At 68.0% G+C, this 56,788-nt stretch carries 56 protein-coding genes (1 of these 56 cut by a window edge); 36 read left to right on the top strand and 20 right to left on the bottom strand.

Annotation, left to right across the window (positions count from 1 at the left end):
* Positions 1-440: the 5' portion of a class I SAM-dependent methyltransferase gene (locus ACWDR3_RS24190; protein WP_450354623.1), read on the bottom strand. It extends 223 nt beyond the left edge of the window; the window shows 440 of its 663 coding nt (coding positions 1-440); the start codon lies at positions 438-440; the stop codon falls past the left edge of the window.
* A gap of 164 nt (positions 441-604) precedes the next feature.
* On the bottom strand, positions 605-808 hold the full coding sequence (locus tag ACWDR3_RS24185) for a cold-shock protein (RefSeq protein WP_003992177.1): 204 nt from the start codon (positions 806-808) through the stop codon (positions 605-607).
* 296 nt (positions 809-1,104) lie between these two features.
* Here ACWDR3_RS24185 and ACWDR3_RS24180 point away from each other — a divergent pair, with 296 nt between their 5' ends.
* Together ACWDR3_RS24180 and ACWDR3_RS24175 are read left to right on the top strand one after the other, a co-directional pair.
* Entirely contained in the window at positions 1,105-1,953 is an 849-nt protein-coding gene (locus ACWDR3_RS24180; protein WP_123998469.1) for a menaquinone biosynthesis protein, read from the top strand.
* Between the two features lie 92 nt (positions 1,954-2,045).
* Positions 2,046-3,866 (top strand): serine/threonine-protein kinase, encoded by a 1,821-nt coding sequence (locus ACWDR3_RS24175; RefSeq protein ID WP_450354622.1) that lies wholly within the window; start codon positions 2,046-2,048, stop codon positions 3,864-3,866.
* Positions 3,867-3,917: 51 nt separating this feature from the next.
* Here ACWDR3_RS24175 and ACWDR3_RS24170 read toward each other — a convergent pair whose 3' ends face one another.
* The gene (locus ACWDR3_RS24170; RefSeq protein WP_450354621.1) at positions 3,918-8,480 is read right to left on the bottom strand and encodes an FtsK/SpoIIIE domain-containing protein; all 4,563 of its coding nucleotides are present in this window, start codon (positions 8,478-8,480) and stop codon (positions 3,918-3,920) included.
* Between the two features lie 246 nt (positions 8,481-8,726).
* Here ACWDR3_RS24170 and ACWDR3_RS24165 point away from each other — a divergent pair, with 246 nt between their 5' ends.
* Positions 8,727-9,032 (top strand): WXG100 family type VII secretion target, encoded by a 306-nt coding sequence (locus ACWDR3_RS24165; RefSeq protein ID WP_401714300.1) that lies wholly within the window; start codon positions 8,727-8,729, stop codon positions 9,030-9,032.
* A gap of 66 nt (positions 9,033-9,098) precedes the next feature.
* Here the strand turns inward: ACWDR3_RS24165 and ACWDR3_RS24160 are convergent, their stop codons facing one another.
* Positions 9,099-9,791, bottom strand: coding sequence for a hypothetical protein (locus ACWDR3_RS24160; RefSeq protein ID WP_450354620.1), 693 nt, complete (start codon positions 9,789-9,791; stop codon positions 9,099-9,101).
* Between the two features lie 77 nt (positions 9,792-9,868).
* On the opposite strand from ACWDR3_RS24160, the gene ACWDR3_RS24155 reads away from it, so the two are divergent.
* From ACWDR3_RS24155 to ACWDR3_RS24135, 5 genes are read left to right on the top strand one after another with little or no spacing between them, the layout of a single operon-like run.
* Positions 9,869-10,174: a hypothetical protein gene (locus ACWDR3_RS24155; protein ID WP_450354619.1), complete on the top strand. Its 306-nt coding sequence runs from the start codon at positions 9,869-9,871 to the stop codon at positions 10,172-10,174.
* The gene (locus ACWDR3_RS24150; RefSeq protein WP_450354618.1) at positions 10,171-11,469 is read left to right on the top strand and encodes a putative T7SS-secreted protein; all 1,299 of its coding nucleotides are present in this window, start codon (positions 10,171-10,173) and stop codon (positions 11,467-11,469) included. The genes ACWDR3_RS24155 and ACWDR3_RS24150 overlap by 4 nt, the downstream gene beginning before the upstream one ends.
* Positions 11,470-11,520: 51 nt before the next feature.
* Positions 11,521-12,099, top strand: coding sequence for a hypothetical protein (locus tag ACWDR3_RS24145; protein ID WP_450354617.1), 579 nt, complete (start codon positions 11,521-11,523; stop codon positions 12,097-12,099).
* Between the two features lie 5 nt (positions 12,100-12,104).
* Positions 12,105-12,764, top strand: coding sequence for a hypothetical protein (locus tag ACWDR3_RS24140; protein WP_450354627.1), 660 nt, complete (start codon positions 12,105-12,107; stop codon positions 12,762-12,764).
* Positions 12,761-13,324, top strand: a complete 564-nt coding sequence (locus ACWDR3_RS24135) for a hypothetical protein (protein ID WP_450354616.1) — start codon at positions 12,761-12,763, stop codon at positions 13,322-13,324. The genes ACWDR3_RS24140 and ACWDR3_RS24135 overlap by 4 nt, the downstream gene beginning before the upstream one ends.
* A 68-nt stretch (positions 13,325-13,392) precedes the next feature.
* Here ACWDR3_RS24135 and ACWDR3_RS24130 read toward each other — a convergent pair whose 3' ends face one another.
* The 8 genes from ACWDR3_RS24130 to ACWDR3_RS24095 all read right to left on the bottom strand — a co-directional run bounded on the left by ACWDR3_RS24130 (position 13,393) and on the right by ACWDR3_RS24095 (position 20,294).
* Positions 13,393-14,361: a hypothetical protein gene (locus ACWDR3_RS24130; RefSeq protein WP_450354615.1), complete on the bottom strand. Its 969-nt coding sequence runs from the start codon at positions 14,359-14,361 to the stop codon at positions 13,393-13,395.
* A gap of 53 nt (positions 14,362-14,414) precedes the next feature.
* Positions 14,415-15,074 carry a hypothetical protein gene (locus ACWDR3_RS24125; RefSeq protein ID WP_450354614.1) on the bottom strand — a complete coding sequence of 220 codons (660 nt, stop codon included), beginning with the start codon at positions 15,072-15,074 and terminating at the stop codon, positions 14,415-14,417.
* 417 nt (positions 15,075-15,491) lie between these two features.
* Positions 15,492-16,154, bottom strand: coding sequence for a hypothetical protein (locus tag ACWDR3_RS24120; protein ID WP_450354613.1), 663 nt, complete (start codon positions 16,152-16,154; stop codon positions 15,492-15,494).
* Between the two features lie 30 nt (positions 16,155-16,184).
* Positions 16,185-16,850, bottom strand: a complete 666-nt coding sequence (locus ACWDR3_RS24115; RefSeq protein WP_450354612.1) for a hypothetical protein — start codon at positions 16,848-16,850, stop codon at positions 16,185-16,187.
* A 24-nt stretch (positions 16,851-16,874) separates the two neighbouring features.
* The gene (locus tag ACWDR3_RS24110) at positions 16,875-18,053 is read right to left on the bottom strand and encodes a hypothetical protein (RefSeq protein WP_450354611.1); all 1,179 of its coding nucleotides are present in this window, start codon (positions 18,051-18,053) and stop codon (positions 16,875-16,877) included.
* Between the two features lie 161 nt (positions 18,054-18,214).
* Complete coding sequence (locus tag ACWDR3_RS24105) at positions 18,215-18,538, bottom strand: hypothetical protein (protein ID WP_450354610.1); 324 nt, start codon at positions 18,536-18,538, stop codon at positions 18,215-18,217.
* Positions 18,539-18,630: 92 nt separating this feature from the next.
* Positions 18,631-19,644 carry a hypothetical protein gene (locus tag ACWDR3_RS24100; RefSeq protein ID WP_450354608.1) on the bottom strand — a complete coding sequence of 338 codons (1,014 nt, stop codon included), beginning with the start codon at positions 19,642-19,644 and terminating at the stop codon, positions 18,631-18,633.
* A gap of 5 nt (positions 19,645-19,649) precedes the next feature.
* Positions 19,650-20,294, bottom strand: a complete 645-nt coding sequence (locus ACWDR3_RS24095) for a hypothetical protein (RefSeq protein ID WP_450354607.1) — start codon at positions 20,292-20,294, stop codon at positions 19,650-19,652.
* Between the two features lie 414 nt (positions 20,295-20,708).
* Between ACWDR3_RS24095 and ACWDR3_RS24090 the strand changes: the two genes are divergently transcribed.
* The 10 genes from ACWDR3_RS24090 (at position 20,709) to ACWDR3_RS24045 (ending at position 28,403) form a co-directional block, all read left to right on the top strand.
* Positions 20,709-21,374 (top strand): hypothetical protein, encoded by a 666-nt coding sequence (locus ACWDR3_RS24090; protein WP_450354606.1) that lies wholly within the window; start codon positions 20,709-20,711, stop codon positions 21,372-21,374.
* A gap of 499 nt (positions 21,375-21,873) precedes the next feature.
* Positions 21,874-22,578 (top strand): hypothetical protein, encoded by a 705-nt coding sequence (locus ACWDR3_RS24085; protein ID WP_450354605.1) that lies wholly within the window; start codon positions 21,874-21,876, stop codon positions 22,576-22,578.
* A 17-nt stretch (positions 22,579-22,595) separates the two neighbouring features.
* Positions 22,596-23,444, top strand: coding sequence for a hypothetical protein (locus ACWDR3_RS24080; protein WP_450354604.1), 849 nt, complete (start codon positions 22,596-22,598; stop codon positions 23,442-23,444).
* Positions 23,441-24,745 (top strand): CpaF family protein, encoded by a 1,305-nt coding sequence (locus ACWDR3_RS24075; RefSeq protein WP_450354603.1) that lies wholly within the window; start codon positions 23,441-23,443, stop codon positions 24,743-24,745. The genes ACWDR3_RS24080 and ACWDR3_RS24075 overlap by 4 nt, the downstream gene beginning before the upstream one ends.
* A 1-nt stretch (position 24,746) precedes the next feature.
* Positions 24,747-25,745 carry a type II secretion system F family protein gene (locus ACWDR3_RS24070; protein WP_450354602.1) on the top strand — a complete coding sequence of 333 codons (999 nt, stop codon included), beginning with the start codon at positions 24,747-24,749 and terminating at the stop codon, positions 25,743-25,745.
* Positions 25,742-26,665 (top strand): type II secretion system F family protein, encoded by a 924-nt coding sequence (locus ACWDR3_RS24065; RefSeq protein ID WP_185146078.1) that lies wholly within the window; start codon positions 25,742-25,744, stop codon positions 26,663-26,665. The genes ACWDR3_RS24070 and ACWDR3_RS24065 overlap by 4 nt, the downstream gene beginning before the upstream one ends.
* 67 nt (positions 26,666-26,732) lie before the next feature.
* Positions 26,733-26,984: a hypothetical protein gene (locus ACWDR3_RS24060; RefSeq protein WP_280878613.1), complete on the top strand. Its 252-nt coding sequence runs from the start codon at positions 26,733-26,735 to the stop codon at positions 26,982-26,984.
* 35 nt (positions 26,985-27,019) lie between these two features.
* On the top strand, positions 27,020-27,469 hold the full coding sequence (locus ACWDR3_RS24055) for a TadE family protein (protein ID WP_450354601.1): 450 nt from the start codon (positions 27,020-27,022) through the stop codon (positions 27,467-27,469).
* A complete protein-coding gene (locus tag ACWDR3_RS24050; RefSeq protein WP_450354600.1) occupies positions 27,469-27,909 on the top strand; it encodes a TadE/TadG family type IV pilus assembly protein in 441 nt (146 codons plus the stop codon). Before ACWDR3_RS24055 ends, ACWDR3_RS24050 begins: the two co-directional genes overlap by 1 nt.
* 77 nt (positions 27,910-27,986) lie before the next feature.
* Positions 27,987-28,403: a TadE/TadG family type IV pilus assembly protein gene (locus tag ACWDR3_RS24045; protein ID WP_401714440.1), complete on the top strand. Its 417-nt coding sequence runs from the start codon at positions 27,987-27,989 to the stop codon at positions 28,401-28,403.
* A gap of 30 nt (positions 28,404-28,433) precedes the next feature.
* Here the strand turns inward: ACWDR3_RS24045 and ACWDR3_RS24040 are convergent, their stop codons facing one another.
* On the bottom strand, positions 28,434-28,751 hold the full coding sequence (locus ACWDR3_RS24040; protein ID WP_450354599.1) for a hypothetical protein: 318 nt from the start codon (positions 28,749-28,751) through the stop codon (positions 28,434-28,436).
* Positions 28,752-28,817: 66 nt separating this feature from the next.
* Between ACWDR3_RS24040 and ACWDR3_RS24035 the strand changes: the two genes are divergently transcribed.
* The 7 genes from ACWDR3_RS24035 (at position 28,818) to ACWDR3_RS24005 (ending at position 37,291) form a co-directional block, all read left to right on the top strand.
* Positions 28,818-29,465: a hypothetical protein gene (locus tag ACWDR3_RS24035; RefSeq protein WP_450354598.1), complete on the top strand. Its 648-nt coding sequence runs from the start codon at positions 28,818-28,820 to the stop codon at positions 29,463-29,465.
* Positions 29,466-29,481: 16 nt separating this feature from the next.
* A complete protein-coding gene (locus tag ACWDR3_RS24030) occupies positions 29,482-30,516 on the top strand; it encodes a barstar family protein (RefSeq protein ID WP_450354597.1) in 1,035 nt (344 codons plus the stop codon).
* A 180-nt stretch (positions 30,517-30,696) separates the two neighbouring features.
* Positions 30,697-35,319, top strand: coding sequence for a DUF6531 domain-containing protein (locus ACWDR3_RS24025; protein ID WP_450354596.1), 4,623 nt, complete (start codon positions 30,697-30,699; stop codon positions 35,317-35,319).
* Entirely contained in the window at positions 35,316-35,645 is a 330-nt protein-coding gene (locus ACWDR3_RS24020; protein ID WP_450354595.1) for a hypothetical protein, read from the top strand. Before ACWDR3_RS24025 ends, ACWDR3_RS24020 begins: the two co-directional genes overlap by 4 nt.
* A complete protein-coding gene (locus ACWDR3_RS24015) occupies positions 35,645-36,265 on the top strand; it encodes a hypothetical protein (RefSeq protein WP_450354594.1) in 621 nt (206 codons plus the stop codon). Before ACWDR3_RS24020 ends, ACWDR3_RS24015 begins: the two co-directional genes overlap by 1 nt.
* 197 nt (positions 36,266-36,462) lie before the next feature.
* On the top strand, positions 36,463-36,798 hold the full coding sequence (locus tag ACWDR3_RS24010; protein ID WP_450354593.1) for a hypothetical protein: 336 nt from the start codon (positions 36,463-36,465) through the stop codon (positions 36,796-36,798).
* A 25-nt stretch (positions 36,799-36,823) separates the two neighbouring features.
* Complete coding sequence (locus ACWDR3_RS24005) at positions 36,824-37,291, top strand: hypothetical protein (protein WP_450354592.1); 468 nt, start codon at positions 36,824-36,826, stop codon at positions 37,289-37,291.
* A gap of 116 nt (positions 37,292-37,407) precedes the next feature.
* Here ACWDR3_RS24005 and ACWDR3_RS24000 read toward each other — a convergent pair whose 3' ends face one another.
* Positions 37,408-38,481, bottom strand: coding sequence for a hypothetical protein (locus ACWDR3_RS24000; protein WP_450354591.1), 1,074 nt, complete (start codon positions 38,479-38,481; stop codon positions 37,408-37,410).
* 2 nt (positions 38,482-38,483) lie between these two features.
* The gene (locus ACWDR3_RS23995; protein WP_450354590.1) at positions 38,484-38,966 is read right to left on the bottom strand and encodes a hypothetical protein; all 483 of its coding nucleotides are present in this window, start codon (positions 38,964-38,966) and stop codon (positions 38,484-38,486) included.
* Between the two features lie 467 nt (positions 38,967-39,433).
* Between ACWDR3_RS23995 and ACWDR3_RS23990 the strand changes: the two genes are divergently transcribed.
* From ACWDR3_RS23990 to ACWDR3_RS23975, 4 genes are all read left to right on the top strand, one after another.
* Positions 39,434-42,451, top strand: coding sequence for a BTAD domain-containing putative transcriptional regulator (locus ACWDR3_RS23990; RefSeq protein WP_450354589.1), 3,018 nt, complete (start codon positions 39,434-39,436; stop codon positions 42,449-42,451).
* 54 nt (positions 42,452-42,505) lie between these two features.
* Positions 42,506-43,264, top strand: a complete 759-nt coding sequence (locus tag ACWDR3_RS23985) for a prepilin peptidase (protein WP_450354588.1) — start codon at positions 42,506-42,508, stop codon at positions 43,262-43,264.
* A 71-nt stretch (positions 43,265-43,335) separates the two neighbouring features.
* Positions 43,336-44,535, top strand: coding sequence for a cyclic dehypoxanthinyl futalosine synthase (gene mqnC, locus ACWDR3_RS23980; RefSeq protein ID WP_450354587.1), 1,200 nt, complete (start codon positions 43,336-43,338; stop codon positions 44,533-44,535).
* A 15-nt stretch (positions 44,536-44,550) separates the two neighbouring features.
* On the top strand, positions 44,551-44,964 hold the full coding sequence (locus ACWDR3_RS23975; RefSeq protein ID WP_450354586.1) for an imidazolonepropionase-like domain-containing protein: 414 nt from the start codon (positions 44,551-44,553) through the stop codon (positions 44,962-44,964).
* 66 nt (positions 44,965-45,030) lie between these two features.
* Here the strand turns inward: ACWDR3_RS23975 and ACWDR3_RS23970 are convergent, their stop codons facing one another.
* Entirely contained in the window at positions 45,031-46,068 is a 1,038-nt protein-coding gene (locus ACWDR3_RS23970) for a chitinase (protein ID WP_450354585.1), read from the bottom strand.
* Positions 46,069-46,403: 335 nt separating this feature from the next.
* Between ACWDR3_RS23970 and ACWDR3_RS23965 the strand changes: the two genes are divergently transcribed.
* The 4 genes from ACWDR3_RS23965 to ACWDR3_RS23950 are packed head-to-tail and all read left to right on the top strand — an operon-like array spanning position 46,404 to position 51,098.
* Positions 46,404-46,808, top strand: coding sequence for a hypothetical protein (locus ACWDR3_RS23965; RefSeq protein ID WP_450354584.1), 405 nt, complete (start codon positions 46,404-46,406; stop codon positions 46,806-46,808).
* Between the two features lie 18 nt (positions 46,809-46,826).
* Entirely contained in the window at positions 46,827-49,187 is a 2,361-nt protein-coding gene (locus tag ACWDR3_RS23960) for a bifunctional polysaccharide deacetylase/glycosyltransferase family 2 protein (RefSeq protein ID WP_450354583.1), read from the top strand.
* A 46-nt stretch (positions 49,188-49,233) separates the two neighbouring features.
* Positions 49,234-50,367, top strand: a complete 1,134-nt coding sequence (locus tag ACWDR3_RS23955; RefSeq protein WP_450354582.1) for an acyltransferase family protein — start codon at positions 49,234-49,236, stop codon at positions 50,365-50,367.
* A gap of 35 nt (positions 50,368-50,402) precedes the next feature.
* Complete coding sequence (locus ACWDR3_RS23950; protein WP_401714241.1) at positions 50,403-51,098, top strand: demethylmenaquinone methyltransferase; 696 nt, start codon at positions 50,403-50,405, stop codon at positions 51,096-51,098.
* A gap of 27 nt (positions 51,099-51,125) precedes the next feature.
* Here the strand turns inward: ACWDR3_RS23950 and ACWDR3_RS23945 are convergent, their stop codons facing one another.
* Both ACWDR3_RS23945 and ACWDR3_RS23940 read right to left on the bottom strand, forming a co-directional pair.
* Positions 51,126-51,443, bottom strand: coding sequence for a PASTA domain-containing protein (locus ACWDR3_RS23945; protein WP_450354581.1), 318 nt, complete (start codon positions 51,441-51,443; stop codon positions 51,126-51,128).
* 183 nt (positions 51,444-51,626) lie between these two features.
* On the bottom strand, positions 51,627-52,133 hold the full coding sequence (locus ACWDR3_RS23940; RefSeq protein WP_450354580.1) for a GNAT family N-acetyltransferase: 507 nt from the start codon (positions 52,131-52,133) through the stop codon (positions 51,627-51,629).
* A gap of 98 nt (positions 52,134-52,231) precedes the next feature.
* Here ACWDR3_RS23940 and ACWDR3_RS23935 point away from each other — a divergent pair, with 98 nt between their 5' ends.
* Positions 52,232-53,518, top strand: a complete 1,287-nt coding sequence (locus tag ACWDR3_RS23935; protein WP_450354579.1) for a geranylgeranyl reductase family protein — start codon at positions 52,232-52,234, stop codon at positions 53,516-53,518.
* A gap of 57 nt (positions 53,519-53,575) precedes the next feature.
* Here the strand turns inward: ACWDR3_RS23935 and def are convergent, their stop codons facing one another.
* Positions 53,576-54,202, bottom strand: a complete 627-nt coding sequence (gene def, locus ACWDR3_RS23930; RefSeq protein WP_450354578.1) for a peptide deformylase — start codon at positions 54,200-54,202, stop codon at positions 53,576-53,578.
* Positions 54,203-54,436: 234 nt separating this feature from the next.
* Positions 54,437-55,243, bottom strand: a complete 807-nt coding sequence (locus ACWDR3_RS23925) for a C40 family peptidase (RefSeq protein WP_450354577.1) — start codon at positions 55,241-55,243, stop codon at positions 54,437-54,439.
* A 744-nt stretch (positions 55,244-55,987) separates the two neighbouring features.
* Between ACWDR3_RS23925 and ACWDR3_RS23920 the strand changes: the two genes are divergently transcribed.
* Both ACWDR3_RS23920 and ACWDR3_RS23915 read left to right on the top strand, forming a co-directional pair.
* Entirely contained in the window at positions 55,988-56,347 is a 360-nt protein-coding gene (locus tag ACWDR3_RS23920; protein WP_030379754.1) for an NADH-quinone oxidoreductase subunit A, read from the top strand.
* Between the two features lie 14 nt (positions 56,348-56,361).
* Positions 56,362-56,788 (top strand): NuoB/complex I 20 kDa subunit family protein (locus ACWDR3_RS23915; RefSeq protein WP_450354576.1); only part of this gene is annotated, 427 nt, incomplete at its 3' end.

The following is a 56,788-nucleotide window of genomic DNA, read 5'->3' as shown; positions in this document are numbered from 1 at the left end:
CCGAGCAGCAGATGACCGCCCGGCGCCAGCACCCGGTGGAACTCGCCGAACAGGTCGGGGAGCCGCTCGGGCGGGGTGTGGATGGACGAGTACCAGCACACCACCCCCGCCAGCTGCCCGTCGGCCAGCCCCGAGTCGAGCATCGACCCCTGCTCGAAGCGCAGCTCCGGATGCTCCCGGCGGGCCACCGCCAGCATCCCCTCGGACAGATCCATGCCGAAGACGTCGAGGCCGAGCCCGGCGAGATACGCGGTCACCCGCCCCGGCCCGCACCCCAGGTCCGCCACCTGCCCGCCCCGGCCCACGCTCTCGGCGTACGCCCCGAGCAGCGCCCGCTCCAGCGGATGTCCGGCGTGCCCGTCGCGGAAGCGCTCCGAGTAGTCCTCGGCGATGGTGTCGTAGAAGGTGCGGGTGGCTGTGACGAAGTCGGGTTCGGTCATGTCCCGGACGCTACCGACGACCACTGACAACGCCTCCGACCTGCAACACCCCCACCGCTTCCGCCCGCGCAGCACAAAGGCAGGAGCCCCGTCGCCTTGCGGCGCGGGGCTCCTTGGGTAGTGCAACTCGTACTCAGATCGCCGGGCCGACGGCCCAGGTCACATCAGACCGGCGTGACGTTCTCCGCCTGCGGGCCCTTCGGACCCTGGGTCACGTCGAAGGAAACCTGCTGGTTCTCCTCGAGCGAGCGGAAACCGGACGCGTTGATCGCGGAGTAGTGAACGAAGACGTCGGGGCCTCCGCCTTCTTGGGCGATGAATCCAAAGCCCTTTTCGGCGTTGAACCACTTCACGGTTCCGGTAGCCATAAGCCCTCCTTGGGCCCAAAGGGTCGCCCTGCTCCAGAACCCTGCACGTGTGAAAACAAGTCCCGCACTACTGCATACGTCTGAAAACGACTAGAGCCCGCGGTTACATGCTCCGCAGGCTCTGTACTGCAAGGGAAACCAAACTGCAACTTGCGGCGAGCCTAGCATGTGGGCACCCGAAAGCAATAGAGGCCAAGATCACGTCACCGGAACGTTTGATCCCGGGCGTGTCGCGTTGACGGCGAGCCGGTGGGGGCGGTCGCCATACCACGCGCCGCAGGGTCTAGCCTCGCGATGTGGACAATTCTCGCACCCGGCCGCGCGTCGGACACATCCAGTTCCTGAACTGCCTGCCCCTGTACTGGGGGCTCGCGAGGACCGGCACCCTCCTCGACATCGAGCTCACGAAGGACACCCCGGACAAGCTCAACGAGAAGCTGGTGCGGGGCGACCTCGACATCGGCCCCATCGCCACCGCCGAGTTCCTCAAGCACGCGGACGACCTGGTCGTCTTCCCGGACATCGCCGTCGGCTGCGACGGTCCCGTCCTGTCCTGCGTCATCGTCTCCCAGGTCCCGCTGACGGAGCTGGACGGCGCCCGGGTCGCCCTCGGGTCGACCTCCCGCACCTCCGTCCGCCTCGCCCAGCTGCTCCTCTCGGACCGCTACGGCGTGACCCCCGACTACTACACGTGTCCGCCCGACCTCAGCCTGATGATGCAGGAGGCGGACGCGGCGGTCCTGATCGGCGACGCGGCCCTGCGGGCCTACTTCCACGACGGCCCGCGCTACGGCCTCCAGGTGCACGACCTCGGCGCGCTCTGGAAGGAGTGGACCGGACTGCCCTTCGTCTTCGCCGTCTGGGCGGCCCGCCGCGACTACCTGGAACGCGAGCCGGAGATCACCCACAAGGTCCACGAGGCCTTCCTCGCCTCCCGCAACCTCTCCCTGGAGGAGGTCGGCAAGGTCGCCGAGCAGGCGGCCCGCTGGGAGGTCTTCGACGAGCAGGTCCTGGAGCAGTACTTCACGACCCTCGACTTCGACTTCGGCGCCCCCCAGCTGGCCGCGGTCGAGGAGTTCGCCCGCCGGATCGGCCCGACGAGCGGTCTCCCGGCCGACCTGAAGGTGAATCTGCTCCAGCCGTAGCCGATCCGTGGGCGATCCGTAGCCGGCGGGGAGCTTTCCGGCGGCCGTGGGCGCACTACCCTTCTACTCGTTACGGGGGAGGGGTGGACGTCATGCAACCGCTCGGAGTCGACGAGCCCACCGTCGTGGGGCCCTACCGCCTGCTCGGCCGGCTCGGTTCCGGCGGGATGGGCCGGGTCTACCTGGGCCGCAGCGCCGGGGGCCGCACGGTCGCGGTGAAGATCGTGCACCCGCACTTCGCCCTCGACGAGGAGTTCCGCGCCCGCTTCCGGCGCGAGGTGGACGCGGCCCGGCGGGTGGGCGGCGCCTGGACCGCCCCGGTGCTCGACGCCGACCCGCAGGCCGCCGTCCCCTGGGTCGCCACGGCGTACGCCGCCGGCCCGTCCCTGACCGGCGCGGTCACGGACGTAGGCCCGCTGCCCGCCCATTCCGTACGGGTCCTGGGCGCCGGCCTCGCCGAGGCGCTGACGGCCGTGCACGAACTGGGCCTGGTCCACCGGGACGTGAAGCCCTCCAACGTCCTGCTCACCCTGGACGGCCCCCTCCTCATCGACTTCGGCATCGCCCGCGCCACCGACGGCACGGCCTCCCTCACCTCGACCGGGGTCTCCATCGGCTCGCCCGGCTACATGTCCCCCGAGCAGATCCTCGGCAAGGGCGCCACGGCGGCGGCCGACGTCTTCTCGCTCGGCGCGGTACTGGCGTACGCGGCGACCGGCGAACCGCCGTTCCCGGGCGACTCGTCGGCCGCCCTGCTCTACCGGGTCGTCCATGAGCCGCCCGAACTCGGCTCGCTGGAGGGCGAGTTGCGGGAGGTGGTCGAGGCCTGCCTGGTCAAGGACCCGACCGCCCGGCCGACCCCGCCCGAACTGGCCCGCCGGCTCGCTCCCAAGGGGGCGGCCCGGCTGGTGGCGGGCGGGTGGCTGCCGGGGGCGCTGGTGGAGCAGGTGAGCCGAAGTGCCGTACAGCTGTTGAATCTTGAGGGGGTGCTGGGGGAGGCGGGGCAAGAGGGAACGGGCCAAGCAGGAACGGGGCTGAGGGAGGCGGCTTCCGGGCCGGTGGGGTTCAGCAGTCCGTCGGTCGATTCGAGTGGTTCCGTGGGGCAGTTCGGGCCGCCGCCGACGATGGCTCCGCCGATGCCCACCGCTACTCCGGCGGCTGTGCCTGTCTCCGTCCCCGAGCCGCGTGACGCGGCCCCGCACGAGACGGTGTCCCCGTCCGGTCCCGTGGACGAGCGGCCCGGGAAGCTGTCCGTCTCCGTGGCCGCGTCGTCCGCGCCGGGGGCCGGCGGGCGGGGGCGGCGGATGAGCTGCACGGTGGCGCTGGCGGTCGCGGGGGCGTTGGCGGCGGTGACGGTGGGGTCGGTGTTCCTGTTCGATCTGATGCCGAAGGGCGGGAGCAGCAACGACGCGTCGGGCGACGCGAGTTCCAAGTCCTCGGCGCCGGCGGCCACTTCGGGGAACGAGCCCGGCTCCTCCGCGAGCCCGAAGCCCAGTTCCCGCGACACCGGCAGCGCGACGCCGAGCCCCGGCCCGACGAGCGCGGGTCAGAGCGCCGGGTCCGCCGTCCCCGACTCCTATCTGGGCACCTGGGAGGGCTCGGCCCTCGCCCTCGACGGCACGCTCCCGGTCGGCACCTTCCGGCTGACCGTCCGACAGGCCGCCGTGGGCGAGGCGTTGGGCACCCTGCGCCAGACCGACCAGCTCGGCGGCACCTGCGACGACAACCTCACCGTGAAGTCGGTGACCAAGAAGGAGATCGTCGCCACGTCGACCGGCGCCGCGTCCAACCACGACGGGTGCAATCCGACACCGCACACAGTGCGGTTGTCGCGGGTGGGGGACGACCTGAAGTACGTGTCGGACAGCGAGGCGGAGGGCAATCCGACGTCGCGGATGTCGAAGGTCGAGTAGGGGTGAGGGCGGGGGCCTTCGGCTGTATGCCGGGGTCCCCGCCCCTCCCGCCTACATCGGCGTCGTCACCGTGACGTGGTCCCCGCCGCCCAGGTGGAGCATGCCCTTGCCGGGGGTGACCGGGCCGCCGACCATGCTGCGGTTGGTGCGGATGCCGATGAGTTCGCCGGAGCCGGACTCCTGCGGGGAGAGCAGGATGCCGCGGCGGGCCTTCTTCGCGTCGACCTGCCAGCCGGAGAAACCGTCGCAGATCTCGTCCTCGTCACCGGCGATGACGACGGCGAGGCCCTCCTCGACGCCGCGTTCGACGATGCGCTTGAAGACGTCCTCGGCGTCGCAGTCGTCCAGCACCTCGGCGTCGTCGACCAGCACGACGATCGGCTCGGCCGGGCTGGCCGTCCCGACCAGCTCCTCCAGCTCGTCCTCGTCGACGTCCCGTCCGGTGAAGACCTTCAACACGCCTTCCTGGCCGTCGAGTTCACGGAGCGGAGAGGGGCGCGGGGCGGCGATCACGAGACGTACGCCCTGGGTGAGGTAGGAGCGGGCGAAGTTCAACAGCACCGTGCTGCGACCGGACTTGGCGGGGCCGCCGATCACGAACGCCGGGATGCCCTGGGCGAGGTCGGGGCCGAACGCGGTGAGTTCGTCGCCGCCGACGCCCGCGATCGCCCACAGCGGGGCGGCGGAGGTCGCCGGTTCGCGCATCGCCCACGCGTCCTCGAAGGAGATCCGGCTCGGCAGCACGTCGACCCGGAACGGGCGCCGCTCGCGCGGGACTTGGGAATCCCGGGCGGCCGCCGCCTCGCCGATCGCCACCAGCGCCGCGTTCTGGCCCTGCCCTGTGGTGTCCTCGGAGAGCAGCGCGAACTGCGTCTCCGCCGCCGTCTCGTTGCGGAAGGCGCGGCCCGGCGGGATCTCCTCGGGCACCTTGCGGGAGTTGATGTCCAGCATCGAGAAGTCGGCGCGGTCGGCGAGCCGCAGACCGAACTTGTCCTCGGTGAGGGAGGAGATACGGCCCGCCAGCAGCTGCCGGTCACCGGTGATCACGACATGGATGCCGACGCTCGCGCCTTCCCGCATCATCACCATGACCTGGTCGGTCAGTTCACCGTGGTTGTGCTCGCCGAGCGTGGGCAGCCAGCCCTCCCAGCGGTCGAGCAGCAGCACGATGTGCGGCAGTCGTTCCTCCTCGGTGACGGCGGCCCGCTGCTCGCCGATGTCGGCGAACCCCTTGTCGGCCAACAGGTCCTGACGGCGGGTCACTTCACTGCCGAGCCGCCCGATGAGCCGCTCCACCCGCTCCAGCTGGTTGCGGCTGACGACCGCGCCGCAGTGCGGCAGCCGGGTCAGCGCGTTCAGCGCGCCGTTGCCGCAGTCGATGCCGTAAAGGTGCACGTCCGCACAGGAGTTGGTGCGGGCCAGCGAACCGGCGATGGTCCGCAGCAGCTGCGAGCGGCCGGTGCGCGGGGCGCCGGCCACGATGAGGTGCCCGAAGGTCGCGAAGTCCACGGCGACCGCACGCCGGGCCTGGTCGGCGGGCAGGTCCTCGACGCCGTACGGGGCGGCGGGCAGTGAGCCCTGGGCCTGCACGGCCGGGACGTCGTCGAGCAGCAGCGAGTCGTCCAGCGCGGGCAGCCACGGCGAGTGCTGTGCGGGGATGCCGAGGGCCGTGTTGGCCTCCCGTACGACGTCCACCAGCACCTTGAGGTCGGTGATCTCGTCGTCCTCGCGGGCCTCGGACTTGGGCTTCTGCAGCGCCCCGCGCCCCAGGTCCTGCCAGGTCAGCGGCCCGGCCCAGGGCGCGAGCGTCGCCGGATCGGCGGCACCGGGACGCCGGCCACCGACCCGCCCCGACTGGAAGGGCACCAGGGAGGCGTGACCGAGTCGGACGTACGCCCGTCCCGGTGTGCTCTTCGCGATGTGCCCGGCGTCGGGCGCGTCGATGACGTCCGTGGACTCACCGGCGTCGGTCACGCGCAGCGCGATGCGGAGGTTGGTGTTGGCGCGGATCTCCGGGGAGACCACACCACTTGGCCGCTGGGTGGCGAGCAGCAGGTGGATGCCGAGCGAACGCCCTCGCTGGGCGATGTTGACGAGACCGGCGACGAAGTCGGGCAGGTCACGCACCATCGACGCGAACTCGTCGATGACGATGAGGAGTCGGGGCACCGGAGGATTGCTCGGCTCCCTCCGCACCAGGTCCTGGTAGTCCTCGATGTCCTTGGCGTCGGCGGCGGCGAGGATGTGCTCGCGGCGCTTCAACTCGGCGCCCAGCGACTCCAGCGCGCGCTCGACGAGGTGGGCGTCGAGGTCGGTCACCATGCCGACGGTGTGCGGGAGTCGGACACAGTCCTTGAAGGCGGCGCCGCCCTTGTAGTCGACCAGGACGAACGTCATGTTCTCCGGCGTGTTCGCGACGGCGAGCGCCGCGACAATGGTCTGCAGCAGCTCCGACTTGCCCGAACCGGTCGTACCGGCGATCAGCCCGTGCGGGCCGTCCCGTCGCAGGTCGATGCCGAACGGACCGTCGTACGACTCACCGATGACGGCCATCGTCGACTGCCCGCCCATCCGCCACCGCGCGGCGACCGCGTCCCGCGTGGGCGGCTCCAGTTGGAGCACGTCCAGCAGCCGGCTGGCCCCGGGCAGCGCCGAGTCCTCGGTCTCGCCGCTGATGTCGCGCAGCGGTGAGAGGGAGCGGGCGAGCCGGGCGCACCAGGCGGCGGAGACGAAGTCCGGCCGTACGTTCCGCTTGCGCAGCGCCCCGCTCTGCTCGACCCGCAGCCGCAACTCCAGTACCTGCTCGGCCTGTTGCTCGTCCTGCTGGGCGTTGGGATGCCAGGCCTGGAAGGAGGGGAAGCCACCGGCGGACTGCGCGGCGACGGGAACGGCGGCGGAGGAGTCCTCGGTCCGATGCGGCTCGGCGACGACCACGGCTTGGCACTCGCCGGGCAGGAAGCGCTCCTCCTCGTCCAGACAGACCGACCGGATCGCGACCCCCGGACCCTCCCGCAGCAGTCGTACGACGCCGGGCATGGACCGCAGCCGCCGAGAGCCGTCCCATACGACGACGATGTCGGGGTCGCTGAAGGCGGGACCGTCGGTCTTGTTGCGGCCGCCCTGCTGGAGGGCCTTCTGGCGGCCGTCGAGGAGCTGGGTCAACTCACCCACGCGGGCCGCGACGGTCTCGGCGTCGGTGCCGATGAGGACGTTGACGTCCTGGCCGCCGGTGGGGCGGGAGTGCGGCAGCCAGCGCACCCAGTCCCAGCGGTCGTGGGCGTCGTTGTCGGTGAGGACGTAGAGCTGCACGTCCATCGGGCTGTGCAGGACGGCGGTCTGGGCGACGGCCCAACGCCCCAGCGCGTGCGCGGAGTCACCGGGCCCGGCGACACCGACGACCCCGAGGTCGCGCAGCGAGAGCGCGACCGGCGCGTCCTCGATGTACCAGCGGACCTTGCGCTTGTGCTCGTCCTGCTCCGGGTCGTCCAACTCGACCTCGGAGGGGAGACGGCCGGTGCCGAAGCGGAGCAGCAGATGGTCGGCGTCGGTGCGCCGCCGCTCCCACAGCCGGGTGCGCGGTCCGGTGCCGAAGGTCAGCACGGCGGCCGGATCGGGCACGGCCTGCCGCCGATCGGCCCGCTCGGTGACGAGAGCTTCTTGCGCGTCCTTCTCGATCCGAGCCTTGTGTTCCTTGTATTCCTTCTGCTGCTTGGCGTGGGACTTGCGCCCGTGCTTCTTGTCCATGAAGTAGTTGCCGAAGAGCATCAGCGGGCTCATCAGCGCCATGATCAGGTAGTACCAGCGCCCGAACATCATCACCGACACCACCGCGCCGACCAGCGGCAACACCGCCATCAGCCAGGGCAGCGGCCGGGCTTCGTAGTCGCTGGGCGGGTTCGGCAACGAGAAGCTGGTCTGCCGGTCGGCGGGCCGCAGCCGCGGGGGCCGGTTGTAGTCGAGCGCGGCACCGTCGTCGGACCACTTCAGGGCGGCGTTGGGAGGGGAGTATGCGTTGATCTCCAACAGGGTGTTGCCGAGGGAGAGTTGGGAGGTGAGGGGCCATTCGCCGCCGGTGAAGTCCTCGCCGTCGAGGCGGGGTTGGCTTTCGGTGCTCTCTTTACTTATGTGGAGGGCGAGTTGGCAGGTGCCGTCGATGGCGATGGAGAGGGTGGCGGCGCGGGCGGGGAGTTCGGGGTCGTCGACGCGGAGGTGTGCGGCCGGTCCGCTGCCGATGTCGTACTTGCCGACCCCGAGCCGGTGCACGGTACCGGCGGCGGGACCGCCCACCACCCGGAACTCCACGACACCGGTGGGCTCCCCGAGCAGACACCCGGCGGGGTCGTGCAGGCTGACGACGACGCCGTCGCGCAGGGGCGAGCCGACGACGTCGGCGGCGGGGTCGAGGGCGTACCCGTCGACGTAGGCGAGGGGGGAGGAGCCGGCTGCCATGCCCCTCTGCGCGCCAATCGGAATGATCTGCGCACTCCCACTCAAACCGACATGCTTCGCCAACTCCCCGGTGATGTCACCGACGGTGGACTCCGGATCGGCGTCGAGCACCACGTCGGCACTGGCACCGCCGAGCGGGTCGACGACGGTAAGACTCAGGCGCACGCTAGGTCCCCCAACAGACTCAACACAGACTGGGAGCGACCTTAGCCCGAGAGCCTTTGCCGTACGCAACGGGATGTGCGACGGTTCACGATTCCCTTGCACGAGGCCCCTGTGGCCCCACGGGCCGCACCCGTAAGATCTTTGCTCGTGCGGACTACCGCTGTGCCGAGGTACGGCGGGGCGGCTCGCGCGAACGGTGCCACGGGGGAAGGCCCTGAGGCCACACCAACGGGAGGGAGTGCCGTCATGGGCAAGGGCAAAGACGCAGACCTTACTTATGCCGAGATGGAGAAGGTCGCGGGTGACCTGATCAAGGACATGCACGACCTGGAAGACAAGATCAAGTCGGTCGAGAAGCGGGTCTCGGCACTGGTCGAGAACGGCTTCTCCACCCAGAAGGCCTCCGGAGCGTACGACGACTCCATGAAGGACTTCACCAAGGGTGCGACGAAGACGATCCAGGGGCTGCACGGGCTTTCGGACTTCTTGAAGAAGGCGAAGGAAGCGTACGAGCAGCTGGACGATCAGTTGGCGAAGTCGGCCAAGGGCTGATCGACTCGGCGGATGCGCGTCCGTGCGATGGGGGCACAGGCCTTGTGCCCCCATCGCACCCGCGTTTCATGCCTCGGTGCTCTGGATCTCGCCTGTCTCCGGGTGACGCATCAGGTACTTGTGCAGGTCGCTGCGCCATTCCTCGGAGGTCAGGGTCAGCCAGGTGTCGTCCTTGAAGCGGATACGCAGTTTGTTGCTCTCGTACGCGGGGAGCGGGTCCTCAAGGACGGCTTCTCCGGCAGGGATCTCGGCGACGATGTGCATACGTTCGTCCCGGCGGACGGACACCCGCTTGGGCGGCGCGGCCAGCAGGATGCGGCCCTGGGCCAGCAGCACGAACCGTTGGTGGTGCGAGGAGTGGCTGTACCAACGCAGCAGGAACTGGGCAGCAGCCCCGTTCCAGTTGCCGTCGAAGGTCTTGTCGAGGCCGAGTTCGACGATGGCCTTGTCCCGTCGCTCGACATCGAGGTCCGCGGCGCGGGCACGGTCGCGCTCTTCCTTCGTCGACAGCATCCGCTTGAGGGCTTCCTCGCCTGAGGCCAGGAGGCTGAACAACATGGCGATCGGCATGAAGGGTGCGACCAACACGGCGCCGAGCATGCCGAGGGGCCTCAGGAACGCGGGCCGCAAGGGGCCCGCCCCAGAAGCCTGGTACACGTCCGCGGGCGGCTCGGGAATCTTGCCGATGGTGCACCAGGCCCCGGCGTCCGTGGCTACGCCGAGGCGGTTCCGTATGGTGCGGTCGGTGCTCCTGGACAAACCCGTCTCACCTTCCTTGCTGCTGTGGGGGACACCGTGCAGCAGTGTCTCATGTTCATGATGGGGGAAATTCTTCAATGGCCGACAGAACCGCGTACGACCTCGACATGATCAAAGGGTGTTCGCGTTCTCTGGGAAAGATTCAACGTGAGTTCGAGGAACACGGGAATCCTGCGGACGGTTATGAGGACGATCTGGGACACGGTGGCCTGAAAGACGCTTTCGATGACTTCGGCAGCACGTGGAAGAAGACACGGAAGAAGCTGGCGAAGGAGCTCAAGAAACTGGCCGAGTACACGGATGCCGCAGCCCAGAAGTACGAAGAGATCGACCACGAGTTGGCCAAGGCCATCGCTGACGCTACGGGGAAGGGAAAGAAGTGAGCAGGCGATCCAGTGACTGGCCGCCACTGTGGGACGAGGATCCCACGCCGGGTGATCCTGATGAAGTGGCGGCACTCGGGCGCAAGTTGCGCAGGATGGCCGACATGATCGATGAACAGGCGCGGGCCATCAAGGCGTTGTCCTCGGTGGAGGGCTGGGACAGCGACGCGGGACGGGCTTTCAACGAGATCGCCGACGGCGCCGGCGACCGGCTCAAGAAATCCTTCGAGCGATACGACGAGGCGGCCAAGGCGCTGGGCACCAAGGTGGCCGAGGGCGAGTCGAAGGAATTCGCCGGTGAACTGCACCGTGCTCAGAAGCAGGCCGACAAGGCGTTGGTGAACTACCTTGAGGCGAAGTCGGATCATGACCTCGCCGACCGGGAAGTGAAGAAGTTCACCGACAAGTATCTCGTGAGCCAGATACCCGAGGCCGACAGGCCCGAGTACGAACGATGGGTGAAGAAGCGCGAGGATGCGCTGCATCGGATAGGCCAGGCACGCAAGGACGTCAAAGACGCCAAGGACATCTTTGACGACGCGGGGGATCGCGCGGCCCGGCACATCAAGGATGTCGTGCATCACGACGCGGTGCGTGACCCGGGTGGGTTCATGAACTGGCTCGCCGACTGGGCGGATCGCTTCTCCAACATTTCCGCGATCCTGTCCGTGCTCGCGGTCATCTGTGCGTTCATTCCACCCCTTCAGTTCCTCGTGCCCATCTTCGCCACCCTCGCGGTTCTCTCCAGCGCGGCCGCACTGGCCGGCCACGCCTACGACATGTCGGTGCGCGGCGGAAAGGTCAACTGGCTGAAGCTGGGTACCGACTTCCTGGGTGTGCTTCCCGGGCTGGGGGCGATGAAGGGATTCAGGGCACTCGTCGGCCTCAAGGGTGTCTCCAAGCTCAGCGCTTTCGGGAAACTCGGCACCTGGGGCTCGTTCAGAGGCATCGCCGCCGTCGACGGTATCGGACACAACTTCCTCAACGGCCTCAGCGTCGGCTTGACGAACAAGGTCCTGGAGGGAGGCCTGAAACTGGGCAACAGGCTCGCCACATCCAAGGTCGGGGCCGTCGTTCCCGAGCTTCCTGAAGTGTTCAAACCGCTCGGTGGAAAGCAGATCACTGCGGCCATCAAGGGCAGCGGGCTCGCGAGTGCGCTCCACCGCATGTTCAGTGGGGAGAACGGTGGGTCGACCGGCTACCAGGAACCTGAGCAGCCAGCGGCCACGCCGCCCACGCCGAATCCGTCTCCCGGGCCGTCGCCGCAGCCCTTCCATGCTGCCCTGGCCGCATAGCGGCAACGATGCGACTACGGATGGAAGCTCCATGGAAGGGGGCCGGACGACGTGAGTGAAACAACGGACCTTGGCGAATGGGAGTTCGTCGGCCGCAGAGGCACCGATCCTGCGAAACTCGTCCCGGGCGAGGTGATTGCCGCCGTTCCGGTGGCGAGGGCATTGGCGGAGCGGTCGGCCGAGGAACTCCGCTTCGACTTCCTCGACGATCGGGGCGTACTTCGTATGCTCCGGCGCCGGCATCACGACGAGATCGAGATGTTCAACGCGGGATTCAAGATCGGGGTCCCTCTGGCGATCGTCGGATTCGGCGCCGCTGTGTACTGGGGCGGGGTGGTCCAGTACTGGGAGTCGAGGACGGCCCGTACCGCCTACGCCGTCGTTGCCGTTGCCGTCGTCCTGGTACTGCTGGCCCTGTTCGTGCGAACCGCCATGGCCCACTGGGGCGATCCCGTCCGGCAGAATCTCCGGGCCCGGGCTCGCAGGTACCGTGAGCTGGCGCACCTGGCCCGCAGAGAAGGCGCAGACGTCCCCGCCCACTATCCGCACTACGGCCCGTATCCGTTCGCGGCCGGTTTCCACCCCGAGGTGGACGAAGCGGAGTTCGCTGATGGAGAAGACCTGTCGTGAGTGCGATGGCAGCTGAGGAGAATCGCCAAGGCATGGTCGGAGGTCCGGGTATCGACGTCCGGTGGATCATGCCGGAGGGATTCTTCGAGATCCCGATGGATGCGGAGGATCTGGACGCGACGGCCGAGCAACTCATAGAGATGTCCCGAGCGGTGATGCCGGAGGCGACATTCGAGGTGCAATTGCAGTGGGCGGTGATGGTCGCCGCTCACTACGACTCGTTCATCGAGGCCGGGATCCAGTACTCGGGTTTCGTGCTGACCGAGGTGGACGGCGAACGTTGCACGGCGACGGTCACCATAAGCATGATCGATCTGGATGAGAGGGCCGGAACCCAGCCTGTGGGATTCCTCGCCTCGACGATGCGTCACCTCGGCATCGGACAGGTCGGCGAGATCGCGCTTCCCTGTGGTCCTGCCGTCTCCTGCATAGGTACGCGCAAAGGAACCCTCGACGGAAGTCTCACGGCCTCGGGAAGTGACGAACCAGTGGTGACGTCCTTCATCCAGGTTCAGATACCGCTCAACAACGGCACGGCTCTGGTCCTGGAGATGGGCACTCCGACGCCCAAGGGCTGGGACGTCTTCTCGGCCATGTTCGCCGGCGTGGTGAAGAGCGTCCGTCTGTTCAACGAGTCGGGCAAGTCGGTTGTGATGCCTGGATGATTCCGCACCCCGATGCGACGGCACCTCCCAGCGACTACCGGCTGCTGGTCCCCCGGGACTGGTTCCGTATCGACCTCACGCAGGACCGCTGGCGCGCACAACTGAAGACCTTTGTGGACCATCAGGCCGAGGGCAGGAGTGCTCCGGCCGAGACCAAGCAGGAAGTCTGGGCGACCCTTCGCAACACCGCGGAAGCCGGAGTCAGGAACGGCGCCTTGGAATTCTTTCTCAGACCCGAGCTGGACGACGGCGGCATTCTCCCTGCGTCCCTCATCGTTTCCCTGATCCCCCGCACCGGGTCTCTGACTCCCGACGATCTACGAGCATCGTTCGAGGTGAGGGGAGGGGCAGACGCTCAGGACACAGAGGTGTCGACCATCGAACTTCCGGCGGGACAGACCGTACGAATCCGCACACCGACAACCATGGATCTGTACGTCCAGATGCCCGGAGCTGTCGGTTACCTGGTCCTCGGGTTCGCGGTACCTCTGAGTGGCACGACAGGACCGATGTACCGGTTGTGTTCGGCCATCAGCGAGTCCTTGCGCTGGATCGTTTGAAATCCTGGGCGGTCCTCATAGGCCTCGGGAGAAGCGGGCGGCCGGTTGCGTTCACCGCCCGCTTCCCATCAGCGGTTGACGGCCTGGATCTCCTTCACGGTCACGTCCTGCTCGTACGTGGACAGGCCGTCCGGCAGGGCCGGTTGCTGCGGCGCTCCGTCGGGGTCGGCGGAGTCGGTCCAGGTCACTTTCCAGGTGATCGACGCGTTGAAGGGGTAGGTGTTGCTGCCGGACGAACGGCGGTAGGTGATGTTGCAGCCCGCGTCCGTGCTGTCGACCGTGTAGCCGTCCTTGGCCTTGACCAGGTCGTACGTACAGCTCTGCGGGTCGGCGTCCGCCGTGCCGGCCTCGACCTTGAGGGCGACGGGGGTCGCGACCGTGGTGGCGGCCATCTGGACGCCCTTGTAGTCGATGCTGGCCGTCGTCCATACGCGGTCGAAGGCGTTCTCGAGCTTCACCCGGGTACCGAGGTTCACGATGAGCCGGTCCGCGCGCGGGCTCAGTTCCACGGGCGGGGTGGGCAACTTCGTTGAGTTGTAGGCCAGTTCGGAGAGGATCTGCGGAGTCAGCTGGTTCGGTTCCGGTCGCGGCTGGGCCGGAGGAACCCAGAGCTCCCAGTTGTCCGTCGTGACGGGGCACGCCTCGGTGAAGTTGTCGTCCCGGAACTTCACCTGCCACCACAGGCCCTTGTCGCCCTTGTGATAGTCCTCGTCGGCCCGCTCCTTGGCGTAACTCGCCGCGGGTTCCTGGGCGCCCTTGTACGCGGTTTTGATGAACTCCTCGTACTCCTCGGGGGAGTACATCGGCTCGTACCAGCAGACGGGGGGCTTCCAGTTGGCGTTGGAGGACGTGGCGGTTGTGGTGGAGGAGGACGAGCCGGTCTTTTTCTGGCTGATGCGGATGTGGGCGCCGATGGTGCCCTTCCCGGAGTCGGCGCCGGGGTCGGAGGCCGGCTGCTCGGGCTGGGTGGTGCCCGTGCCTCCGCCGCTTCCCCGAGTGTCGTCCGCATACGCAGGGAATGTCGTCCCCAGTGCCACGACAAGTCCCGCGGCGGCGACCGTCCGAAGAACAGGACCAACAGCGCCCGCCCCTACCGCTGCACGCACGACGCGTCCGCCTTCTTCCAGTTCTGCTGCGTGACCTGCCAGTCGCCGGCGGAGTCCTTCTGGGCCTGCAGGGTGTACAGGACGAAGCTCTTGTCGGTGACCTTGGTACGCAGCACCTTCTGGGTCTTGATCTCCTTGCTGAACGCCTTGCTCTGGTCCTCGCAGTAACGCGCCGCCGCGGTCTTGCCGTTCGCGACGTCCGTGACCTCGAAGTTGTAGTACCTGTACTGGCCCGTGAGGGTGAGGCCGTCCTTCTTGAAGTCCGCGACCTGCTGCACCCAGTAGGTGAAGGCGGCACCCGCGAAGTAGCGGTTCATGTTCGTGGTCTGGCTCTTGCCCTGGGCGAAGGCCTCGATGTTGGCCTGCGTCGAGTGCGCCACATCTCGCAGAATCGCGTCCTTCGTCGTGTCCCCGGTCGGGTTCCGGTCGACGGTCACCTTGACGTCCGACGGAAAGTCGAAACTCGGCGCGTTCTTCTCGGCTGTCGCCGAGGCGGAGGGCGTGGCCGAACCCGAATCCTCGCTGTCGGCCCCCGCGATCTTGTCGTTGGCCTTGGAGCTGTCGTCCCCGCCCCCGCAAGCCGTCAGCAGCAGACCTGCGGCTGCGGCCAGCGCGACGGCGGTGGGCAAAGTGCGGCGCTTCACTGTGGACTCCCCGTGAGACTGAAGTTCGGCAAGAGGACAAACGCTATCGGTGGGGTTCCGGGTTTCGCCACCGCGAAGTTCCCAGCAAAGCTGGCGAATTGTGGGCATGGCGGACACTGGGGGTGTGTGATGTGTCCTGCTGATGCCTAAGCCGCCTGCCGTTGCCGACGGATGCCGGTCGAGCGCCGGGCACTGCCGAAGTCCGGGGTTTCGCTTCGCTATCGGGGTGCCCGTATCGCGTCTTCGGAACCGAGGGGCACGTCGATGGATGTGGGCCGTGTTCGTTTCTGTGGCGTCCTCTCCATCACTCGGTGTCCGGGGACGCGAAGACCGATGACCAGAAGCTCCTTGCCGCCGTCCGCCGGGCAGGAGAGAACACCGGCGATACCGGTCGGTCCACAACTCTGTCGTGGATTTCTACTGCGCTTCGGCCAATGGAGATTCGAAACTCGTGAGTTCTGCGATCTGCCGGAGGATCCCGCGGTACTGGTCACGCCGCTCCACCGCCGTGGTGCTCAGGGTGAGGACCGCCAGGCGTCTGCAGTCAGGGTGGGGCAGATAGGCGTAGATCTGGAGCAGTGGCGTCGGCGGTAGGCCGGCTCTGTGAGATGGGCTGCGGACGGTTTCGCCCATCGATGTGGGTCCGCTGGGCAGGTCCAAGTACTCGATGTGAGTGTGCTCCTCCCTCGACGCGACTGCTCGCGCCGCGCTCACCGCACGCGGGGACCACGCAATGTCGCGCCATGACACGGTGAAGAGGGAGTGCAGGGTTCTTCTGCTGTCTTCGCCTACGTCGTCGCGGTGCACCCCGAGTGAGCAATGGACCGTGCCCACTTCGTGCAGGGCGCGAAGGAGTTGTTGTCCCGATGCCAGTTGGGCGATGAACTGTTGGCGGGTGACGCCGTCGGGAATGGCCTCCAACAGCGGGGCGAGAGCTTCTTTGAGCCGGTTTGCCTCGGTGGACTGGGGAGGGGCGAGCAAGACGTCTGCCGGCATCTCGGTAAAACCGCCGGGTACGGCGAACCAGATACCGGCCCTCGGGTCATTGACGGAATCGGCGATGGCGATGCGGGATTGCATGACAGTGAGATTTCGTGGTCGTCGAAGAGATCAGGGACGGACAGGCCGGACACCGGCACGTTGTCCTCGTTCGATGTCCTCGACGGTCGCACCCCAGTCGGTGACAGAGATACGGCCTCCGTCAGCGCCCGCCTGCTGATGCAGGAAGCGGAACCGTCGGGGCGCGGAGCCGTCGGGCGAGGGCGCGGCGAGTACGCCAATGAAACGGGGGTCTCCCGCAAACCACACCACGCCGATCTGGGCCTTCAGCTCACGAGCGGCACGTGGGGCCATGCGACGGCTCCACCATCCCACCCCCCAGTGCCGGGGGAACACCATGGGCAGCCGTTCTTCCGGGCGGGCCGGGTTCGGGAACTCGAACCAGCCGTACTGCCTGCCGACGACGTCGGGCCGCTCGGCAAGGCCACACGAGGCGTCGCTGTACAGGTGCCACGGGTACACCTGCAGAGTGCGCCTCATCCGGAAGACCGAGGGGAGGACGAACACCTGCAGGAAGGCTCGGTAGAAGGAGTACACGAGGAACGGCGCGACGAGGATCGCGTACCCGGGGGACAGGAAAACCGACAGGACGGCAAGGAGCGCGAACCACAGGGCGATCCAGCCGACGAGACCGAGCGCGTTCACCGCCAGCTGCCTCAGCCAGGCCCGCCGGGTCGGTGGGTGCTCCCATGCGACGGGGTTATCTGCGGGATTCATATCGACTCTCTTCCATCCTCTCAGTCAGAACGCGTGCCGGGCGAGGTCGATCAGCGCGCCCCCGTCCAGGACGCTTCTTACGCCGTCGATACCGGTGCTGCCGTCCTTGGCACCGTCGTTGTCCAGTTCATCCGCCGCACTGGAGGCCAGGCCGTACCCGGCGGTCGCGACACCGAGTGAAGCCGAACTGATCTCCACGACCTCTCCGGCGCGCGCGGAATCACGGGCGCCACGCACCACAAGATCCAGAGCGGGATTCCCCAGGTCGGAGATCGCCTTCGCCTCACTCATCGTCTTACTGCCGAGCGTCGTCACAACTCGTCCGAGCGATACTGCCTCCTCGCCGGCGTGCAGGGTGCTCACTGTTGCGCGGACGCCTGTGCTCACCGCGGTCACGCCCGGAACGAGTCCCAGAACGTCACCACCGAGGCTGACGACGTTTCCCCAGAAATCGGAGTCGAACTCGCCCTCGGTGAAGCCGTCCTTCAACGAGGCGAGCACTTCGGGATCGGACAATCGCTTGACGAGGGCGTAGGCGCTCAGCGCGGCGGCCGTGAACAGCAGGACGGCCGCAGCTGTTCCTCCCGTCGCCACGAAAAGAGCCACCAAGCCGATGACACCTGCAGCGAAACTCAGGATGTCGGGCAGATTCTCCGTGAACCAATCAGCGAATTCCTCGAGCCAGCCCGGTTCGTGAGGCGCCAGCTTCTTCGTGGCGTCCCGAATCTTGCCGGCCCGGTATCGGGACTTCTCCTCGTGCTCCGCTGCGAGCTTCTTGGCCCTTCCGATGACCTGATCGAGCTCGTTCTGAGCCTGGTCCACCGCTGTGTTGGCCGCGGTGAGGGTTTTCTGCGCCTTGTCGTGCCGACTGCCCTTGACCTCAAGGCCCGGGGCCTTCGTCGCAGCCGAGGCTTGCCCATTTGCCGTGTCTACGACGTCCCGCGCATCCTTGGCTGCCTGTTCGAGCTTCTTGGCTCGCCGTTGAAACTCCTCGAGTTCACCCTCCCATCCGTTGAGCTGTCGGGCGGCCTTCCGGAGAGAGTGCGCGGCGTTCTTCAGGTTGAGCGGGAGGGGACCGCCTTCGAGTTGTTCGCGGAAGGCTACAGCGGCGTCGCCCTTCCAGTAGCTGCCGTCCATGAGTTTGGTGACGATCCCGTGCGTCTCTTCCAGGACCTTGGCACAGCTGCTCAGCTTCTTGTACAACTCGTGGACCGTATCCGTGTCACCCGGGGTTGGATTGAAGCCCAAGTGTGGATAGTTGGGATTCGGGATGGTCGGCGATGACTTCAATCCTTGGGGCAGGGAGCCGTTTCGGGCTGCGGGCGAACTGCCGTACGGGGGCTGTTCCAAGTCTGACGTAACAGTCACTTCTTGTCTCCTGCGTTCCCGTTTCCGTGCCTGGATCTCCGCAAGGCTTCTTCCAGTGCCTTGTCCACTTCTTCGAAGCTCTTTTTGTTCTGGCCGACAATCTTGGCCAGACCTTCGGTCTGCTCGGCGATCTCGGCGGCTCCGTACTTCCAGTCTTCCTGGAAGTCCTCGCATGCCGAGTCCAGGTCGTCCGTACCCAAGCCAGTGACAGTCGCATCGCCCAAGGCTTTGCGCAGGCCCTTCAACGAAGTGCTGGATTTATTCAAGAGCTTCATGAAATGCGCAAGTTCACCGCCGTCCACGGCGAGCCGGTCAGCCATGTGCCGGGTTCCTCTTCCCGTTTGAACTGTCGCCGCCTGAGTCGGGAGGCGCTGTCGGTCCACCGCCCGGCGGTTGGTTCCGTGCTGCTGCGTCAGCGGTTGACGGCCTGGATCTCCTGGACGACAACGTCCTGGTCCGTGCCGAAGGCACCGTTCGGTAGCTTGCCGTGCTCGCCGTTGGATCCCTCCCAGGTGATCTCCCACGTGATCGTGGCTCTGAGCTGGTATCTGCCACCGTCCGACGAGCGGAGGTAGGCCACACCGCAGGGAGGGGTTGCGTCGGCCTTTCCCTTTGCGTAGGGCTCGCCGATGGAGCCGTCGGCGTGGATGGCGCACTCGCCGTCGGACGGGTGTGTCGTCGCGTCGGGCGTGCCGGGATCGAGTGTGAGGGAGACAGGCCTGGCGGTCGTCGTGGCCGAGGCCGTCCAGTCGCCGACGCTGAGGGAAGCGGTGACCGACACGCTGTGGAAGTGGGTCTTGTCGAGCCAAGCCCATGTGGGGAGGTTGACTTTGGTGGTCCCTTCCGGGGCAAGGGCTACCTCGGTGTCAGGAACCTGAATTCGGCTGTATGCCAGTCCGGCAAGCGTTTCGACGTCAATGGCGTTCGTGACCGTAGAGGTCTCGCCGCTGGTCACCCAGAAGTCCGGCTCGCGGCACTCCCAGATGTGCGGGTCCGTGGGCCGGCTGTCGTCACGGGCCGAGGTCCAGAACAGGCCGTCGCCTGCCATCTTCTTGTTGAAGTCGGTATAGGGGTGGCCATCCTGGAATCGGTACTTCATCCCCTCGACAGCATCCTCTTTGCCGGAGAAGAGGGAGGAAGCGAGCAGATCCTCATACTGCCGCTCCTTCTCCTCCGGGGTGTACTTCGGTTCGTACCAGCACGCTGGGGGAGTCCACGTGCCCAGGGTGCTGACTGTTCCGGTGGATTCTCCGCGCCCGTTCTTCGACAGGCCGAATCTCACCTGAGAGGAAATTGACCGATTTGTGGAGTCGGCGCTGGTGTCGACGGAGCCGGGCGGCTCGCTTCCGCCTCTGATCGCGTGCGCCGTGCCGGTGCTGAGAACGCAGAGCGTCGACAGGAAGTAGATGGCCGCACGGCTCTCCATCGCCCTTACTGGACACACGACTTGTATCCCCGCTGCGAGACGATGCCCACCGTCCGCCACACGCCTTTGCCGTCCTTCTCCAGGCGCGTGTTGTGGAGGACGTACGACTTGCTGGTTGCGTCCGCGATTTCAACCTTCTTGGTCGTCTTGTCCTGGTTGTATGCCCTGCTCTCGTCTGAGCAGTAGACGACGGCGGCGGCGGACGACTCGCTGGAGGCGGTCACGTTGGCGTCGTAATAGCGGACGGTTCCGATGTAGGTGGAGTTGTTGTCCACGAACCACTTCACCCAGCCGACGGCGTCCATGAATGCCTCGCCTTTCCAGTAGAAGCTCAGGGCTGGTTCCTTGGCATTGCCCTGAGCGGCGGCGTAGTCGAGGGCGAGGCGCGCCTGTGCGGCGTCGGAGAGGATCGCGTCCTTCGTGGTGTCCCCAGTCTTCCAGTCCTGGAAGACGTCTTTGACGCCCTTCGGCAGCGTGATTTTTGGGCGCTCGGAGTTGTCCGGCCGAGTGGCGCTCGGCGAAGTCGACGCCGCGGGGCCGCCTCTGTCGGCTCCCGCGATCTTGTCGTTGGCTTGGGAGTTGTTGTTCCTGCCCCCGCAGGCTGTCAGCAGCACGCTTGTGGCTGCGGCCAGCGCGACAGTGGTGGGCAAAGTGCGGCGCTTCAGTGTGGGCTCCCCGTGAGACCGAAAGATCAGAAAGAGAGCAAACGGTATCGGCGCGGGGTCGGGTTTCGTCGGTACGAACTGGCGGGCAAATAAGGACAATTAAGGGTGTAACGTCCTCTCGCGGCTAAGTAAGGTGCCCCGATCGTGCGCAAATGGTTGTTGACGTCAGACACGATCGAGTGGACACCGGAGCCCGCACTGTCAGGAGGTTCGTGGACGCGAACTCGAGCCTGGCGCTGCTGACTTCGAAGCGAGTGTTGGCGTACACGGACGCGATGTGCGAACTGGCGGACCGGCGTGCCTCGACGGTCGCGCCGACCTGAGTCGAGCCCGTGGCATCATCGCTCGGCACATCGTTCGTCCGCCCATCTCCGATATCTCCGAGGAAACAAAGCGTTGATGCCAACCACCCGACGCGGGACGGTCGCGGCCGGTCTTCTTGTTGCCCTTGCCGTCTCCGTGACCGGTTGCGGTAGCGACTCGGGCAACAGCCCTGCCGGCGCCATGGTCCAGGGGGCCGCCAAGGGCGGTGCGCCGGGGGTCGTCACACCGTCCGCATCTACCGCGGCCGAGGGGAACGCGCCGACCTTCGACTTTCCGCCGGACATCACGGTGGCCGTCGAGAAGACGACGACGGGGGACGCCACCAAGGACGCGATTCTGCGGGACGTGGCCCATTCGGCCCAGGCCACTATCGAGGCCTTCGCCAAGGGGGTTGGCCAGACCGCCAACATGAACCGCTACTTCGCTGCGTCCGCCCTCACTTACTTTGCCGACCGGGTCGCGACGGTCAGGAAGAGCGGGCTCACCCTTACGGGCGACTACCGGCTCTACGACTTCGAGGTGACCGACATCGCGAACGGTCGGGCAGCGGCGGCCCGTTACTGCGAGGACCAGCGCAAGGCGTACAGCAAGGAGATCAAGACGCGGAAGGTGGTGCGCACCCGGCCGAGCGACAAGGACTTCATCCTGTTCTCCGTTCAGGCGCAGAGGGACTCCGCCGGCGACTGGCAAGTGACGCAGGTGAGTTGGAAGAAGGCGGACGCTGCGTGTGTGCGGAGTTAGGGCTTTCCTCGGCACCCCAGGCATCCCCGGCATCTCAAGCACCACCTGTCGCCGGTCGGCGACGCTCCGTTCACGGAGAGAGTCCGCTCGCGAGCCAAGGTCATGTCACGACGTTGCCTCAGCCTCGTGAGTGATTCGTGCAGGCCTCATGGCCACCCCGTGACGAACGTCCCGCCGTGGGAAGGATGTCGGAGCGGGCGCGGATTCGCTACCGCACAGAGGGGGAGGGGTGGCGCGAGGCGGGCGTAACAGGGAAATGTGCGGCTCTAGTTGCAGATGGATAACGGTGGGCCCGGGGCGGGGCGAGGGCTGGGATGCGCCTTGAGGGGCTTATGTGTGGCTGATACGGTGCGATGGCTTGACACTCACCCCCGGCGATGGCATTCGCCCAGGTCGCGAGGGGATCTGGTGAAGTGTCCGGTTTTAGAGACAGTTTGACAGGCGTGGCAGACACCATCGTGGTGGCAGAAACCATCTGGGGCGTACGGGGAGCGGTTGCGTGAAGATCCAAGAGCGTACGGGGGCGGGCGCGGGACGTTCCGCGGTTCCGGCTCAGGCGGGGGTCGGTGACCGGCTTCCCACCCCTCCTCGCGAGCGCAAACCCGCGCTGGCCGCGTTGGCGGTGCTGTTGATCCTGGTCGGTGCGCTGGGTGCGACGATGCTCGTGCTGCAGGCCGGCGACCGGATCGAGGTCGTCAAGGTGACCAAGGAGATCCAGGCCGGCGAGTCCGTCAAGGACAGCGACGTGACCTCCGTGATGGTCGCCAAGGACCCCAGCATCAACTACGTCGAGTGGTCACAGCTGAGCAGTCTCAAGGGCTTCAAGGCGAAGTCCACGATCTATCCCGACACCGTCGTGATGGGGCAGATGTTCACCAAGGGCACCGGCCTCCCGGCCGGCAAGGCCTCCGTCGGTGTCGCCCTCAAGGAGGGCCAGTACCCGTCGGACATCAAGCCCGGTGACACCGTCGCGGTCTACAACGTCGACACCAGCTCGGACAAGACCGACACGTCGACCTCGTCGTCGTCCGGCGGTCTCCTCGTCGCCAACGCGAAGGTCAACACCAAGGCCGAGGACAGCGACTCCACCGTGACCACCGGCAACCTCTCGATCACGCTGCTCGTCGATCAGGACGACGCGGCCGCTGTCGCCCGAGCCGCGTCCGCCGCCTCGGTCGCCATCGTGCACGTCCCCGGCAACTAGAAGGCGACCCCCAGAAAATGGCCCTCATCGCCCTCGCCGCCGACAAGGGTTCCCCCGGTGTCACCACCGCGGCCGTCGCCCTCGCCGCTGTGTGGCCGCGTCGCGTTCTGCTCGCCGAGACCGATCCGGCGGGCGGGGATCTCGTGTACCGCAGTGCCGCCGCGCACGGTGGGCCGCTGAATCCGAACACCGGGATGTTGTCCATCGCCGCCACCGCTCGGCGCGGTCTCGTGCCCGATCAACTCTGGGACCACGTACAGCCGTTGAGCGGTGGGCTCGAAGTGCTCGTCGGGCTCGGGATAGCCGAGCACGCCGCCGGGCTCGCCGGGCTGTGGCCCACCCTCGGACACGCCTTCTCCGCGCTCGCCGACTCCCCGAACGCGCCCGCCGACGTCATCGCCGACTGCGGGCGGATCAGTGGGGACACCCCGGCTGTCGAGCTGTTTCCGCATGCCGCGCTCGTGCTGCTGATCAGCCGTACCGAGCCCGAGGCCATCGCCCGGGTGCGGGATCGGGCCGCCGCCCTTACGAACAAGCTGCACGGTGGGCCCCGTGGTGCCGCGAGTCTCGGTACGCCGCTGATCGGTGTCGTCCTCATCGCCGACACCAACAACGCCGGCAAGCTCGCCAACCAGGTCAACGACATGCTCGTACACGCGCAGACCGGTGCGCGCGTGGTCGGCACCATCGCCGACGACCCGGCCGGCGCCGACCAGTTGGCCGGGCGCAAGCGCGGGCGGCTCGAGAAGTCGTTGCTCATCCGGTCCGCCCGTAAAGTCACCGCCGATCTCTACCAGCAGTTCGGCGCCAGTTGGTCCGCACCCACCCACGGGCATGTCAACGGGCATGCGGGGGCCGGGACATGACGGCAGTCGACCATCAACTGGTCAAGCGGTTCCGGCAGGACGCCGGTGACCGGATCGCCGAACAGCGTCGCCTGGACCAGACCGACGGCGTCACGCCGATGTCCAACGAGGACGAACGGCAGTACGCCCGCGCGGTCATAGCCCAGATCCTGGAGGAGTACGCGCGGACGGAGATCAACGCCGGCCGTACGCCCCTGGACGCCGAGACCGAGGAGCAGTACGCCGCCGCCGTGCACGCCGCGCTCTTCGGCGTGGGGCGCCTGCAGCCGCTGCTGGACAACCCCGAGGTCGAGAACATCGACATCAACGGATGCGACCAGGTCTTCGTCGGCTACGCCAACGGGCAGGAAGTGAAGGCCGATCCCGTCGCCGAGAGCGACGAGGAACTCATCGAACTCATCCAAGTCCTGGGCGCCTACTCGGGGTTGTCCTCCCGGCCCTTCGACTCCGCCAACCCGCAGCTCGACCTGCGGCTGCCGGACGGTTCGCGTCTGTCGGCCGTCATGGACGTCGCCCGGCGCCCCGCGCTCTCCATCCGCCGCGCCCGCATGGGCAAGGTCTTCATCTCCGACCTCGTCGGGAACGGCACGGTCACCCCCGAGGTCGCCCACTTCATGGCCTGCGCGGTCCGCGCCCGCAAGAACATCATGATCGCCGGGGCCACCAACGCCGGTAAGACCACCTTGCTCCGGGCCTTGGCGAACGAGATTCCGCCGCATGAGCGCCTCGTCACGGTGGAACGGGCGCTGGAACTCGGGCTCGACATGTTCCCCGAACTCCACCCCAACGTCGTGGCGTTCGAGGAGCGGCTGCCCAACTCCGAAGGCCAGGGCGCCATTTCGATGGCCGAGCTGGTCCGCCGGTCCCTCCGTATGAACCCCTCCCGCGTCATCGTCGGTGAGGTGCTCGGCGACGAGATCGTGACCATGCTGAACGCGATGTCGCAGGGCAACGACGGTTCGCTGTCCACGATCCACGCCAACAGCTCCAGCGAGGTCTTCAACCGCATTTCCACCTACGCCCTCCAGGCCAATGAGCGACTGCCCATCGAGGCAAGCCAGATGCTCATCGCGGGCGCGGTGAACTTCGTCGTCTTCATTCAGCGGCGGAACGAATTCCAGACGGGCGGGCGGCTCCAGCGCATGGTCACCTCCGTCCGCGAGGTCAACGGCGTCGACGGACGCGTGCTGTCCAGCGAGGTGTTCGCCGAGACCCCGGACGGCCGGGTCGTCCCGCACGCGCCGCTGGCCTGCCTGGAGGATCTGATCGCACAGGGCTACCGGCCCACGGGATGGGGGTGACATGACCTACGAGGCTCTCGGCTCGCTCGGTTCCCTGGGCGGCCTGTTCTCCACGACCGTCCTGTACTCGGTGGGCAGCGGTGTCGCCGTCGGCGGCGGACTCGCGCTGCTCATCATCGCCGTACGCGGGCTGCCCGCGAAGCCCGCCCACGAGAAGCAGAAGGCGGCCGAACGCGCCAGTGAGCTGATCCGGTTCGCCGGGCAGCGCGGCTCGCTCGCGGCCATCGTCGGACTCGTCGTGCTGCTGCTGACCCGCTGGGCGGTGGCCGGTATCGCGGCCGGCATCCTCGTCTTCTTCTGGGACCGCCTCTTCGGCGGCGCCGGGGAGGAACGGGCCGCCATGAAGCGCGTGGAGGCCCTCGCCTCCTGGACGGAATCGCTGCGCGACACGATCGCCGGCGCGGTCGGCCTGGAGCAGGCCATCCCGGCTTCCGCGCGCGCCTCCGCACCCGTCCTGCGGCCCCATCTCGACGCCCTGGTCGACCGGTTGCGCTCCCGCACCCCGCTGCCCGAGGCGCTCCAGCACCTCGCCGACGAGATCAACGACGCGTCCGCCGACATCATCGTCGCCGCGCTCATCCTCAACGCCCGGCTGCGCGGCCCCGGTCTGCGCCAGGTCCTCGGCGCGCTGGCCAAGTCGGCGCGCGAAGAGGTCGACATGCGGCAGCGCGTGATGGCCCAACGGGCCTCCACCCGCCGCTCGGTGCAGATCGTCGTCGCCGTCTCGATCGCCTTCGTGCTCGGACTGTCCATCTTCAACCGGGAGTTCGTCTCGCCCTACGGGACGCCCGTCGGCCAGCTCGTACTCGCCTGTGTCTGCGGCCTGTTCGCGCTCGGCTTCTGGTGGCTGCGCAAGCTGTCGACCATCGAGACACCCGAACGCTTCCTGGTCCGCGACGAGTCGGCCGTGCAGTTCGTCCGGCCGCGCACCCCGGCCGGGCCCGCCGGCACGCCGGGCGCGGCCGGGCCGGGCCACCAGGAAGAGGGGGTACGACGGTGAACCTGACGATGCCGATCGTCGTCGGCGCGGTCCTGGGCCTGGGCATCTACGCCCTCGTCCGCGCCCTCATGCCGTCCAAGCGCAGCGCGGTCGCGCAGGTCGCGCGGATCGACGCGATGCGGGCCCGCGGAGCGGCGTACGAGTCGTCCCGAACGGCCCCCGACGCGGGCCGGATCGGGTCGCTGCGGGCCCAAGTCGGCGCGCGGGTCTCCGAGTTCTACATGCAGCAGGGCTGGGAGCAGCGCTCGCTGCGCGCGGATCTGGCCGTCCTGGACCGGAGTTGGGAGAACTTCCTCGCGACGAAGGTGCTGCTGTCGGTGGCGGGGCTGTTCTTCGGACCGTTCCTGTTCGCCGTGGTCTGGACGCTGGGCGTCGGCAGCAGCCCGATGATCCCGGTCTGGCTGGCCCTCGCGTTCGCGCTCGTCTTCTTCCTCCTGCCCGACCTGGAGGTGCGGCGCGACGCCGCCGAGAAGCGGCGCGACCTGCGGCGCGTGATCGGGGCGTACCTGGACCTGGTGTCCATGAGCCTGGCCGGCGGCCGCGGTCTGCCCGAGGCGCTGATGGCCGCCGCCGAGGTCTCCGACGGCTGGGCCACGCAGCGCATCCGCAACGCGCTGGCCGACGCCCGCATCACGGGCATCAGCCAGTGGCAGGCCCTCGGCCAACTCGGCGAGGAGATCGGCGTGGAGGAGCTCAAGGACCTCTCCGCCTCCCTCGCCCTGGTCGCCGACGACGGCGCGAAGGTCCGCGAGTCCCTCGCCTCCCGCGCCGAGACCATGCGGCACCGCGAACTCGCCGAGATCGAGGGCAGCGCGGGCGAGAAGTCGCAGTCGATGCTCGTCGCGCAACTCCTGCTGTGCGCGGGCTTCCTGGTGTTCCTGATCTTTCCGGCGGCGATGCGGGTGTTCCAGGTGTCATGACGTGAGCCGCGACGGCAGGCGAGAGTCGAGCAACAGCGACAGAGACCTTTTGAAAGGACAATTCACCATGAACACAAGGAACTTCAGCACCGGCATCCCCGCCATGGACTTTCTGGTCACGTTCCTTCAGGGCCGCGTCCAGCGGGCCCGCTCCGGCGAACTCGACCGCGGCGCCTCCGCCGTGGAGTGGGTCATCATCTCCGCCGTCGTGGTGGCGATCGTGGGCGTGGTCGCCGCGATCATCAACGCCGCCCTGAGCGACGGTGCCAACAAGGTCGGCAACTGCATCAAGGGCGCCGACGCGGGCAAGACCTGCTGAGCGACGGTCCTACAGGTTCCAGTTCTCTTACGGGGATGTCGGTGCGCGTACGTCGCTGGGTACGCCGACGGGTGGAGGCCGCCTCCGCCCGCGGTGAGTCCGGCATGACCGCGATCGAGTTCGTGCTGCTCACGCCGGTGCTGTTCTTCATGATCTTCGCCACCGTCCAGTTCGCGCTGTACTTCTTCGCGGACCACGTGGCCCAGGCGGCGGCCCAGGCCGGAGCCCGCAAGGCCCGCGCCACGGCGCACGACCAGCCGGGCGCCTGGCGGGGCGAGGCACGGGACGTGGTCGACAGCTATATCCGCCAACTCGGCCCGCAGCTGGTGCTGTCGCCGCGGGTGACCATGCTCCAGCCGGAGCAGAACACGGTCGGCGTGGAGATCACGGCACGGGTGCCCACGGTCTTTCCCGGGCTGGATCTGACGGTCCACGCGCAGTCGGAGGGGCCGGTGGAGAGGTTCGTCAGGGAAGGGGAGAACTGATGACACTCCCCATCCTGGACAGGCTCCGACACCGGATTCCGCACCGGGGCGACGACCGGGGTCTGTCCACCATCGAGGTCGTGATCCTGGCACCGGTGATGATCCTGTTCATCCTGGTGCTGGTGGCGTTCGGCCAACTGGTCGACGGGCGGGGCGCGTTGGACGGCGCCGCTCGGGACGCCGCCCGCGCCGGCTCGATCCAGAAGGACCACGGGACGGCCATGGCCGAGGCCAGGAAGGCTGCTTCCGCCGACCTGGAGGACGTCTGCTCCGGCCCGGTGACCGTCGTACAGACCAGTCAGGGCTTCGAGCCGGACACCATCTTCACGGTAGAGGTGAGCTGCGAGGTGCGGGGTCTGGCGATGCTGGGCCTGGACACTCCGACGCGGCTGACGTCGAGCTTCAGTTCGCCGCTGGATCCGTTCCGGAGGACGGTGTGAACGGGGTGGGGCGGGTGAGGGGGCTGAGCGGCGTGAGCCGACACGTGCGTACGTGGCTGTCGTCCCGCCTTGCCCGTATGGACGACCGGGGTTCGGGTGCCGGCGCGGTCATCATCTTCGCGCTCGTCTTCCTCTCCCTCTCGGCCTTCGTCATCGACGGCGGGCTGTCCATCTCCAAGCGGGAACGCGCGGCGGACATAGCGGAACAGGCGGCCCGGTACGCGGCCCAGGACATCGACCTCGACGCCCTCTACGACGACGAGGGCGGCCCCGCGCCGATCAACTACCAGGACTGCGACGCCCGGGTGAAGACCTTCGCCCGCCAGATGGACATGCGGGGCGCGGACATCGCGGCGACCCACTGTGTGCAGGCGGATGCCGAACAGGTCGAGGTCGAGGTGCAGTTGACGTACTCGCCGGTCTTCAGCGGGATGTTCTACGGCGGGGACGTGGTCGTGCACGGGCAGGCGGTGGCGCGGAACGAGGTGGGGTGAGGGCGGTTCCGGTTCCCCGGGAGGGGTCGGTTACTTCTGCTCCTCCTCCTTCACCCCGTCCTTCACCTTCTTCTCCAGGTCGAGGTCCAGCTTGCGGAACTCCCGGACGACGGCGTCGGACATCTCGGCGAGGGAGTCGAGTTGCTGGGTGATGTCCTCGCGGCCGTCCTCCCAGTTGGACTCGAAGTCGCCGAGGGCGTCGTTGACACCGCCGTCGCCGATGTCGTCGCGGTAGGACTCGAAGAGCTTCTTGGTGTGGTTGAGCCGGGTCTTGAGGGAGCGCAGTTTGCCCCCGTACTCCTCCAACTCGCTGAGCGGCAGCGCGAGATCGCTCTTGCCTTTGCCCATGTGACCGTCCCCCGATCCCGATCTCGTAGTCTGGCGGCACCGTACAACGGAACGGAGACCGACGTCATGGCCCGATACATGGAGGCGCTCACGATCGAGCGCGGAGGGTTCCTGATCAAGGTGCCCGAGTCCTGGTGGGAGTTCGACGTACGGCCCGAGTCGCGGGACGACTCGATCCACCGCATGGTGACCGAACGGGTCGAGCAGCACCCGGAGTTGGCGCCGTACCGGGACACCTACACCTCGTTCCTCCAGAAGGCCGCGGGGGAGGCGTGGAAGTCCGGTGCGCTGTACTGCGGTTGCATGGCGGACACGTTCGGTGGCGCGACCCCGATCACCGCGTCGGTGACGGTCTCGATGGTCGGCGGCCGCACCCGCGACGGCGCCCCGCTCTCGACCGACCCGGCCGCGATGGCCGCGGGCCTGTCGGCCAAGGAGGCGAAGAAGGAGGGCGACTCCTGGCGCAAGGTGACGACGGTCGACCTGCCGGGGGTGGGGGCGGCGGCGCGTACGTACGGCATCGAGGACATCGTCGTACCGGACGACGCGTTGAACCGGACGGTGCGGGCCGTACTGATGCAGACGTTCATTCCGGTGCCGGGGCAGGAGGGGAAGGCGGCGTTGGTGGCGGGGAGCAGTCAGGTGCTCGATCTTTCGGACTCGTTCTTCGACATCTTCGACGCGATCACTTCTACGTTCCGGTTCACGGGCTGATCCCGGGCTGACTCTCATGGAGCCGACCGGACACTCGACCGACTTCCTCGTCGACGGGTCCTTCCCGGCGGCCATGGGCCGTTTCGTCAGGCGCGGGCGGCTGCGCTGGCCCGGTCTCTTCGTGTACGGCGAACCGCTGTCCCCTGCGGCAGCGGCGGACTGGCGGCTCCCCGAGGCGGAGGCCGACGATTTCGCGAGCATCGTCACCTTCTCGTCGGGCCTGGAAATGGAGGACTTCTGGGAGGAGAACGGCTACGCGCTCGACGCCTCGGGACAGGGGCCGTACGCCGTCTTCTACCGGCTCCACGCAGAGCCGTCGCACGCTACGACGGTGTCCGAGTACTACGTCGTCAGCCTTGTCACGCCTGATGACCCTGCGGCCGACCCGTTCTCCAAGGCGGTCGTGCACGATTTCGTCCTGTCTTTCCGGGAGGAGGGGAGGCGGGTGGCTGTGGCGGGCAAGGGACGTGACCGTGAGCCGGGGCCTGTGGGAACCGGCGCGACCGACCGGCTTCTCGACGTCACAGGGTTCTCGGCACCTTGGGTCGTCTGCGTCCCGCAAGGCGCGGCCGAGATCCAACGGCAGTTGTCGGCGTTTGAGGCGAGGGGCGGGCGCGTCCACCACTTCGACGCCCGCGAGTTGACGACCGAGGAGCGGATCTTCGGTTCGTTCGCCGAAGTCCTGCGATTCCCGGCCTACTTCGGCAGGAACTGGGATGCCTTGGTCGACTGCCTGGGTGACCTGTGCGGTGCGGTCACGGGTGGTGGCATAGGGATCGTGGGCGTCATCAGTGATGCGGATCGGCTTCTGGAGGCGGAGTTCTTTCCGCTGTTCGTGTCGGTCCTCTGCCAGGGGGTGGATCGGGCGAATGCCTTGGTGGACTTGGACGGGTTGACCTTGGACCGGGCCGCAGCTGCCGTGCACTTCGTGCTCGAGTTCCGTGAGTTCGATGCCGAGGCGATTGAACTCCGCATTGAACAACCCGACTTGGTCGTCATCGCGGGGGACGGGTCTGTCGGGGCGGCTCTCGATCCTGTGGAGTGGCGGTGACACGGTTCGACTGGCGGCGTGTGGAGGGGCTGTTCGGCATCGACGACCCCACCGCGGTGGATGCCGCTGACGCTGGGCCGGTGGCTCCGTTTGTCCTCTTCGCTTCGAACGTGGGTGCCGTGTAAGTTCGCGTGTGCATACGGATGTTGATGGTGTGGTGCGCGTGACGGGGGTTGCGGGATGGCGGGGTATCGGCCTTCGGACTGGCATGTGCTGGATCTGGACAGGGATCCGACGCCGGGGGATCCGGATCGTGTGCGGACGTTGGCCAAGACCCTGCACGACTTCGCTGATGATGTCTCGGATGCCCTGCGTCTGGTCAAGGGGATGGCTGAGGACGATGCGACGTTGCAGTGGGCGGGGAAGTCGGCGGAGGTGTTCCGGGATCAGTTCTCGGGTGTGCCGAAGAATCTGAAGAAGCTGAAGAAGTCGTACGAGTTGTGCGGGAACGCTCTGACCGATTTCTGGCCGAGGTTGGAGCGGGCGCAGGCGCTGGCGGACAAGGCGTTGGTGAAGGCGCGGGAGGCTCGCAGCAATCTGTCGTCCGCGCAGTCGCGGCTTTCGTCCGCCGACTCCTGGGTGACGCGGGCGTCGAAGGAGTCGGACAAGTACAAGGACGATCCGACGGGCAGCAAGTCGGATGCGGACAAGCCGGATGAGGCGAAGGTCCGGGCGGCCACGCGTGATGTACAGAACGCCAAGTCGGCGCACAGCAAAGCTCAGTCGGAAGTCTCCGATGCCCAGGATGCGCTCGCTGCGGCGAAGAAGATGGCGGCGGACGCGCGTCAGATGCGGGACGAGGCGGCGCGGGACGCCAAGCGGAAGATCGATGAGGCGTCGGATGCGGGTATTCAGAACCGGTCGTGGTGGGAGGACGTAGGGGACTGGTTCGAGGACAACTGGGACACCATCGTCACGGTGTGCAAGGTCGTTGTGGCGGTGCTCGGGATCGTCGCGATGATTATCGGTGGGCCGATTCTCGGGGCGATCGTGCTCATAGCCGCCCTCGTCGTCCTTGCGGACACGCTCTACAAATATTCCAAGGGCCAGGCGTCCCTTTGGGACGTGGCGTTCGCGGCGCTGGACTGCATACCGGGCGGCAAGGGTTTGACCTCGCTCGGCAAGCTCGCCAAGGGCATGAAAGCCCTAGGCAAGGGCGGTCTCAAGGGAATGGCGCTGGGGCTCAAGGGGCTGGGTCCGCGGCTGAAGGGCCTGGGCCGCCCGATGAAGAACCTCTTCACCTGCGGCGACCCGATCGACATGGCCACCGGCCAGATGGTCATGTCGATCACTGATGTCGCCCTGCCCGGCGTACTGCCGCTGGTCATCGAACGAAGTCACCGCACGGGCGTGCAGGCGGGAGGCTGGTTCGGCACGAGTTGGACGTCGACGCTGGACCAGCGGTTGCTCATGGACGGGGACGGCATCCGGTTCGTCGGCGCCGACGGCACTGTCCTGTACTACGCGGTTCCCGAGGCCGGTGAGGCGATGAGGCCGATCATCGGCCCCAACTGGCCGCTTCGCTGGGACGGATCATCCGATTCCGACATCACGGTGTGGCAGCCGGACACTGGCACGACCCTGCGGTTCGGCCGTGTGCCGGGTGGCAAGGACTCGGAACTTCCGCTGACCGGCGTAGCGGACCGCAACGGCAACACGATGGAAGTGCGCTACGCGCAGGACGGCTCCCCGACCGAGCTGGTCCACCACGGTGGGTACCGCGTCGGTGTCACCACCACCGCGGGCCGGGTGCGAGCCCTGGTCCTGAGCAGTGCTCCCGACCGGCCCGTGCTCCTGACGTACGAGTACGACGACCGCGGGCGTCTCACCGACGTGGTCGACTCCTCCGCCGTACCGCAGCGCTACAGCTACGACGACCGACAGCGGATCGTCGGCTGGCAGAGCCGGAACGGTGACTGGTACCGCTACGCCTACGACGACGAGGGCCGGTGCGTCCGCACGGGCGGCGACGCCGGCGTTCTCGCCTACACCTACGCGTACGACGAGGACTCCCGTACCACGGTCGCCACGGACTCCCTCGGCCACTCGATCAGTTACACCTTCAACGAGGACTACCGTCCCGTCCGCGAGACCGACCCCCTCGGCCACACCGTCGCACGCACCTGGGACGAGTACGGCCGCCTCGTGACGCTTGTCGATCAGCTCGGCCACACCACGCGCTTCAGCCACGATGACGAGGGCAACGTCACCCAGGTCGTGCGCCCCGACGGCGGTGTCGTACGCACGGATTACGACGAGTTCGGGCAGGTCACGAAGGTGACACAGCCGGATGGCAGCGCTTGGCGGTCGGAGTACGACAGCCGGGGCAACCGCGTTCTGGTCGTCGATCCGACCGGTGCCACCACGTCCTTCGGCTTCGACGGGCACGGCGGGCTCATCGCCGTCACCGACGCCCTGGGGCAACGCCGGCAGACCCTGGTCAACGACGCCGCCGGACTCGTCGTAGGTACCACGGACGCGCTGGGCGCCACGGATTCCTTCGGCCGGGACCCCTTCGGCCGCATCACCCAACTCACCGACACCTTCGGGTCGGTCACCCGTGTCGGCTGGACCACCGAAGGCCAGATCGCGTGGCGGCGGCTCCCGAACGGGACGACGGAGCACTGGTCGTACGACCCCGAAGGCAACCCACGGGAGTACGTGTCCTCGAACGGCCGCCACACGACGTACGAGAACACCCACTTCGACCTCTGCACCCTGCGCGAGGACGAGGACGGCACGCTCGAGCGCTTCGCGTACGACACCGAACTGCGGCTGCGGAGTGTCACCAACGCCGTCGGGCGGAGCTGGAGTTACAGCTATGACGCCATCGGCCGGCTGGTCTCCGAGACGGACTACAACGGGCGCGCCCTGAACTACCGCTATGACGCGGCCGGTCGGTTGACCGAGCGGACCAACGGCGCCGGCGAGGTCACGCGATTCCGCCACGACGTCCTCGGCAACGTCGTCGGTATGGATGCCGACGGCACCACCACGACGTACGAGTACGACCTGCTCGGCAGGCTCGTCCGGGCCCGCAACGCCGAGGTCGAACTGGGGCGGGAACACGACGCGACAGGCCGCCTGCTCGCCGAGTCGTGGAACGGCCGGGAGGTCCGCTCCGAATACGACGTCACAGGACGCCGTACGGCGCGTAGGACACCGAGCGGGGCGACCACCCACTGGACATACGAACTCGGCCGACGCGCACTGGTACAGGAGGTCGGACAGCACACGGTCACCCTTCGGTACGACGTCGCAGGCCGCGAGATCGAGCGAGTCCTCGGGGAAGCGGCTCGCCTGACCCACGAGTGGGACGCCGATCGGCTGCGTACGACGCAACGTGTGGTGACCTCCACCGGGGATACCACACAGCGAGACTTCCAGCACCGGCCCGACGGCGTCCTCACCTCGGTGACCGATTCCCGACACGGTGGGCGGACCTTCTCCCTCGACCGGGCCGGGCGGGTCACGCAGGCGCGAGGCGGGGCCGGCTGGGACGAGAGCTACCAGTACGACGCCCTGGGGAACCTCACCGACTTCAATACGTCGGCACCCGTACGTGACGACCGGACCGGACCCGGCGACCGCACCTACTCGGGCACTCTTCTCGAACGGGCCGGTCGTACCTTCTACCACCATGACGGCCAGGGCCGGGTGATCAGGAGGGTCACCAAGCTGCCGTCCGGCGGCAGACGCGAGTGGCGCTACGCGTGGAACGCCGAGGACCAGCTCACGGACGTGACGACCCCGGACGGGCGCCACTGGCAGTACGTCTACGACCCCATGGGCCGACGAGTGGCGAAGCGGCTGGTCGCGGCCGACGGGGTGAGCGTCGTCGAGCAGGTGTCCTTCTTCTGGGACGGTGACCAACTCGCCGAGGAGACCGACGGAATCGTCAGTACGTCGTGGGACTGGATCGACGGCCCCACCCCGATCGGCCAGCGAGTCCGAGCGACCGGTCCGATCGACGGGGACGCCCCGCAGGATCAGATCGACGAGCACTTCTACGCCATCGTCAGCGACCTTCTTGGTACACCGACGGAACTGGTCGACGCGGACGGGACCATCGCGTGGACGCAGCCGTCCACGCTCTGGGGCGTTCCCGTCGGACATCCGGGCGACCGGCAGGTCGACTGCCCGCTGCGGTTTCCCGGCCAGTACTTCGACGCGGAAACCGGGCTGCACTACAACCATCACCGGTACTACGAGCCTGACACGGCGCGCTATTTCAGCCCCGATCCCTTGGGGAGGACACCTGCACCCAATCACCACGCCTATGTGAAGAACCCGCTGCAGTGGAAGGATCCGCTGGGGCTCAAGGCACCGTGCATGGTGGACCTCTACCACGGCACGATCGGCCAGCACGCCGACAACATCATGGCGAACGGCATCGACATCACCGCGTCGAGCCGCAAGATGGACTTCGGCCGGGGCGGCTTCTACGTCACGAACGACCCGCGACAGGCGCTGGACTGGGCGAAGAAACTGGCGGAGCGGAACGGCGGGGTGCCGGCGGTCATCCACTTCAAGGTGCCCAAGTCGGGGTTGGACACGCTGAGCAGCAAGATATTCAATGGTCCGGGCGACGACGTGGCCGACTTCATCCGCCACCATCGCAACGGGGGAGCGATGCACAACTACGAATTGGTGGAGGGACCGATGCTCCTCAACCTCAAGGGATTCCTGCGCGGCGGGAATCCGCCCGTTCTGGAGGGCCACCAGATCGCGATCTTCGGTGACCGGGCCGCCGAACTGTTCAGCAACTCCATTCACCGACGAGTAGGGCCGCCGAGTTCATGACCGAAGAATTCCTCATGCGTCTCGACGAGGGCATGCTCGCCTACTTCAGGGACATCGTGGAGGAGATGGTCGCGAGGTTCGGGATCTCCAGGGCCGAAGCGGTGGCGAGGGTCAACGAGCGGTACCAGCACGCGGAGATCTCGTCGTACCCCGACCTCATGAGCCACGAGTTTCCGGAGTACTGGGCCTATGGCCTGTACTACTACCCCGACGAGGCCGGCCGGCTGCCGACCGGTGACGAGGACGACGACGAGGGCCTCGACGCCACCGCGTTGTCAGTACGACCGGCACCACCGAAGGACTCGCCTTTCTGGACCGTCGGCTAGTGGTTGTGTCGGAAACGGGGCTCGGCTACGACGTGTTCGCCCCGCTGTGGGCGCTCCTGGAGTTGGGGGCGGTGAGGGATGCGGGGGCGCGGCCCTTGCGGGACGTCTCACTCACCGACTTCGTGGCGGCTCGCCGGCACGAGGTGGACCAACTCCTCCAGGTCGTCCGGGACATCGGTGACTTCTCCGCCGAGACCATGTCCATTTTCGAGAGGCAGGGCGGATGGAATGAAAGCCGTGAGGTGACAGCCGAGTACCTGATGATGCATTCGGGCTGTATCGAGGCTTACCCGCCCGACACCGATGACCCAGTCGTCCTGCGCCGCATGCTGGACATGGGGAGCGACCTCCAGTCGGCCGCTCTCCTGCATGCCCTGGTGGGCACCGCCACTGTAAGAGGCCCCGGCCTGGCGACGGCACCACAACTCCTCGTCTCCGCCGCGCGTATGGCGGGGTCGCTGGTGGGTGCCGACGGTGACAGGGCGATGGCGGACACCTTCCGAATGTGGCGCGTCACATTCCTGCCGGACCTCCTGCGCCCCGATGCACCGGCGCGGCCGGGCGCCAAGGAGAGTCTGCGGAAGTACGCGCACGAGTTGGAGCGGTTGATAGGGGTTTAAGATCGTACAGGTCAATGGTTGATGTAAGTGTGGAATTGGATCGGTTGCTCGGACTTGACGCGCTCACCGGTCCGGCCGTGGAAGCGGTTCTCGTCGGGTCGGGGTGGACGGGGGAGCACAGGAATCCCGCGAAGGCGTGGGCCACGACCTGGAGTCGTGGTGACGCCACGGCGTGGATTCAGGGTGATAGGCCGTCCGTGCAGGTGGAGTTCACGGTGTGGTACCGCGAGGTCGAGGACGAATGGCCCGACCCGGACACTTACATCGACAGCCTTTACGATGCCGCGTCCGCCGAACTCCCCCACGTCGTTTCGCAGTTGGAGTCCGGGGCTGTTGGAGGGCGACTCGAAACGGTCGACGAAGACCTGACCGGAGGTGAGGACTTCATCGACCACACCGCGTGGAGGGTTTCGGACAAGGTCATCCTGGCCGGCGTCAAGCACGACGACACCGAAGCGCCGGTGCAACTCGTCGTGGTGCTGCGCGAATACGGTGCGATCGAAGGGGACGACGACGAAGGGGAATGGCTCTGACGCAGAGGAAGGGCCAGGGGTGCGTATGTCGTCCGACTACGACTGGGAGAGCGGCGAGGGCCTGGCGGGCATCGACGACCCCGCTGCGGTGGACGCCGCGTTCGAGCGGGGTGAACAGCATCTGGGTACGGCGGTGATCGGTCTGGCGTTCACGTGTCCTCCGGCGGTGGCGTCGCCGCGGATCGTGCGGGCCATGCGGGTGCTGGACGCTCCTCGGCGGGAGCTCGCCTTCACCGCGGCGGGCATCGTGGCGCGACTCCATGGTGAGTTGACGCCCGAGTTGTATGCCGCATTGCGCGTCGAGGGCGCCGGGGGCATCGCCGCGAACGCCATCGGGGACACCTTGACGTTCGTGCCATTCCGAAAGCTGCCGCCGTGGTTCAAGCGGCGGTACGTACTGGCGACAGTGATGGGCAAGCTGGAGGGCTGGTGGCTGCGCTTCGCGGACGCGGTCGGAGACACTTGGCGGGCCGTTCGTGGGCGTCGCTCCTGAACGGGAGGCGACGAGTGTCTGACCGGTGCCATGTACGACGGCGTCGAGGCACCGGTGCAACTCGTCGTGGTGGTGCGGGAGTTCCGCGATGACCCGGACGAGTGGTCTTCGCCGGACTAGCGGTTGACCGCCTGGATCTCCTGGACGTTCATGTCCTGGGTGGTGTCGAAGGTGCCGTCGGGGAGGTCGCCGCCGGTGCCGTCCGTTCCTTCCCAGGTGATCTGCCAGGTGATGCTCGCCTTGAGGTGGTACGGCGTGCCGTCCGTGGCGTGGAGGTACGTGATGCCGCAGGGCGGGGTCTTGTCGGCGTCGCCCTTGACGTACGGGGTACCGATCGAGCCGTCGTCGTTGATCTTGCAGTCGCCTGAGGCGGGGGACGTCGTGGCGTCGTCGGTGCCGGGGTTCAGGTGGAGGGCGACCGGCTTGGCGGTCGTTTCCGCCCAGAGGTTCGTGCGGGGGAGTTCGGCGCGGACCTTGATCTCCTGGAATGTGCCCTTGTCCAACCAGATCCAAGTGGGCAGGTTCACCGTGGACTTGGTGGCGGGCTTCAGTTCGATCTCGGTGCCGGGTACCTGGATCTGGTTGTAGGCGTAGTCGGCCAGCATCTTCGGGGTGGGGGCGTTCGGGACCTTCGGGACCTGGCCGGGGTCCTGCCAGAACATGATCCTGCCGCAGTCCCAGGAGTCGGGGTCCTCGATGTCGGGGGCGACGCTGCGCCAGAAGTAGCCGTCCTTGCCGACGTTGTAGTCCTTGTACCCCGGGGCCGTCGACCAGGTGTCGTCGAAGTTCTTCTCGGGCTTGCCGTCCTGGTAGTGGTCGGTCCACAGCCCCTTGCCGACCCACGTCTCGTGGATGCCGACGTCGCCCACTCCGTCCGACTCGTCCACGAACGCCTTCAGCTCCTCGCCGGTGAAGACGGGCTCGTACCAGCAGGCCGGAGGCTTCCAATTGACGTCGACGGAGGAGAGTCGGCCGCGCTTGCCGCCGGTGGGGCCGCTGACTTGGCGGACCTTGATGCGGGAGTAGGAGGCGGAGGCGTAGATGTTCCCGTTGCCGGCTCCACCGGACGGTTTCTGAGACTCGCCCTCGTGCCCCGGCTTTCCGAGCGCTGACGCGGGAGACGGGAGCAGAGCGGCTCCCAGTGCGAGGGAGACGAGCAGGACTGCCTTGTTCCTATGCGTGGAGTTCATGGTCAGCAGCCCCCCGGCTGGGTCTCCACCGTCATGGTTTTCCAGACACCATCGGCTTGTTTGCCGAGGCTCGTCTGGTACTGGACCAGCGGGGACTCACCCTTCGGGGTGCCGGCGGTCTCGCCGGTCTTGAGGTCCTTGCTGTAGCCCTTGCTCTCGTCCACGCAGTACAGGAGCGTGGCGCGCGACTTCGTCTTGCCGAGGTAGGCGACCTTGGGGTCGTAGGCCCGGACCTTGCCGATGATCGTCAGACCCTTGTAGCCCTTCACCCACACGGAGCCGGTGCTCATCGCGGAAGTCCCGCTGTAGAAGGACAACGCGCTGGACTCGGGGTCTCCGGCGATGATCGCCGCATACGACGCCCGGAGTCGCTCCTTGCCGTCGTTCAGCGCGGTCTGCAGCTCGGGATCGCTGTTCGTCCAACCCTCGAAGTCCGCCTGGAAACTGGCAGGGAGCTTGATGGCCGGTCGCTTCGCATCGGACACCGCCGACGCCGAAGCCGACGGACTGCTCGACCCCGTATCCGCCCCCTCGATACCCCCCGAAGACGAATCGTCACCCCCACCACACCCCGTCAGCAGAAAGCTCGCCGCGATGGTGAGTGCGGTGGCGGTCGTGGTCAGAGCGCGGCGGGCCACGTTTGATCTCCCCCGAGGTTGGCGTGTGTGCAACAGAGAACGAAGCTATCAGGGGCGGGTAAGGGGGCCCTGGGGGCCGGTGGGGGGATTGTGTGGGGAACGTGGGGGGTGAGTCGGGCTTTTGGGGCGGGCGGTGCGGTATCGGGCGGGAGCGGGTCTCACCTCCGTATCAGACCTTCGACGATGCAAATAAGAGTCAATAGGATCTCTGTAGGCTCACTAGCCGTCCCGCTCCACCCCGCTCCATCCGCTCCACGCACCCGCTCCACGCACCCGCTCGACCCACCCACTCGACACGACCCAGGACACCCGCCATGCCGCGACGCCGCACCGCAAGCTCATCAAGCTCGACGGGCAACTCGACGGGCAGTTCGTCCGGCAACTCGTCGGGGCCCCGGAATCGGACGCCTCAGCCCGTCCGGATCCGGCGGCGCAGTTTCGGGGACTTCGTCAAGGCGTTCTTCGCGTTCGTGGCGCTGCTCGTGCTGGTCGTCGGGGTGCCCGGGGCGCTCGCGATGTTCATCGGGTGGCCGTTGCCCACCGGTGCGCCGAGTCTGGACTGGTTGCAGAACGAGATCACCGTCACCACCTTCCTCAACATCCTCACGGTGATCGTCTGGCTGGCCTGGGCGCAGTTCACCGCCTGTGTGTTGGTCGAGGTGAAGGCCGCCATGTCCGGGGTCGGCGTGCCGGGGCGGGTGCCCGGCGCCGGGCCCAGTCAGCTGCTCGCACGGCAGCTCGTCGCCGCGCTTCTGCTGGTCGGCGCCACCGCCGCCAGCCTCACGCCCGGGCTCTCGCAGCTCGGGCAGCACAGCATGGACGGGAACCAGAAGCCCACCGTCGCCGCCGCCCAGCAGACCCCGGGGCTCTTCGCGCAGCAGCAGGAGCAGGCGGCCGGTACCGCCGCCGCGCTCGCCGAACAGGCCTCCCACGCGGCCGCGCAGGCCGACGCCGGCGGCACCGCCAAGCAGGCCGACACGAAGTACTACCGGATCCAGCCGCCCGAGGGGCGCCACCACGACTCCCTCTGGGAGATCGCCCAGCGGCACCTCGGCGACGGCCGCCGGTACAAGGAGATCTACCAGCTCAACAAGGACCGCGTGCAGCCCGACGGGTCCAAGTTGTCCGAGGCCAGTCTCATCCGGCCCGGCTGGATCATGGAGATGCCCGGCGACGCCCACGGCGGCGAACTCGTCGAGATGCCCGACGCCCATGCGTCCAACGCGTCCGGTACGTCCAACGCCTCGGATCAGCTTCAACAGCAGATCCACGACTACGCGAAGAGCGGCGACCACGCCCAGGGCGCGGGGCAACAGGCCCAGGGCGGTGGCGAACACGGCACCGCCCACCTCACCTTGCCCGCACAGCGGCCCGCCGCCGACGCCGGTGGCGATGCCGGGCAGCAGCACGCCTCCGACCCTGCCTCCCACTCCGCCGACAGTGGTTCATTCGGGCTTCCCGAGGCTCTCCTCGGCGCCCCCCTCCTCGCCGCCGGTCTCCTTCTCGCCCTCGGCCGTCGTCGCCGACAGGCCCTGTGGCAGTCGGCGTTCGGTGCCGTCGGCGGGCGGCGCGGGATGGAACCGCCCACGCCCACGGGCGACGCCGCCGACGCGCAGGACGCCCTTCTCGTCGGCGCCGACCCCGAAGGCGTACGACTGCTTGATCGGTCCCTGCGGGGGCTGTCCGCGCAACTCGCCGCCGAGTCACGGGCGTTGCCGACCGTGTACGCCGCCTGGCTGACCAATGGTGATCTGCATCTGCAACTCGCCCAGCCCGCCGGCAAGCCGCCGGCTCCGTGGCAGCTCGGGCAGGATCAGACGTTCTGGATGCTGTCGCGTACGGACGGCGAGCGGTACGAGGATGTCGACACCGCCGCTCCCTACCCCGGGCTCGTCAGCCTCGGCACGATGGACGACTCGCGGCTGCTGCTGAACCTGGAGTCGGTGCCCGGCATCGTCTCGCTGAGCGGGCGGGAGGCCGACCGGGCCGCCGTATTCGCTTCCGTGGCCGCCGAGTTGGCGACCAACGGGTGGTCGGACCGCATGACCATCACCCTCGTCGGCTTCGGCGAGGACCTCACCCCGCTCGCGCCCAACCGGCTGCGCCACCTCGACGGCATCGACGACCTGATCGAGACCATGGAGGCCGAGACCCGGCAGCGGCGCGGGGCGCTCGGCGCGGCGGGGCACCACTCCGTACTGACCGGCCGTACCGGGCCCGCCCAGCACACCCGTTGGGCCCCGCACCTCGTCCTGCTCGCCGCCACCCCGTCCGCCGAGGACGCCGTCAAGCTGGCCGAACTCGCCTCCGGCGCGGGCCACTTGGGCATCGGCTACCTCGTCGGCACCGAGAACGGTGAACTGCCCGGCGCCGCCTGGGAGATGGAGATCACCGGCGAGGGCAAGCTCCTCGCACCCCTCCTCGGGCTCGAACTCGACGCCCAGATGCTGCCCTTGGCCCAACAGCGCGCCGTCGTCGACCTGTTCGTCGAGGCCGACCCCGAGCGCGATCCCCAAGGGCCCACGACCACACCGCCGTTCCTCGTCGACATCAGCGAGCAGGGCCGGCCCGCGGTGTACGCGCGGCTCGTCGGACCGTACGAGATCATCGGTCTCGACACCCCGGACGGGGAGCGCAGCGCGCTGCTGCACGAGGCGCTCGCGCTGCTGCTTCTGCACCGCGAGGGCGTGCACCCGCGCGTGCTGTCCTCCGCGTTGTGGCCGCGGGGCGTCACGGCGGACGTACGGGACGCGCTCCTGGACCGGCTGCGTGCCTGGCTCGGCGCCGATCCCGACGGCACTCCGCGGCTGACCGCCGACTCGACCGGGCGGCTCGTGCTCGCCAAGTCCGTCGTCTCCGACCTGGATGTGCTGCGGTCGCTGTACCACGAGGCCACGCAGGGCAAGGGCGTCGACAGCCGGGCCGTGCGCGGGCGCCTGCTCACGGACGCGCTGGTTCTCGTCCGCGGGCCGCTGCTCGCCGACCGGCCCGAGGGCCGCTACCGCTGGCTCACCCACGAGATCATCGACGCCCAACTCCCGCTGCTCGTCGCGGACATCGGGCTCGCCCTCTCCGCGTTCCACCTGGAGAAGAACCGCGCGGAGAAGGCCATCGAGGCCCTCAACGCGGCCCTCAACTCCGCCCCCGGCGACGAACGCCTCTGGAACGAACTCCTCCGCGCCACCCACGCCACCGGCGACACCGCCCGCCTCCAGTCCGTCGCCGCCGACCTCATCAACCGCAGCGGCGCGCGCGGACTGCCCCCACGGACCGAGGCCCTCCTCGACGAACTCCTGCCGACGTGGCGCAACGGCGTCGCGGCGGTGGGTTGAGCGACGGAGTGAGGGGCGGAGTGACCGGCAGGGGAAGCGCGGGGTGAGTTCCGGGTGAGTACGGGGGTGCTGATCGCCGTCGCCGCGTTGTGGGGTGCGGTGACCGGAGCGCTGTTGCCGCGAGCCGCCTACCGTTTCTCGGCGCCGATGGGGGAGCCCTGGCGGGACACGTGCCCGCGCGGGCACGCGATCGGCGGGGGGACGGGCGGCCGGCCCGGCGGGTGGATCGGGCGCGCGAGGTGCGAGGAGTGCGCTCCGACGGAGGCCCGCTACGGCCCCCGTACCCCCGTGACCGCCGCCTCCACCGCGCTCGTCTGTGCCGCCCTCGCCGCTGCCACCGGTACCCGGCCCGAGCTCGGGGTGTGGCTGCTGCTCGCGCCGGTCGGGGTGCTGCTGACGATCGTCGACTTCCGGGTGCAACGGCTGCCCGACCCGCTGACCCTGCCCCTCGCGGGCGCCGCGCTCGCGCTGCTGGGCGCCGTGGCCTTCGTACCGGAGCACGCGGGGGACTGGCTGACCGCGCTGTACGGCGCCCTCGCGCTCGGCGGCGGGTTCTTCCTGCTGTTCCTGATCAACCCCGGTGGCATGGGCTTCGGCGATGTGAAGCTGGCGCTCGGCCTCGGGGCGGTGCTCGGGTGGTACGGGTGGGCGACGGTGATGCTGGGCACGTTCGCCGCGTTCCTGTTCGGCGGGCTGTACGGCGGTGCGCTGGTCGTCGGGCGGCGGGCGGGGCGCAAGACGGCGATCGCGTTCGGGCCGTTCCTGCTCGCGGGGGCGTTCGTGGGGCTGCTGATCGGGGCGTACGCGGCCTGACGGCGACCTTGTCGGAGGGCTGGCGTAGGCTTGCCGAGTCCGTCCCGAACCTTGACGAAAGGCACGCCCCGGTGACCGAGAAGGCCGACCTTCAGTCCGTCCTCGACCGTGCCGCCGCAGGTGGGCGGATCACGCCCGACGAAGCCCTCGACCTCTACCGCGACGCCCCGCTGCACGCGCTCGGCGCCGCCGCCGACGCCGTACGCCGCCGTCGGTACGCGGGCACCGAGCACATCGCGACGTACATCATCGAGCGCAACATCAACTACACGAACGTGTGCGTCACGGCGTGCAAGTTCTGCGCCTTCTACGCCGCTCCCAAGGACACCGCCAAGGGCTGGACGCGGGACCTCGACGACATCCTGCGCCGGTGCGCGGAGACCGTGGAGCTCGGCGGCACACAGATCATGTTCCAGGGCGGCCACCACCCGGACTACGGCGTCGAGTACTACGAGAAGCACTTCGCGGCGATCAAGGGCGCGTTCCCCCAGCTGGTCATCCACTCCCTCGGCGCGTCCGAGGTCGAGCACATGGCCCGGATCAGCGGGGTGTCGGTCGAGGAGGCCATCACCCGGATCCACGCGGCCGGTCTCGACTCCTTCGCGGGCGCCGGCGCCGAGCTGCTGCCCGCGCGCCCCCGCAAGGCGATCGCGCCCCTCAAGGAGTCCGGCGAGCGCTGGCTGGAGATCATGGAAGCGGCGCACAACCTGGGCGTCGAGTCCACGTCGACCATGCTCATGGGCACCGGCGAGACGAACGCCGAGCGCATCGAGCACCTGCGGATGATCCGTGACGTACAGGACCGGACGGGCGGCTTCCGGGCCTTCATCCCGTACACCTACCAGCCCGAGAACAACCACCTGAAGGGCCGCACGCAGGCCACGCTCTTCGAGTACCTGCGGATGATCGCCATCGCACGCCTTTTCATGGACAACATCGCGCACATCCAGGGCAGTTGGCTGACGACCGGCAAGGAGGTCGGCCAACTCTCCCTGCACTACGGCGCGGACGACCTCGGCTCGATCATGCTGGAGGAGAACGTCGTCTCCTCGGCCGGCGCCAAGCACCGCTCCAACCGCATGGAGATCATCGACCTGATCCGCAAGGCCGGCCGCGTACCGGCCCAGCGGGCCACGACGTACGAACACATCGTCGTCCACGACGACCCGGCGAACGACCCCGTCGACGAGCGGGTCATGTCCCACATCTCCTCGACGGCGATCGCGGGCGGCACGGCCCACCCGGAGCTGAAGCTCCTCGCGTCGAACTGACGAACTGACGCTCCTGTGCTGACGATTCACACGGCGGACGCAGGCGGCGCGGTCGCGGTCGAGGGCGCCCGGATCGCGGGCGTGGGGAGTCTGGCGGAGGTCCAGGAGCGGTTCCCCGGCGCCCGGGTACGGACGTGGCCGGGCACCCTGGGCCCGGCCCGCATCCACGAGGGGCCACTGCCGGAGGCCCCGAGCCCGAGGGAACGTATCCACGGGGTACTGAAGTTGGGGGCGACGGCGGTCTTGGAGCGGTACGTCGACTCACCTGAACTACGGGCGGCGGCGAAGAGGAACGACGTCCTGATCCTCGCTAGCCCCCACAGGGAAGCCATCGTTGCCCAGGGGCGAGCGGACTTGGCGGTCTTCGACGAGACCGGCGCATGCATCGCGACGGTATGCGCAGGCAGGCTGGTCCACAGACGCCGGTGACTGCAGCGCCCCGTCAGGGGCGCGGGGAACTGCGCGACCAGCTACATACAACCCGCACGCGCCCACTCACCCCGCGAACGCTTCCCCAAACGCCCCCGCACTCTGATCAACCCCACTGCAATCGGTCGCCGCATCGTCAGACGCAGAGTCCCCGTCTTCACACTGCTGATCCCGAAACGTCGACCACATGGAGACCCACGCGATCTCCTTCTCCTCCGCGAACGCCCGCACATCCGCCGCGTCGGACAGAGTCAGCGTCTCCCCGTCCACGTCATTGACGCCGATCATCGAAGTGAGCGCCATCCCCCGCCACGCATCCGCGTCGGACAACCCGAACACCTTCTCCAACTGCGTATGCGCGGCCTTCGCCGAAGTCACCGCATAATCGCCCATGTCCCCGTCGTACGACTCCCCATAGTTCATGGTCATGAGATTCACCGAGGACACCTGAACGTCGTACTTGTTCGCCGACTCCAGCAACGCGACCCCGTCGGAGTCGAGCCCCGACGGCATCACCGGCAAAGTGAAGGTCACCTGGAGATCGCTCCGTTCCTTCTGCAGCAACGCGATCGCCTCCGACCGCAGAGCAACCCCGTCGGAGTCGGTCAACTCATCGCCCTCGATGTCGAAGTCGGCCTCAGAAGACCCGGCCGCGTCCAACGCCTTCCCGTACGCGGCGGCCAGCGCAGCCGCGCTGCCGCAGGTCGACGCCAGCTCCTTCCCGGAGGCTCCGCCGAAGGAGACCCGAACACTCGCACCATCCCCCTTCAGCGCGGAGATCCGAGACGCCACCGCCGAATCGCCGACGGCCTCCGTACCGTTCCACTTGGGCGTGCACGTGCTCCCCGAGGCGATCACGAAGGCCAGGTTGTACGTCGTCGGGGAGCCGGCCGAGTCGTTGTCGGACGCCTCCGTCGCGCTGACGTAGGGCGCGTACGAGGTACTGGACGTCGCCTCCTGCGAGGCGGTCGAACTGGGAGTCGTGGTCTGTTTCGGAGGATCCGACGCCGCGTCCGAGGTGTTGTCGGAACCGGCGGAGCACCCCGTCGTGGCCAGGGCAAACAGACATGTGACCCCGACCGCCGGCTTCAGGAAACCCCGCATTGAACATGCACCCGCTCTCGTGATTTCTGTCTCAGGCGTGAAACAAAGTCCCATTCAAATAGAGAACGTCTCACACGAGGCCGCTGTTCATGAAGACGGCCAACGCACAGGAAACGCATGGGAGATGATACGCGAATCGGGTCAACCGGGCGGAATAAATGGGACATTGGGCTCCTACTCCCTCGGGTGGGACCGTGCAGGCGTTCCCGGAATCTCATAGGGAAGCGACAGGTTAAGAGGTCTCTCATATGCGCCTCACAAGAAAACAGAACCCGGACACATAAAGACTCTCTAATGTCCGGGGAATGCATTCCGAGCCTGCCATCGAAAACCGCGTGACCGCACGCGGTCGCCGCCGCAAACGCGGCAACGAGTCCGCCGAGGGACCCGTGTTCGTTGACAACTCCGGACGCCGCTCGAAGCTGCTGCGCCGGATCGGTCTCTTTGTCAGCGTCCTGTGTCTCGGGTACGCAGCCGTGCTCGTCCTGGCCTTCATGGGCATCGGCACGTCGATCAACCCGTCCTCGCTGCTGCCCTTCGGCAACGGCCAGGCGGGACCCGCCGGGAACGGCAACGCCCCCGGCGGCTACCGCCAGCAGGGCAGCATCGGCAACCAGGTGGGCGGCCGCCCCAGCGGCCTTCCCTCCGCACCGCCCTCGGGCATCCCCACCACGTCCCCCTCAACGTCCCCCTCGACCTCCTCGTCCTCGTCCGCGTCCGCCGCCGCGAACGCCAACTGAGGGGAACGGCACACCCACATGTCCACGACGACGACGTCCTCACGCGGCCGTCGGCGCGCCCCCACCCGCATGGAGCGGGCGGCGGGCAAGGCCGCGGCGTTGCAGAAACCGCGAGTCATCCTCGCCCTGCTGCTCCTTCTCGCGCTGACCTGCATCATGCTGCTCGACGGCTATCTGCGCGCCGAGGTCGGCGGCGACCAGCGGGTGCGCGACGGGGCCAGTTCCAGCAAGGTCCCCGACAAGATCCTCAACGGCGGGCCGATCGTCAGGTTCCAGGGCGGTCAGGCCACGACGATCTCCGTACCGAAGAAGACGATCGCGCTCACCTTCGACGACGGCCCGAACCCCACGTACACGCCACAGGTCCTCAAGATCCTGAAGGAGAACGACGTCCCGGCCACGTTCTTCCTGGTCGGCTCGATGGTCTCGCGCTATCCGAGCATCGTGAAGGACATGGTCCAGCAGGGCAACGAGGTGGGGATCCACACCTTCACCCACGTCGACCTGTCGTACCAGAGCGACTCCCGCATCAAGCGCGAGATGGAGCAGACGCAGCTCGCCCTGGCGGGCGCGGCCGGCATCACGACCACGCTCTTCCGCGCGCCGTACTCCTCGGAGACGGACGCCATCGACAACTACAGCTGGCCCGTCTACAAGAAGCTCGGCGCCGACGGCTACATCAGCGTCTTCGTCGACACCGACAGCGACGACTGGAAGAAGCCGGGCGTCTCGAAGATCGTCGACTGGGCCACGCCCAAGGGGACCAGTGGCGCGGCGGTCCTCATGCACGACGCGGGCGGTGACCGCGAGCAGACGGTCGAGGCGCTGCCGACGTACATCAAGAAGATGAAGGCGAAGGGCTACACCTTCACCACCATCAGCGGGGTCGTGGAGAAGGACGGCGCCAGTAACCGCCGGGCGGCGGCGAACGGTTCGGCGACGGGGACGGTTCCCGGCGCGACCGGGCAGACAGCGGGCGGGCCGAACGGCGTGGCGGGGAACGCCGGTTCGGGAGCGCAGGGCGCACAGGGGAACGGCAGCGGAAATGCCGCCGCCGTGGCCCAGGCCCGCCTCCAGGCCGCCCACCGCACCGCCACCGGCGCAACCCTCTACGAGGGCAAGGCACTTGTGCTGGCCGTCGCCGTCGCCGAGTGGACCGTGCCCGCGCTCTCCGTCGGGCTGATCATCGTGGGCGTGGCCGTCATGGGCCGGTTCGGGATGATGCTGATCCTCGCCCGGCGGCATTACAGACAGCGCAACAAACGCCGGTTCAGCTGGGGGTCGACCGTCACCCGGCCGGTGAGCGTGATCGTTCCGGCGTACAACGAGAAGGAGTGCATCGCCAACACGCTCAAGTCGCTGGCGAAGAGCACGCATCCGATCGAGGTCATCGTCGTCGACGACGGTTCGACCGACGACACCTCCGAGATCGCCCGCCAGGCGGCCAGGGAACTGGGCATGACCAACGTCCGGGTCATCCGCCAGGAGAACGCGGGCAAGCCGGCCGCACTCAACAACGGGGTGCGCAGCGCCAGTTACGACATCGTCGTGATGATGGACGGCGACACCGTCTTCGAGCCGGAGGCCGTGCACCAGCTGGTGCAGCCCTTCGCCGACCCCGAGGTCGGCGCGGTCGCGGGCAACGCGAAGGTCGGCAACCGCGACACGGTCATCGGCGCCTGGCAGCACATCGAGTACGTGATGGGCTTCAACCTCGACCGCCGCATGTACGACCTGCTGCGCTGCATGCCCACGATCCCGGGCGCGATCGGCGCGTTCCGCCGGGACGCGGTGCTCCAGGTCGGCGGCATGAGCGAGGACACCCTCGCCGAGGACACCGACATCACCATCGCGATGCACCGCGCGGGCTGGCGGGTCGTCTACCAGGAGCACGCCAGGGCCTGGACGGAGGCGCCCGGTTCGCTCAAGCAGCTGTGGTCGCAGCGCTACCGCTGGTCGTACGGCACCATGCAGGCGCTGTGGAAGCACCGCAAGTCCCTTACGGACAAGGGTCCTTCGGGCCGCTTCGGCCGGGTCGGCATGCCGCTCGTGGTGATCTTCCAGATCGTCACGCCGGTCTTCGCCCCGCTGATCGACGTGTTCACGGCGTACTCGATGATCTTCGTCGACTTCCAGGCGGCGCTCTACGCGTGGCTCGCGGTCCTCGGCATCCAGCTCTTCTGCGCGGCGTACGCCTTCCGGCTGGACCGCGAGAAGTACCGGTACCTGCTGATGATGCCGCTGCAACAGCTGGCCTACCGCCAGATGATGTACCTCGTCCTCATCCACTCCTGCATCACCGCCCTCACCGGCGGCCGCCTGCGCTGGCAGAAGCTCAAGCGCACCGGCGAGGTCGGAACTCCGGCGGGGGTGAGCTGAGTTGGGTTCGCACAGAAGAGGGGCGCCCGCGAGTACGGCTGCGGCTGTGCCTGTTGCCACGGCTGTGCCCGCGGCTGCGGGTACAGCTGCGGGTACGGCTGAACCGGGCGTCCGGAGCACCGCCCCGCTCCCGCTCCTTCAACCCCCCGCCCGCGACCGCTACTTCGACACCCTGCGCGCGGTCGCTCTCATCCGGGTCGTCACCTATCACACCTTCGGGTGGGCCTGGTGCGGGATGGTCTTCCCGTCCATGGGCATCATGTTCGGCCTGGCCGGCACGCTCATGGCGAAGTCGCTGGAGCGGCCCGCGGCCAAGGTGCTGAAGAGCCGGCTGCGCAGGCTGCTGCCGCCGTTCTGGTTCTGGGGCGTCTTCGTCGTCCTCGCGATGCTGGTGCACGACTGGATGCCGGGCTGGGAGATCGTCTACTGGGTCGTGCCGCTCGGTGATCCGCCGGGCAACGCGTGGGGCCAGCAGGCCTGGGAGATCCTCTGGTACCTGCGGACGTACCTGTGGTTCGTGCTCCTCTCCCCGCTGCTCCTACGGGTCTTCCGGCTCGCTCCAGTCTTCGTGCTGTTGCTGTCCCTGGCCCCGATCCTGGTCCTCAACTACCTGTGGGCCGGGCCCGACAACCGCTTCGGCAGCGCCCTGTGGGACCTGTCGACGTACCTCTTCTGCTGGCTGCTCGGCTTCGCGCACCGCGACGGCGTGCTGGAGCGGCTGAAGCCCGCCCTGGTGGTCGTCCTCTCGCTCGCCGCGCTCGGCTACGGCGGCTGGTACGCCTTCTCGCACCAGGGCGAGGTCGGCACCTACGACCTCGACGAGATCCCGCTCGCCCAGGCCTTCTGGTCGGCCGGCTTCGTACTGCTGCTGATGTGGGCCAAGGCGTACTTCCGGATCGACTTCGCCTGGCTGACCCGGTTCCGGCGGACCGACCGGGTGGTCACGATCTTCAACGCGCGGGCCGTGACCATCTACCTCTGGCACGAGATCGCGCTGATCCTGGCGGTGCCGCTGATCGACCAGTTCTGGAACGTGCCCGCGTTCGAGAAGTGGCTGCCGCTGGAGAGCCAGTGGTTCATGTTCGGGATCGGCTGGATCCTGATCGCGGTGTTCGTGCTGGCGTGCGGCTGGGTGGAGGACGTGGCGGCGAAGAAGCGGCCGCGGCTGCTGCCCTCCTGAGCGGGTGGCGGGGGCCGTGCTGCAAGAATGGCCCGGTGACCCGCGCCTCCCTGAACAAGCAGCCGCACGAAGTCGCCTCGATGTTCGACGACGTGGCGGAACGGTACGACCTGACCAACGACGTGCTGTCGCTGGGCCAGGACCGGGTGTGGCGCAAGGAGGTGGCGAGGGCGGTCGACGCGCGGCCCGCGCAGAAGATCCTCGACCTGGCCGCCGGCACGGCGACCTCGTCGCTGCCGTTCGCCCGCACGGGCGCGTACGTCGTCCCGTGCGACTTCTCGCTCGGCATGCTCAAGGTCGGCAAGAAGAACCACTCCTGGCTGCCGTTCACCGCGGGCGACGCGACGAAGCTGCCCTTCCGGGACGACGTGTTCGACGCCGTCACGATCTCCTTCGGGCTGCGCAACGTGCAGGACTACGACTCCGCGCTGCGCGAGATGTACCGGGTGACCAAGCCCGGCGGCCGGGTCGTGATCTGCGAGTTCTCGCACCCGACCTGGGCGCCCTTCCGCACCGTCTACACCGAGTACCTGATGCGGGCGCTGCCGCCGGTGGCCCGCGCGGTGTCCTCGAACCCGGACGCGTACGTCTATCTCGCCGAGTCCATCCGCGCCTGGCCCGACCAGCCCGCGCTCGCCGGGCACCTGCAGAAGGCCGGCTGGTCGAAGGTGGCCTGGCGCGACCTCACGGGTGGCGTGGTCGCCCTGCACCGCGGCTTCAAGCAGAGCTGAGGGCTCCGCCGGGGCCGGGGCCGGGCTTCACGCCGAGTTGACGAAGGCGTACGGGTCGCCGCCGCGCGGCTCGTTCAGTTCGCGCTGCAGTCCGCCGCCGGGGGGCCTCGGCAGACGCGGCTCGCGCACCCCGCCACCGCCGTCGCCCTCACCGAAGTCGAACCACACGTACACCACGGAGTCCCGGGGCACCTCGGCGTTGGGCTGCGGGTACTGCCGGACGACGTACTCGACCACGGTCTGGTGGAAGTCGGGCCGGTCCGGCGCGTTCAGGAAGAGGCCGGTGTCCTCGGCCGTCCTGCGCGCGTCCATGGCCATCAGACCGACCAGCCGTGGCACTCGCACTTCGGGTGTTTTGGGTGTTAAGCGCACAGATGTCACCCCCAGCGGTACTGGCAGAGTAACCGCCTGGGGGTGGCGACCGGAAGGTCCAAGTGTCTTTCTGTAGCAGTCAGTTACTGTGAGTGACTTTTCCCGATCATCTACGATCACGGATCGCGCCGGCACCTCACGTGTCGCGCCGCCGCCTCACAGGTCGAGCCGGTAGCAGTGCCCCTCCCGGTCGCTCGACGGCGTCCGGAAGACCTCGTCCAGCCGCATGCCCAGCCGCCGCGTCACCGCGATGGACCGCTCGTTCTCGGCGATGACCATCGCCACCACCGTCGGCACGCCCGCCGCCCGCAACCGCTCCAGGGTCATCTGCGCGGCCGTGGTCGCGTACCCCTTGCCCCAGAACTCCCGGCCGAGCCGCCAGCCGATCTCGATCTCGCCCTTGGGGCCCCAGTCCTGCGGCCAGGGCTGGGCGCCGGTGAAGCCGATCACCCGGCCGGTGTCGTCGACCATGGTCCACAGGCAGAAGCCGTGCTCGGCGTCGTGCCGGCGCTGGCGGGCGGTGAGCTCCTCGTAGACGGACAGCTCCGCGGCCCTGCCGCCGTGGAACTCCATCACGTCCGGGTCGTCGAAGATCCGGTGCCAGGCCACGGCGTCCTCGTCGGTGGGGACGCGCAGCCGTACGACGGGCAGAGCTCGGTTCACGTTGGCAGCCCTTCAGCCGGGTGATCAATTCTGCTGAATAGACTGCCCTTGTCCAGTGCCGGTCGGCACGCAGATTCCGAACTTGGGGAGATCCCGCCGTGACCGATCCGCTCTCCGAAAGCACCGCCGATGTGATCGTCGTCGGCGCGGGGCCGGCCGGCTCCACGACCGCGTACCACCTCGCCAAGTCCGGACTCGACGTACTCCTCCTTGAGAAGACCGAGTTCCCGCGCGAGAAGGTGTGCGGCGACGGCCTCACCCCGCGAGCCACCAAGCAGCTGGTGGCCATGGGCATCGACATCTCCGAGGAGGCCGGCTGGCTGCGCAACAAGGGGCTGCGCATCATCGGCGGCGGCGTCCGCCTCCAGCTGGACTGGCCGGATCTGGCCTCCTACCCGGACTACGGCCTGGTCCGCAAGCGCGACGACTTCGACGAGCAGCTCGCCCGCAACGCCCAGAAGGCGGGCGCCCGGCTGTACGAGCGCTGCAATGTCGGCGCCCCGATCGTCGACGACCGCACCGGCCGTATCACCGGTGTGCACGCCAAACTCGGCGAGGACAAACGCGAAGTCACCTTCCACGCGCCGCTCGTGGTCGCCGCCGACGGCAACTCCACGCGCCTGTCCCTGGCGATGGGCCTGCACCGCCGCGAGGACCGCCCGATGGGCGTGGCCGTACGGACGTACTTCACCTCGCCCCGCCACGACGACGACTACCTGGAGTCCTGGCTGGAACTGTGGGACCGCCGCGGCCCCGGCGAGGACCGGCTGCTGCCCGGCTACGGCTGGATCTTCGGGATGGGCGACGGCACCTCCAACGTCGGCCTCGGCGTGCTCAACACCTCCGACTCCTTCAAGGAGTTGGACTGGCGCGAGGTGCTGAAGGCCTGGTGCGCGTCCATGCCGGAGGACTGGGGCTACACCCCGGACAACATGACAGGACCGATCCGCGGCGCCGCGCTCCCCATGGCCTTCAACCGCCAACCGCACTACACGCGCGGGCTGCTGCTCGTCGGCGACGCGGGCGGCATGGTCAACCCCTTCAACGGCGAGGGCATCGCCTACGCCATGGAGTCCGGCCAGATCGCCGCCGACGTCATCGTCCAGGCCCACGCCCGCCCGACCCCCGCGAGCCGCGAACTGGCCCTGCAGCGCTACCCGCGCGTCCTCAAGGACACCTACGGCGGCTACTACACGCTGGGCCGCGCCTTCGTGAAGCTCATCGGCAACCCGAAGGTCATGAAGATCGCGGCCCAGCGCGGCCTGACCCACCCGCTGTTGATGAAGTTCACCCTGAAGATGCTGGCCAACCTCACCGACCCGACGGGCGGCGACGCGATGGACCGCATCATCAACGGCCTGAGCAAGGTGGCCCCGAAGGCGTGACCGTCACCGCGAGCGGGCGCCGCCAACGGTGACGGCCGGGGTCTGTCCGGGCAGGCCCTAGCTGTTCAGCGCCTCGATGTTGGCGGCCCGGCGGGCGTACACCTCGTCGCGGTGTTCCTCCACCTGCCTCAGCGCGTCCCGGCGTTGGCGCTTGGAGAGGCGGTCCAGGTAGACGTGGCCGTTGACGTGGTCGGTCTCGTGGGCGAGGCAGCGGGCGAAGTACCCCGTGCCCTCGACGACGATCGGCTCGCCGTCCTTGTCGAGGCCGCGCACCACGGCCAGGTCCGGGCGGGGCAGTTCCATGATGGCGCCCGGCACGGACAGGCACCCCTCGTTGTCGTCGAGCAGCCGGCGTCCGGTCGGGTCGAGGGCTTCGATGACCGGGTTGACGATGTGCCCGACGTGCCGGACCCCGTCGTCGTCGGGGCAGTCGTACACGAACAACCGCAGATCGACGCCGACCTGGTTCGCAGCGAGGCCGGCGCCCTCGGCGACGTACATCGTGAGGAACATGTCGTCGATCAGCGCGGCGAGGTCGGGGCCGAACTCGGTGATGTCCCGGCAGGGCTTGTGCAGGACCTCTTCGCCGACCTCGGTGATGCGCCGCACCGACCCGCGCCGGGCCTCGGGCGCGAGCGGGGGATACGCGTCGACGGGCTTTCCCTGGACGAACACACTGGGCATGGCTGTCTCTCCTGTCGTGTGAGGACGCTGAGGAGGGGCAGGAGAGGGCCCTACGGGCCTTGGCAGCTTCTTCCCGCCCCCCAGGAGCCATGACAACAGAACGCGCCCGACAGCCGCAGGAGAACACCGGCCGCACCCACGGACGTTCCGCACCGGCGCCCCGCGGGCGGACGCCGGGAGGGCCGCTGCCCCCGAGCGGCTGCGGCCCTCACAAGCTGTCCGAATCTCTCAGGTTCAGAGCACCCGCACTGCACCGGTCGGCGGGTCGTACGACAGCGGCTTCTCGACGACGCCCGTCGAGGAGTTCTGCGCGCCGACGAACATGCCGCCACCGACGTACACCGCCACGTGGTACGCGCTGCCCGCACTGCCCCAGTACAGGATGTCGCCCGGCTGCAGGTTGCTCAGCGACACCTGGGTGCCGGCCGTCGACTGGTCCTGCGAGACGCGCGGCAGGCTGATGCCCACCTGCTTGAAGGCCGTCTGCACCAGACCGGAGCAGTCATAGGCGGACGAACCGGTCGCGCCGGACACGTACGCCTTGCCGACCTGCGCCTTGACGAAGTTGACGATGGCGGCCGCCGAGCCGGTGGCCGTCGACGAACTCGTCGTGGTGGTCGAGGGAGTCGAGGCGGTGAGCGTGGGCCGCTGGGTGCTGCGGCTGGCTGCCTCCTCGGCGGCGGCCTTGCGGGCCGCTTCCGCCTTCTTCTTGGCCTCCGCCTTCTTCTTGGCGTCCGCGAGGTCGACCTTGGCCTGCTTCGCGGCCTTTGCGGCGGCCGCGTCACGCTCGGCACGCAACTGGTAGTTCGCGGCTGTCTGCTGCGTGGCATCCGCGGACTGGGCGACCTGAGTGGACAGGTCGGCGGTCAGGGTGGGCAGTTCGAGGGTCTGGGTCACCGGCTCGGCGGCGCTCGCCGAGGCCGACGCGCCCGCCGCTGCCAGACTGAGTACGCCACCGGCGACTCCGGCACGCACCGCGATCGAAGTCGTCGCGTTGCGGCGGGGTTTCCGGTGGCTGCGTATGTGAGCGGTGTGGGACATGAGTCCAACCGGTATCAGGGGCTCCTCCATACCTTCAAGAAACGTGTGGTGCGCCACATTTACTCAATGGGTCCCCACAATCCCGGGCGTGGCGTTCCTTATTGACGCCGTAACGGACATTGCGGGCGGAGCCCGATCGGCCCGTGATCACGCTCTTTCGTCGTTACGCCCGAATTGCCCGCGGCCTACCACCGGTTGAGACAAGTGGCCAAGCCCCGCTCTCGGTCGCCTCTCATGGATGTGGCGGAGGTCACGCAACGGTCACAGCGGCGGCTGCGTCATGAGCGCGCCCCGGATCCTCACTCGCTCGTGAATGTGTGCACGTGTCCACATCGCGCCGCGCACCTCCCTCTGATGTGTGAATGCCGCCCTCTACCAAGGCGTCACGTCCAGCACCAATTTGCATGCACGGGAAGCCTCTTGATATGGAGACGCCCGCCTCGAACTGCGCCGACGAGCGGAAATGTCACCTCTGGTGATCACTCGGACGCTTCACGTATGAAGATCACCGCTCATCCGACTTCATGATCCTTCGTCAGGTGGTGGAGATCACAAAGCTTGTGCAATACCCCGTGTCGCAGATCACAGAGCGCCGGGCATAAGATGCGAGGCAGTTGGGCTTGTGACCTGCTTCACATGTTCTCGATCTTCGCTGGGACGCGAGGTGTTCGGGGATCCGGTGGGGCGGCAGCGGGCCCGGTGCCATCGCCAGCAGTCAGTGCCGACTGAGAGGAGCGAGGAGCGGTGAACGCGTATGCGCCCATCCTCGTACTGGGAGCCCTCGGGGCAGGCTTTGCGATCTTCTCCGTGGTCATGGCCACGCTGATCGGTCCGAAGCGGTACAACCGGGCCAAGCTCGAGGCCTACGAGTGCGGGATCGAGCCGACCCCCACGCCGGCCGGCGGCGGGCGTTTCCCCATCAAGTACTACCTGACGGCGATGCTCTTCATCGTCTTCGACATCGAGATCGTCTTCCTCTACCCCTGGGCCGTCACCTTCGACTCCCTGGGGATCTTCGGGCTCGTGGAGATGCTGCTCTTCGTGCTCACCGTCTTCGTCGCGTACGCGTACGTATGGCGGCGCGGCGGCCTGGAATGGGACTGAGGGGCCTTTAAAACATGGGACTCGAAGAAAAGCTGCCGAGCGGCTTCCTGTTGACCACCGTCGAGCAGGCCGCGGGCTGGGTGCGCAAGTCGTCCGTCTTCCCGGCCACGTTCGGCCTCGCCTGCTGTGCCATCGAGATGATGACCACCGGCGCCGGCCGCTACGACCTGGCGCGCTTCGGCATGGAGGTCTTCCGCGGTTCGCCCCGCCAGGCGGACCTGATGATCGTCGCGGGCCGGGTCAGCCAGAAGATGGCGCCGGTGCTGCGGCAGGTCTACGACCAGATGCCGAACCCCAAGTGGGTCATCTCCATGGGGGTCTGCGCCTCCTCGGGCGGCATGTTCAACAACTACGCGATCGTCCAGGGCGTCGACCACATCGTGCCGGTCGACATCTATCTCCCGGGCTGCCCGCCGCGGCCCGAGATGCTGATGGACGCCA

Source organism: Streptomyces sp. NPDC001002 (genome assembly GCF_053599215.1).
This window is presented reverse-complemented; position numbering and strand designations above follow the sequence as displayed.

Bases quoted from the DNA above. Each gene is read 5' to 3' on its own strand.
- ACWDR3_RS24000 (WP_450354591.1), bottom strand. From the start codon at position 38,481: ATGAACTCCACGCATAGGAACAAGGCAGTCCTGCTCGTCTCCCTCGCA.
- ACWDR3_RS24005 (WP_450354592.1), top strand. From the start codon at position 36,824: ATGTCGTCCGACTACGACTGGGAGAGCGGCGAGGGCCTGGCGGGCATC.
- ACWDR3_RS24070 (WP_450354602.1), top strand. From the start codon at position 24,747: ATGACCTACGAGGCTCTCGGCTCGCTCGGTTCCCTGGGCGGCCTGTTC.
- ACWDR3_RS24175 (WP_450354622.1), top strand. From the start codon at position 2,046: ATGCAACCGCTCGGAGTCGACGAGCCCACCGTCGTGGGGCCCTACCGC.
- ACWDR3_RS24075 (WP_450354603.1), top strand. From the start codon at position 23,441: ATGACGGCAGTCGACCATCAACTGGTCAAGCGGTTCCGGCAGGACGCC.
- ACWDR3_RS24050 (WP_450354600.1), top strand. From the start codon at position 27,469: ATGACACTCCCCATCCTGGACAGGCTCCGACACCGGATTCCGCACCGG.
- ACWDR3_RS24035 (WP_450354598.1), top strand. From the start codon at position 28,818: ATGGCCCGATACATGGAGGCGCTCACGATCGAGCGCGGAGGGTTCCTG.
- ACWDR3_RS24090 (WP_450354606.1), top strand. From the start codon at position 20,709: ATGCCAACCACCCGACGCGGGACGGTCGCGGCCGGTCTTCTTGTTGCC.
- ACWDR3_RS24025 (WP_450354596.1), top strand. From the start codon at position 30,697: ATGGCGGGGTATCGGCCTTCGGACTGGCATGTGCTGGATCTGGACAGG.
- ACWDR3_RS23925 (WP_450354577.1), bottom strand. From the start codon at position 55,243: ATGTCCCACACCGCTCACATACGCAGCCACCGGAAACCCCGCCGCAAC.
- ACWDR3_RS24165 (WP_401714300.1), top strand. From the start codon at position 8,727: ATGGGCAAGGGCAAAGACGCAGACCTTACTTATGCCGAGATGGAGAAG.
- ACWDR3_RS24135 (WP_450354616.1), top strand. From the start codon at position 12,761: ATGATTCCGCACCCCGATGCGACGGCACCTCCCAGCGACTACCGGCTG.
- ACWDR3_RS24115 (WP_450354612.1), bottom strand. From the start codon at position 16,850: ATGAATCCCGCAGATAACCCCGTCGCATGGGAGCACCCACCGACCCGG.
- ACWDR3_RS24100 (WP_450354608.1), bottom strand. From the start codon at position 19,644: ATGGAGAGCCGTGCGGCCATCTACTTCCTGTCGACGCTCTGCGTTCTC.
- def (WP_450354578.1), bottom strand. From the start codon at position 54,202: ATGCCCAGTGTGTTCGTCCAGGGAAAGCCCGTCGACGCGTATCCCCCG.
- ACWDR3_RS24055 (WP_450354601.1), top strand. From the start codon at position 27,020: ATGTCGGTGCGCGTACGTCGCTGGGTACGCCGACGGGTGGAGGCCGCC.
- ACWDR3_RS24060 (WP_280878613.1), top strand. From the start codon at position 26,733: ATGAACACAAGGAACTTCAGCACCGGCATCCCCGCCATGGACTTTCTG.
- ACWDR3_RS24040 (WP_450354599.1), bottom strand. From the start codon at position 28,751: ATGGGCAAAGGCAAGAGCGATCTCGCGCTGCCGCTCAGCGAGTTGGAG.
- ACWDR3_RS24105 (WP_450354610.1), bottom strand. From the start codon at position 18,538: ATGGCTGACCGGCTCGCCGTGGACGGCGGTGAACTTGCGCATTTCATG.
- ACWDR3_RS24185 (WP_003992177.1), bottom strand. From the start codon at position 808: ATGGCTACCGGAACCGTGAAGTGGTTCAACGCCGAAAAGGGCTTTGGA.
- ACWDR3_RS24045 (WP_401714440.1), top strand. From the start codon at position 27,987: ATGGACGACCGGGGTTCGGGTGCCGGCGCGGTCATCATCTTCGCGCTC.
- ACWDR3_RS23960 (WP_450354583.1), top strand. From the start codon at position 46,827: ATGTCCACGACGACGACGTCCTCACGCGGCCGTCGGCGCGCCCCCACC.
- ACWDR3_RS24140 (WP_450354627.1), top strand. From the start codon at position 12,105: ATGGCAGCTGAGGAGAATCGCCAAGGCATGGTCGGAGGTCCGGGTATC.
- ACWDR3_RS24080 (WP_450354604.1), top strand. From the start codon at position 22,596: ATGGCCCTCATCGCCCTCGCCGCCGACAAGGGTTCCCCCGGTGTCACC.
- ACWDR3_RS24155 (WP_450354619.1), top strand. From the start codon at position 9,869: ATGGCCGACAGAACCGCGTACGACCTCGACATGATCAAAGGGTGTTCG.
- ACWDR3_RS24120 (WP_450354613.1), bottom strand. From the start codon at position 16,154: ATGCAATCCCGCATCGCCATCGCCGATTCCGTCAATGACCCGAGGGCC.
- ACWDR3_RS24030 (WP_450354597.1), top strand. From the start codon at position 29,482: ATGGAGCCGACCGGACACTCGACCGACTTCCTCGTCGACGGGTCCTTC.
- ACWDR3_RS23970 (WP_450354585.1), bottom strand. From the start codon at position 46,068: ATGCGGGGTTTCCTGAAGCCGGCGGTCGGGGTCACATGTCTGTTTGCC.
- ACWDR3_RS24020 (WP_450354595.1), top strand. From the start codon at position 35,316: ATGACCGAAGAATTCCTCATGCGTCTCGACGAGGGCATGCTCGCCTAC.
- ACWDR3_RS23990 (WP_450354589.1), top strand. From the start codon at position 39,434: ATGCCGCGACGCCGCACCGCAAGCTCATCAAGCTCGACGGGCAACTCG.